This window comes from Lysinibacillus sp. HST-98 (assembly GCF_016757845.1).
Taxonomy (GTDB): domain Bacteria; phylum Bacillota; class Bacilli; order Bacillales_A; family Planococcaceae; genus Lysinibacillus; species Lysinibacillus capsici.
In genome coordinates, this window is sequence record NZ_JAENHX010000005.1 from 114,025 (window position 1) to 171,695 (window position 57,671).

Consider the following 57,671-nt stretch of genomic DNA (forward strand, 5'->3'; position numbering starts at 1 on the left):
GTTGCTTCTTTAATAATAGCTGTCGTATCTGTAATCGAGTTAGAAACATCATTCGAATAACTCTTTAAATGATGAACATTAGCGGATACTTCACTTAGCGCAGCTACCGTGTTTTCAGCAAGCTTTCGTACTTCCTGTGCAACGACCGCAAAGCCTTTCCCATGTTCGCCTGCACGCGCTGCTTCAATGGAGGCATTAAGTGCGAGTAGATTCGTTTGATCGGCGATTTGGTTGATTAACGTGACAACCTGCTCAATATCATTTACCCTTTTTTGTAATTCTGAAAATGAGTCAACAATGGATGCAAAGGTCTCTTCTGTTTTAAAAATCTCCGATAGGGCATGCTCAATAGCGTTTTTACCTTTTGTAGCATGGTCAACCGATTCAGTTGTTTTCTCTGATATATGAGAAGACATACGTGCAACCTCATTGATAGAAGCTGCAATCTGTTCTGTTGCAGCAGTAGAGGATTGAATCTCTTCATTTTGCTTATCTAGGCTAAAAACTAAATCTTTCATGTACATAATTTTGGCATTGACATCCATTAAAGAAGATATTTCTCCTACCACATTTTCTATAATGCGTTCTGTTAACACTTCCACTAATAATTCTTGATCGACATTGACAGCGGATTGGAATGATTTCATATATTGAAATGCTTTATTTGGCTTGATACCAAAATTGTGTAAAATATATGTAGTAATATAGAAGGCAAATTGGTTGAAGACAACAATTAATTTACCAGGCTCATATTGATGCTTACGGAATAGATTGAAAAATTTGACAGTTTCATCTACATAATGATCATCACGCGTTGCTAAGAAAAACTGTGTTAAGTATTGATTAATATTTTCTTCACTAATGATTAATTGAGAGGTAGGGGATATCTCGCTTAAATAATGGTGAAAAATGGCATTCATCGAAGGGGTAATATCCTTGAGCTTTTGATAGAGTGCCTTTAAGTGCTCCTCATCCTGTGAATTGAAATGATTGAAAGCCAATGTTTGGTAAAATCGGCCTGTTGCATGTAAATCTGTACCACGTTTGAGTAGTTCTTCTAGCTCTGCTTTAGGTCGAATACTTGAAAACATAAAAATACCTCCAAAAAGTATGAATAATAAGGTAATAATAGCATAATTCAGGTGGTTTTAATAGACATTTCAGTTGTGTTTGCTAAAATGAAACTATCTTATGACAGCAAGGAATGGGCAAATATGTATACAATTATTTACATGAAAGCGGACTATGAGCCTTGGTGGAAATTTGAAGGCTGGGAAGCTTATATTCAAACTGAAGATACATTTGACACGAAGGAGCTCTTTGAACGTGCATTACAGCAAAGATTAGCGCATTTTCGTTCCTCTTATGATAATGAGGCAACGAAAGAGGAGCAGTATTGGGCTTTTTGGTCTGAGGATGAAAGCTTTTACTGTGAGGCTTGCGATGATGATGCACAAGTATATCATGGAATAATTGCGTGTAAAATAGAAGAGAAGTAAAAAAATTTTGAAAAAAAGTAAAAAAGAATTTTTCTTATTTGACAAAATTATGGATGGCAGTTATACTTAACTTAACAATTTAATTGCTTCACCGGAAACATGAATTCACATATTACAAAAAGTGATCGCGTTAGTTCGGTACTCTTTGTAATATGTGAATTTTTTTCAATCGCTGAAGAAATTACATATTGTTCACTTTTATTTTTTGGAGGTTTTCTTAAATGAAACAAGGTACAGTAAAATGGTTTAACTCAGAAAAAGGTTTTGGATTCATCGAAGTTGAAGGTGAAAACGACGTATTCGTACACTTCTCAGCTATCCAAGGCGAAGGTTTCAAAACTCTTGACGAAGGTCAAAAAGTGGAATTCGAAGTTGTAGATGGCAACCGCGGACCACAAGCTGCTAACGTAACTAAACTTTAATTCTCAGTAATTAAAATTACTTTCGTTAAACCCAAGACATCCTATGCAAATAGGATGTCTTTTTTGTATCATTTGCAAGTTTAAGGATTACAAATCCTATTTTAGGTTAAATATATAGTAGTGGCGGATAGCCATGCAAAGTAAAGGATAGCGCTATAAAAGTAGCGGATAACCTTGTGAAACAGAAGGATAGCTGCACAAAAGTAGCGGATAACCCCATAAAATGGAGGGTAACCCCGCCAAAATAGCGCATCGCTTGTAAAGAAGGAGGCAGATGAATGTGAATAATGAAGAAAAATTGCCTGAAGAACAGGAGCAACAAGATTTTTATCAGAAACTACGTACAAAATTAGTAGCTTTTCTTGGGTCGAAAAAGGGAAAAAGTAACAAGTTTACTCCGTATTTAATGTTTGTGCCTGATTTATTTCATTTGTTAATTAAAACAGTAACCGATGCGGGTGTAGATAAAAAAAGTCGTGCATTAATTGGGGCATCCATTGCGTATTTTGTATTGCCGATGGATTTAATGCCAGAAGGACTGCTAGGCTTTGGTGGCTATTTAGATGATGTTGTACTAGCAACTTTTGTGGTAAATACCATTATTAATAAGTTGGGTCCAGATGTAGTGGAAAAGCATTGGACAGGGGATGACAAGCTTTTACATGTGCTACAAAAGGTTGCAGAAGTGAGTGATGAGGTTGTCAGTAAAATTCCTGTAAAATCGCCAATTGCTCAGCTCGTCAAGCAAGAAAGTAAAGATAAATAATAATATTATGTAAACCTAAGACATCCTAGAAAAATGAACCTGTCATAAGCAGGTTCATTTTTTATTGCTCTTCTAATAAATTTTGGATTTGTTGTACAGGTACAAATAGGCCAACATTTCCAATGGGCTCATATTTCATCGTGGCAAAGATAACTCCAATGACCTCACCATGTTGATCGATTACAGGGCTACCACTATTGCCCCGATAAACAGGTGCTTTTAGCATCCTAACTGGCTCCTGCCAATCTTCTAATTGAATGGCTTCTAGCAATGTTCCTTCATTAGCGATGCCGGTGAAAGCAAGTGGATTTCCAATAAAATAGACATGTTCATTAACAGTGTAAGGTGGATCTTCTGCAAGAGGTAGATAGGGAAGTTGCTCGTCTTGCACCTGTACAAAGGCTAAATCTACGGCTGGATAGCTCTCGACTAATGTTGCCTCCATCAATCCCTCATCAGGAAAGACGACTGATAGTGTTGAGGCATGTTCGACTACATGGGCGTTGGTGACAATCAGACCATCTGGTGAGATGGCAAAACCAGTGCCTTTACTGGAGCCTGTTGAAATTTCAACGACTGCCTTTTTATAGGTTTGTATATCTTCTTGTGCAGAGAGCCGCGTTGAAACCTTGATAAATTCAAGCGCAGGTATGGAGTAGATTTGAAAAATGAGGGCAAATGTATTGAAAAACAGCACTAGTGCCATACCCCACACGATCCAGCGTACAAGAGGCTTTTGTTTTTTGGGCTTTTTTCCATAAATGCGTTCTTCTCGCGCCTGTGCTAATGCTTTTTGCTGTTCCTCGAGTACAAGTTCAATAAATTCTTCTTCCGTTAATTCATCTGGCTTTGGTGTTGCATTATGTATATCACTCATTGATTGGCCCCCTTTGCTAAAAAACAGACGCCCAAGCAGGACGCCTGTTTTCTTTCAATTATTCTACTTTTTGCAAGGTTGATGTCACAACAAATGGCTCATCTTGCTCTGTTTCCATCGTATCTTCTTTGCGAATTAGACCAATGTCCTTTGCAAAATATTTGGTTGTGGTCATTTGATCTTCAGAGCGACTTAGCTGGATGACATCTTGATAGACCGTTGTACCAGTATCAACAGTAGCAGTCGTTGATTCAATGGTCCAACCTTGAAAGCTTGTCCCGACTTGTAATGGCTTTTGAAGTACGGTTTCCAGTACAGGATAAGAAGCTGCCTCAGCAATACTTGGCATGCTTGGATTACTGTCAACAGGTTCTCGATAGACAAGATCAATACTTGTATCCGTTATGCGGAAGATTTTTAATAGTGTGACACCACCATTATCCTCTATTTGTACGATATGCTGTGTATCGAGGTAGGTAGTTTTTAGTGTGAAGCTAGCAAATTCATTTCCTTCCCCTTGAAAAGAAGCAACAGATCCATCGGGTGGAAAATAGGAGAGAAGTGACGTTTGATCTTGTTCCACTGCTTGCTTGTCTTCCACAGATGGTGTTGGAGCTGGCACAGGCTCTTTCTGAACTTCTTCACGACAGCCAGCCAGTAAAAATACTACAGAAAGTACTAGAACAGGGTATCTCATGGGCACACTCCTTCGCTATTTTCTTTCATTATAAGTGAACGAGGCGTGTTATACGAATAATATGAGGTATTTATCTAATAATATTATTATGTAAACTATTTAGTGAAAACTTGTAACAGCATGGAAAATTATCTATGATAGAATTGAAGTGAAAAAATGGGGGGCAAAGACATGTATAGACATGTAGATGATTTCTTGCAAGAATGGTCAACTGCATCAAACGGGACACTACAGGTATTACAGGCTTTAACAGATGACAAGCTTCAGCAAAATATTGTAGAGGGTCACAGTACACTTGGTTGGTTAGGCTGGCATTTAGTTGGAGCAGCAGGATATTTTAGCTATCTAGCAGGGTTAAAAGTACCCATGATTCGTCAAGAAGTTCCTGTGCCAACGACAGCGGCTGAGATCGTGACAGCCTATGAAAACGTAGCAAATGGTATTAAAGAGGAAGTGGCTAAGCTTTCGAATGAAGATTTACTAGAGGTAGTAACAGGCTTTAAAGCACCGATGCCAAAAGGGGCTTTATTACGTATATTAATTGACCATCAAACACATCATCGTGGACAAATGACGGTCCTACTACGTCAAGCGGGTTTACCAGTACCTGGCGTGATGGGACCAACAAAGGAAATGCAATAATTACGCGAGCAGTAGATAAATCGATTATCTGCTGCATTTTTTAGATTGACACTTACCTACTAGTAAGTTAGTATAAAGCCATGACAAATAGAAAAATGCAAATTATAGAATTAACATTGAAGAATATTCAGGAAAAAGGATTCACATCATTTAGTTATGAGCATTTAGCAAAGGAGCTTGGCGTCACGAAGGCCAGTATTCACTATCATTTCGAGAAGAAGGGAGACTTAGGGATTGCTGTATGTGAAAGAATTCAACAAGGATTAGAGAGAACTTTTACATTGATGAAGGAGTCCACTTTGCCAGCTGAGGAAAAGCCATTTGCCTTTATTATGCAGCGAATAAAATTTCTAGAGCAAGACGGCATTTGCCCTATATCAGCTTTACAGGCGGATTATCAAGAATTACCGCAACCAATGCAAGAAAAGCTTCAGCAGCTTAGTCAAATGGAAATCGATGTCTTTGTTGAGCTATTGAAAGATGCTAAACAACAGGGCGCACTCCAAGCTACTAATGATTTGGAGGCTCTAGCTGTATTACTTATTTCAAGTACGAAAGGGGCATTACAATATAAACGTGTTGTAGGAGAAGCGTTCTTTCTAAAGATGCTAGAGCAATTAAAGGAACTGTTAAAGTAAGACATGAAACAAAAAGGAGCGATGTGCATGGTACGAAGAGTCGTTGTTACTGGATATGGTGTTGTTTCCCCGTTAGGTAATTCGGTATCAGCCTTATGGGAGAATATTAAAGCAGGAAAATCAGGGATTCAAAAAATTCAAGGGGAGGCATTTAACGGCATTAATACACAAATTGCTGGGACGAGTACGAATTTCGATGCAACGCTGTATATGGATAAAAAAGAAATCAGTAAATATGATTTATTTGTGCAATATGCTGTTGCCGCTGCCCAACAAGCTCTGGCACAAGCTAATTTAAATATGGATCAGGTAGATAAGGAGCGTTTAGGCGTTTACATTGGCTCTGGCATTGGGGGCATTGAAACGATTTTAGAAAATCATCAAGCGATGCTCAATCAAGGGCCTAGGAAGGTGTCACCGTTTATGGTGCCGATGATGATTAGTAATATGGCTGCAGGGATTCTAGCGATTAAAACAGGCTTTAAAGGGCCAAGCTTTTCACCTGTTTCAGCTTGTGCAACTGGTAACCAAGCCATTGGAGAAGCTTTCTTAGCGATTCGACATGGCTATGCGGATGGCATTTTAGCAGGTGGAGCGGAGGCACCCATAAATCCACTAAGCTTTGCAGGATTCTCACGTATGAAAGCTATGTCTACAAGAAATGAGGAGCCAACAAAAGCGAGCCGTCCATTTGATAGCGAACGAGATGGCTTTGTCATGTCAGAGGGGGCAGGAATCGTGTTCCTTGAGGAATATGAACATGCCAAACAAAGAGGTGCTACGATTCTCGGTGAGATTGTTGGTTACGGTGTGACAACAGATGCTTATCATATTACAGCTCCTGATTTTACGGGTGCTGCCAATGCCATGAAGCTAGCATTAAAAATGGGTGATATCGATGGGTCAGCCATCGATTATATCAACGCACACGGCACAAGTACTCCAGAGGGAGATAAATCTGAAACAAAAGCTATTAAACACGTTTTTGGTGACCATGCCTATCAACTAAAGGTTAGCTCCACAAAATCGATGACAGGACATCTCTTTGGCGCGGCCGGTGGAATTGAAGCCATTATTACATTGAAAAGTATAATGGATGGCATTATTCCACCAACCATCAATTATGATACACCAGATCCCGAATGTGATTTAAACTATGTTCCTAATGAGGCGCTTCATCAAAACGTTAACTTTGCCCTATCCAATGGGTTTGGCTTTGGCGGTCATAATGCTGTGCTAGCATTTAAAAAATTTGAGGATTAAGGCATTAGCTATTTGATAGAAAGAGTGGTATGAATTTGATTGTTCATACCATTTTTTACGTTTGTTTTATTCACTTGAAAAGAGAAGAGGTAAGTCAATAAGTTTTCCTTATGATAAATGGCTAGAAATTTGTATTATAACTTATGGTTAGAGTATGGTAAATTCGAAGGAAAAGGGGGATAAATGATGCGAATCTTTGATGCACACTTTCATATCATTGACTTTCATTTTCCGATTATCGAAAATCAAGGTTATACACCACCAAGCTATGTAGTAGAGGATTATCAAAAGGATACAGTGAGTCTACAGATAGCGGGAGGCGCCATTGTATCAGGATCTTTTCAAGGATTCGACCAAGCCTATCTTTTAAAAGCATTAAAACAACTGGGTCCAACATTTTGTGGGGTAACACAATTACCTAATACGGTTACGGATAATGAGATTGTACATTTACATAACAATGGGGTACGGGCATTACGCTTTAATGTAAAACGAGGTGGCTCAGAGGATTTATCGCAGCTAGATACCTTTGCGCGACGAGTTTATGAATTGGTCGGCTGGCATAGTGAATTATATATCGATGCGAAGAAATTACCAGAGATAGCCTCGACAATTGAAGCATTACCAGCCATCTCCATCGATCATTTAGGGTTGACGGAAGAGGGGCTGCCACATTTATTAAAGCTTGTTGATAAGGGCGTACGTGTCAAGGCGACTGGCTTTGGTCGTGTGGAGCTGGATGTGAAGCATGCTTTACAAGCGATTTATAATGTGAATCCAGCTGCGCTGATGTTCGGAACAGATTTGCCATCTACAAGAGCCAGACGACCTTTTAATTATGGGGATGTCGAATTGATTCAACAGCTATTCGATCAACAGGCGGCTGATAAAATCCTCTACGAGAATGCGTGGCAATGGTATTTCCAGCGTTAAATATAAAAAAGAATCCATGCTGGTATGAAAATGGATTCCTTTTTTGATTGTGACGGTACTAAGCATTTCGATAGTTAGCAAACATAATTTCATTATAATACTGATCTAATTGAGGCATACCCAGCTCTTTTGCGATCCTTAGCTCAGCCTCGCGGTCATATGCTACTCTAATAAATTGGATGGCATTGTTTGACTGTGTTCCATCTAGGATGGCATAGGAAGCAGAAGTTAGGTCAAGTGAATTACCAACACTTCCTACATTACAAAGAATTCCTTGTTTATATGTATGTAAAAAAGTTGTATGGATATCGCCATAGAACACAATATCAGGTTGTTTCTTGTAATGGATTGAGTGGGTTACTGCATTATTCTCAAACATAGATAAACGCTTTTCAAGCGGATGACTCGGTAAGATACGTTCAAACTCGCTCCTTGGAGACGCATGGAAAAATCTAATGAGCTGTTCATTTAATTCTAGATCAATATGGAAGGGTAATGACCCGAGATATTGATAGTCTTTTGCTGTTAATCGATCTTTAAACCATTGGAGAAAATCATTGTCAGTAGGGGATTGAATAAATACGTCCCAATTGCCTCGTACGACTTGTTCACAATTTTGTTGGATAAGTTCAATACAGGCAGATCCTTGAGGGCCCTTGCCAATTAAATCACCTAAACAAAAAATTCTGTCAATCTTTCTTAAGCGAATGTCTTTTAATACGGCCTCTAATGCTGTTTTATTCCCATGAATATCTGATATAATTGCAATTTTCTTCACGAAGTTTACCCCTCTCATTAATGCTATACTATATAATTCAATAAAAATCCTTTTAATCCTTTAAAAACCATATAAACGCAAAAGACAAAAAAATCCTCTACCCACTACGGGTAGAGGATTTTTGTAAAGCCTAGCTTAAGCCTTGGCTATCTTTCCACTCTAGGAATTCATCATATGTTAACTGCTTATCTAAAATAGAGCCGTCTTCACGGATTTCGATGACACGGTTAGCAATTGTTTGAATGAACTGATGGTCATGGGATGTGAAAATCATTGCGCCTTTGAAACGAATTAAGCCTTCGTTCAATGCTTGAATAGATTCAAGGTCAAGGTGGTTCGTTGGTTCATCTAATAAAATAACATTTGCTGTCGCAAGCATCATTTTCGATAGCATACAACGTACTTTTTCGCCCCCAGAAAGAACAGCAGGGGATTTCTTCACTTCTTCACCAGAGAACAGCATACGTCCTAGGAAACCACGTAGGAAGCTTTCTGTTTCATCGTCTGGTGAATATTGACGTAACCATTCTACTAATGTTTTTTCAGAACCTTCGAAGTACTTGTCATGATCGTTTTCGAAGTAGCTTTGAGATGTCGTTACACCCCATTTGAATGTGCCAGCATCCGCTTCTTTTTCTTCCATTAAAATATCAAGAAGTGCTGTTTTCGCCATTGGGCTACCAAGTAAAACAATTTTATCTTCTTTGTTCATCGAGAAGCGCATGTCCTTGAATAGTGTTTCGCCTTCATGACTTGCCGTTAGACCGTCTACTGTTAGGACATCGTTACCAATTTCACGGCCGATTTGAAAGTTGATGAATGGATATTTACGGCTTGATGGCTTAATATCATCCAGCTCAATTTTATCCAGCATTTTTTTACGAGATGTTGCTTGCTTCGATTTAGAAGCATTGGCAGAGAAACGTGCGATAAACGCTTGTAATTCTTTAATTTTCTCTTCTTTTTTCGCATTTTGGTCTTGTGCCATTTTTTGCGCCAATTGAGAAGATTCATACCAGAAATCATAGTTCCCTACATATAATTGGATTTTAGAGAAGTCCAAATCCGCAATATGTGTACATACTTTATTTAAGAAGTGACGGTCATGGGATACAACAATAACTGTATTTTCAAAGTTAATCAGGAACTCTTCCAGCCACTGAATTGCCTTTAAGTCAAGGTGGTTGGTAGGCTCATCGAGTAATAGTACATCAGGCTGACCAAACAGTGCCTGTGCCAGTAATACTTTCACTTTGTCAGAACCTTCAAGATCGCCCATTAGCATGTAATGAAGATCATCGGAGATACCTAAACCGTTTAGTAGTGTAGCCGCTTCTGAATCAGCTTCCCAACCGTTTAGCTCTGCAAATTCACCTTCTAACTCTGCAGCACGCATGCCATCCTCATCGGAGAAATCTTCCTTTGCATAGATAGCGTCTTTTTCTGTTTTCACGTCATATAGGCGTTTATTCCCCATAATAACTGTATCAAGCACTGTATGCTCATCGTATTCGAAGTGGTTTTGTTTCAGGACAGATAAACGTTCGTCCTTACCCATCGATACATTTCCTTCCTGCGCTTCAATTTCACCAGAAAGAATTTTTAAAAATGTTGATTTACCGGCCCCATTTGCCCCAATTAAACCGTAGCAATTGCCTGGTGTGAATTTTATATTTACGTCTTCAAATAGTTTACGATCGCCATAGCGAAGACCTACATTACTAACTTGAATCATGCAAGTTCCTCCTTTTTTCACAATGGCTCTAGTATAGCATGAAATATGTTCCATAGTCTATAAACATTATTAAATCAAGGTTTGGCGTTCTTTTCACATTTTTTGTTAAACATAAACTGAATTAAAGATACAATAAAAAAGTTAAATTTGGTGTAACTTTCTTTGAAATTGAGGCGTCTATATTGTAGTGTGATTAACTATTTTTGAAAAAGAATAGAAAAATGACATCATTTACCACGGGGATTTTAGTTGCTTATTCACAAAGGTTTCGTCTAAAATGATTCTGACTGTTTATATATCAAGTAAATCATCACTGGTGCCCACAAGCCCATCCCCGTTTTGAATGCCAGCTATTTGTGGCTCTTTCATTTATACTAGATAGATGTTGCTAAAGTTAGACTAATCACATCACAATCCTCATAAATGATTTCATTCATTTATCTTGATGATAATTTCATAAAGAATGCTGTAAGCCAATGAATTATTCGTTGTTGATAATGATATGCCTACGTTCAACTAGGACATTCAGCCCTTGTGGCGGGAATGATGATTAAATAAACACATCGGTGGAAATTTTAACAATTGGAGGTATATTATGGGTAAGGGCTTATTATGGACAGCCACTTGTGTAATAGTAGTTTTACTTGGATTTGGTAGCTACTATTTTATTAAAGAAATAACAAACTCTATGGCATACAATAAATTAGTAGATGAGTATAAAAAGCCAGAACCAATTGAACATATAGAGGAAGAATATGATGTTATTGTCATCGGTGGTGAACCAGAGGGTGTAGCTGCGGCTGTGGCTGCGGCTCGAAATGGTGCGAAAACATTGCTGGTTGAAAAACGACAAGAGTTAGGTGGATTATTTACATATGGTATGCTGAATTTCCTCGATATTCCTCGTAATGGCCGTAACAACTCGATTAGTGAGGGAATATTTAAGGAATGGCATGAGCTTGTTAGAGGGAATGACGCTTTTGGCATTGTTGGTGCTAAGGCAGCCTTTAAAAAGCTGATCGATGAAGAGCCCAACTTAACGTTATCCGTGCAAACCGAGGTTGTGAAAGCGAATGTCAAACAACAACAATTAACGTCTGTGGAATTAAAAAATGAGTACGGTACATATGTTGTAACGGGGAAATCATTTATAGATGCTACACAGGATGCTGATTTTGCTGCCTTGTCGGGCGTTCCTTTCTTTGTGGGTGGAGAAGATATTGGCATAAAGGATAAGCGTATGGCTGTGACGTTAATGCTACATTTAAAAAATGTCAATTGGGATGAAGTTAAAAAAGCGGCTAATTCCGGTGTATTTGGCGGTGCTAATTTAAATCATACGGTGATGTGGGGCTTTACAAAGCTACATGATGAATACAAGCCATTACAAGAGGGCACAAGATTACGAGGGTTAAACTTAGCTCGTGTAGATGATGAATATTTCATCAATGCCTTACAGATTTTTGGTATTGATGGCTTGAATGAATCCTCAAAACAAGCGGCGATTGTCGCCGGGAAGAAAGAAACGTTACACATTCTAAAATATTTACAAACAAACTTCCCAGGGTTTGAAAAGGCTGAAATTGTCAGCTATCCAGAAGAACTCTACGTCCGAGAAACGAGACACATTTGGGCAGAGTATCAATTACCAATGGCAGACCTGTGGAAAAATAGTGATCAGTGGGATAGCATTGGCATTGCCTCTTATCCAGTCGATGTGCAAGCGCAAACGCCTCATGATTATGGCTATGTGATCGCTGCACCAAAGCAATATGCTATTCCTTTCCGTTCGTTAGTACCGAAGGATATTGATGGCTTACTGGTTGTCGGACGCTCTGCTGGTTATTCATCACTTGCAGCTGGTAGTGCACGTATTGTTCCAACAGGGATGGTAACAGGTGAAGCGGCTGGGACTGCGGCTGCTCTTGCACAGAAGCACGATGTAACCTTTAGAGACATGAGTAAGGATAAACCATTAATCGCTACATTACGAAAGCAATTAGCTAAACAAGGTGCCTATGTTGATTCATTTTCAATTGAGTATCCATATCAAGGAGAATGGTATGATGAAGCCATTCAAACGCTCATTAATTACGGCCTTGTAGTGGGCGGCTATGATAATGACCTAAAAGTAGACAGTAAGGCGACGAAAATAAAGTTTGCTAAAATGTTAAAAGAGAGTATGCTACGTGCTGGTGGAGAAAGTGGATCAGGAATGAAGGACCAACTCGAAATTGTCATCAATAAGGTTTATAATCAAGGTGATGAAGCTATTGAGCGAGATGAGCTGGCTCAATATTTGGCTGACATCCTTATCGGTGAATCCAATGCGACCAGCTGGGATAGATTGGTAGAAAAAGGAATTATCACGGAGAAAGTAGCGAAGAAAGTCTCTGACAATAAGGAATTAAAATTAAAAGAGATGTACGCCATTATGGCTGATGTGATTCAGTATGTAGAAAAAAAACGTTCCTCCTCGTGAGGAGCGTTTTTTGCTGAAACGGCAACGTAAAAAATGGTTGACGCCAATAAGGAAATCCTGTAATATATGTCAAAATCATAGAAAAATTCGATGAAAAAGAGAGTAATTGATGGGATGACTGGCAAGCGAGTTAGGGATGGTGGGAGCCTAATGCAGGAACCATGAATGAAGCGCACTTTGGAGAAGGTTCTCGAACAAGTAGTAGAGAATAGCGGGGCGTCACCTCGTTAACAACGGAAAGTGGTCATGTTACATGACAACTAGAGTGGTACCACGGGATTATCATGCTCTCGTCTCTAATTATAGAGGCGAGGGCTTTTTTATTTGAACAGGAGGAGGAGTAAAATGAATCAACTAATCGCCGACAGTATAGCAGACGCATTAAAGCAACAAATAATAGGAGAGGAAATAGTGTCATTATTAGAAAAACCCAAAAGTTTGGAGCTTGGGGACGTAGCCTTTCCATGCTTTACTCTAGCAAAAGTGTGGAAAAAATCACCGCAAAATATTGCAGCACATATTGCAAGTCAAATAAATCATGACAGCATCGAGCGTGTGCAAGCTGTTGGTGGCTATGTCAATATTTTTCTCGATCAACAAAAGGTGACCCAACAGGTGTTACGCAAGATTCTGCGCGACAAGCAACAATATGGTACTACTCCAACAAAGATGGGAACGGTCGTCTTGGATTTTTCCTCTCCTAATATCGCCAAGCCTTTCTCAATGGGACATTTACGTTCAACGGTCATCGGCAATGCCTTAGCAAATATTGCAGAAAAAAATGGCTATCAAGCCATTCGTATTAATCATTTAGGGGACTGGGGTACACAGTTTGGCAAGCTTATTGTTGCTTATCAGCTTTGGGGTGATAAACAGGCCATTTCAGCGTCACCGATAGAGGAGTTATTAAAGATTTATGTGAAGTTTCATGAAGAGGCAGAGCAAGACCCAACGCTCAATGAACAGGCTCGTGCCGCCTTTAAAGCATTGGAGGACGGTAATGAAGAGGCACAGGCATTATGGCAATGGTTCCGAGATGTGTCATTCGTAGAATTTCAAACAATATATGAGCTATTAGGAATTCATTTTGATGCCTTTACAGGTGAAGCCTTTTACAATGACAAAATGCCGTCCGTTGTAACAGAATTAAAAGAAAAAGGACTCCTCGTGGCATCAGAAGGTGCGTATGTTGTGGAGATGGAGGAGATGCCTCCATGTTTAATAAAGAAAACGGATGGGGCCACGCTTTATGCGACGCGTGATTTAGCAGCTGCCCTGTATCGCCAACAGCACTACCAGCCCCAAAAGATGTTCTACGTTGTTGGCAATGAGCAGTCCCTCCACTTTAAACAACTTTTTCAGGTCATCGAAAAAATGGGCTATCCTTGGGCAAAGAATTTGCAACATGTGTCATTTGGCATGATGCTGAAGGATGGTAAAAAAATGTCGACGCGTAAAGGCAAAGTGGTGCTATTAGCTGATGTACTAGCAGAAGCTATAACGACAGCACAGCGTAATATGGGGCAGAAAAATCCTTCTCTGCCTAATAAAGAGCAAGTCGCAAAGCAAGTGGGGGTTGGAGCGGTAATTTTTAATGATGTAAAATCCTATCGTCTCAACGATATTGAATTTTCAATTGAGCAAATGATGAATTTTGAAGGCGAAACAGGGCCATACGTACAATATACATATGCACGTATTTGCTCTATTTTAGATAAAGCGAAAGCTCCGACTCAAGATATACTATTCAAATCTTTAGGAGAGCAGGCTTGGCCGATTATTTTATTACTAGAACAGTTTCCTAAAACGGTAGCTATGGCTTTTGAGCAGGCTGATCCGTCCCAAATAGCGAAATATGCCTTACAACTGGCACGTTTATTTAATAAATATTATGCACAGTACAAAATATTAGCAGATGACGAACAGCAAGCTTCCCGTCTTGCTCTATGTCAGAGTGTTGCGATTGTTTTAAAAGAGTCATTAGCCTTACTAGGTATTGAATCACCTGAAAATATGTAATTAGCATTAGCCATGTAAAGGTAAACTGTCCAATCATTGACCAACCATCGAAAACATGATAAAAGGATAGAGGAATCCATGCAAGCTTTTCATAAATGAAGGCTGTGTAATAATAGAGAGGATCAAACAAATGGCTAAAAAACATTGGACCGTATCACTCACCTTCGTGGTCATTAGTATATTTTTTGTCGCTCTTAATATGAGACCAGCTGTCACGGGAATAGGACCGCTTTTTAATGTCCTCATGACATCCTTACAAGTCTCGAATACAAGCATGAGCTTTCTCACTGCTATCCCCGTTTTTTGTATGGGATTATTCGCACCTTTGGCTGTCCCGCTTCAGCGAAAAATGGGCACGAAATCAGCTATCACCCTTTTAGTGGCGATTCTTGTCGTCGCGAATGGGCTACGCTTTTTCCAAGCAAGTTATCTTTTGCTCATCGTGACAAGCTTTGCGGCAGGCTTAGCGATTGCAATGATTGGTCCTATTCTAAATGCATATATTAAGAAAAAGTTTCCAGAACGCTTTACGACAGTAGTCGGTATCTATTCATTCGGTATAGGCGTAGGGGCTACTTTAAGTGCAGCCTTAACCGTGACTTTTTATCAGAGTTTCAGTAAAAGTTGGACAATCGCCCTTGGTATGTGGTCAATCCTTGCTATAATTGCTCTCGTTATCTGGCTAGCGGCCATTCCATCCGAACACAACGAGCAACTCCAACAAGTAACTACGTCAGAAGAAGTCCGTAATCCGTGGACATCTAGACGTGCCTGGGTAATTTTACTGTACTTTGGTTTGCAAACATCACTCTTTTTCTCAATTATGTCATGGCTTACGCCGCTGTTGCAGGATAAAGGCCTGTCATTAGAGGCATCCAGTGCCATGCTAACAATTATGTCTATTGTACAAATGATAGGAAATATGGCGGTCCCAATTCTCATGGAAAAATGGCAAAGTCGAATGGCCTGGCTACTAGTGTTTAGCTTTGTTGGCGTGATTGGTTTTATGCTACTCTGGCTGACAGCGGGTATTTACCTATGGCTGGCTGTTTTATTAATTGGTATTGTGCTAAGTGGGCTATTTCCAATCGGACTATTGTTGCCTCTTGATGAAGCCAAAAATGATCAGGAGGCCACTAGTTGGTCATCTATGGTGCTGGCAGGTGGCTTTATGGTAAGTGCCATTATCCCCATTCTAATAGGCGTTTGCTATGACCTAACAGGCAACCATACATGGACGTATCTGATCTTTGTATTATTAATGCTCGGCATTCTAGTAACGACAGGACTATTAAGGAAAAAATGATTGTAAGAGACATGTGTCAGGTTGCACATGTCTTTTTTTGTGAAAATTATTTTGAGGGTATGATATCCTTCCATCCTCACAGCAAATTTTGGCTTCCGTCAATATTAATGGGTAGAAAGAAATGACTTTAAGGTAGTTGCTGCATTTTTCTAATATTATTTAACTTATAATAATATTATGTAAACTTGAAACATTACGAGTCCTTGATTATGATAGAGAAGAGAGAATGTAGAATAGAAAGTTTTGGTGAAGGTATGTATAAAAAAGTGCTCATTTTAGGAGCGACAGCTTTTCTTGTCGCAGGCTGTGACAGTCAAATAGGGACAGGATGGTTTCAAAATAAAAAGGCAGAGGTGGAAACAGAGGGAGCTGTGACGAAGCAACAGGAAAAAATTGTCCCAGAGGTCAAAGTGATTGGAGAGCATGGTGTTGGAGCAGGCATTATTATCAGGCAACAGGATGATCAACTGTATATTTTAACGAATGGCGCACTAGTGGCATCCAAACCAACTGCCCTCGTTCAATTTGGTCAGGACAAGCTGGTAGCAGCAACTATTCATGTCATGTCAACAGCCTATAATATGGCCCTGCTACGAGTAACCTATCAAGCGGAAGTGCAAGTGCCTAATTTATATGAAGGAGAGCTAAATCAGCTGGCTGTTTATGTGAATGGCTTACCCTATACGATTCAAAAATACCAAGATAGAGTAGCGGCCTATTATATAAAAGCGGAACAATCGATCCCTCTAGGAAGCCCTGTCATGGAGGCTGAAAACGGAGCCATAGTCGGATTATATTTTAATCGACAACAGCAAGGACAGTCACAGCCATACATATTGCCTATAAAGGAATTCCAAGCATCCATCGATGAATGGATTGAGGAGGGCATGACAGCCAGTGTACGACTTTCCCAATCGAAAAACTTATACCCCTATATTGAACAAGGGGATAAAGAAGCTGTACAGCAAGCAGTCGAACAATATGGAGAAAATATATTTGCGTATAATACCGATGAAATTAAGCTATTTTTAGATACGTTTCACAAGCATTTAAAGGGGGCTGTGACAACCCAGGATGCAAATGTTATGAAACCGATTGTCGGGACAGAGGCCATACAAGAAACCTTGGCTAGTATGGTTGCCTATTATGCTTCCAAGCAAGCCAAAATTCATTTCTCAGACACGGATATTCAGGCAATTCGGGTAGAAGGACAGCGTCTTATCGTCCAGGCTAAAACGGAATATATCCTGACGAATGCTGCTGGACAGGAGGCACTTGCCTACTCCAACATGTTGTATGAGTTAGAAAAAAATGAACAGGGCGAGTACAAGCTACTTGGTCTCACAAACAAGGAGTGAATTTTGCATGGAGCAAGCTAGACAAATGCTACAGCATCATTTTGGCTATGATACCTTTCGCCAAGGACAAGCCCAAATTATTGAACAAACATTGCGGGGGCAGTCAAGCCTTTGTGTCATGCCAACAGGTGGAGGGAAATCCATTTGCTATCAAATTCCAGCGTTAATGCTTGAGGGGTTAACCATCGTGATTTCGCCACTGATTTCACTGATGCAAGATCAGGTGGAGGCTTTACGTACAGCAAATATTCCAGCAGCCTATATCAATAGTACGCTGACTGCACAGGAAGTGGATGAAACCATGCAGCTTGCTAGTGCGGGTTATTTAAAGCTCCTCTATATTGCACCTGAACGACTGGAAAGTACTACGTTTCTTCAAGCATTGTCGTATTTATCTGTCCCATTACTTGCGATTGACGAGGCTCATTGTATATCGCAATGGGGGCATGATTTTAGACCAAGCTATCGTTCGATCCACAAACTTTTTACGCTATGGCCACAAAAACCCACTGTTTTAGCGCTGACAGCCACTGCTACTCCAACAGTTTGTGATGATATTCGTCAATTGTTAGCGATTGATGAGCAGGCAACGGTCATGACAGGCTTTTCACGTGAGAATTTGGCACTTTCGGTGTTAATTGGTGAAAATAAAGAACGTTATGTAAAAAATTATGTACAACAAAATAAACAGGAAGTGGGCATCATTTATGCAGCTACTCGAAAAGCTGTGGATGCCATTTATGATGTGCTGAGTCGCTCTGGTGAAGACGTTGCGAAATATCATGCAGGTCTATCAGAGAACTTGCGAATGGCTGAACAGGAGCGGTTTTTAAAAGATGAGGCACGTATCATGGTGGCAACGAATGCTTTTGGTATGGGTATTGATAAAAGTAATGTGCGCTTTGTGTTGCATTATCAAATGCCTCGTAATATGGAGAGCTATTACCAGGAAGCGGGTCGTGCTGGCCGAGATGGCCTGCCAAGTGCTTGTATTTTATTGTATGCTTCAGGGGACGTTCAAACACAGCGTTTTCTTATCGAACAGTCACAGGATGAGGCTCGTATTACACAGGAGCTAGCTAAACTCCAAACAATGGTCGATTATTGCCATACTGAGGGCTGCTTACAGAATGCGATTTTAGCGTATTTTGGAGAAGTAGAGGACGAGCCATGTGGGCGTTGTAGTAACTGTATTGATGGGCGAGCAGTGACAGATGTGACAGAAGATGCGCAAAAGGTGCTGGCCTGTGTTGTGCGTATGGGTCAAAAATTCGGTAAGACCGTGGTGGCGCAGGTGTTAATTGGCTCTAAAAATCAAAAGATAGCTGAATTTGGCTTTGCCCGTTTATCGACCTATGGCATTTTAAAAGGACAATATGCCTCAAAGGATGTCTCTAACTTTATCGAATTTTTAATTGCAGAGGGCTTGCTGGCCGTGAAGCATGGTACATTTCCTACAATTTATGTATCAGCTGAAGGCAAGGAAGTGCTACTTGGCAATCGACAGGTCATGCGCAAGGAAGCTGTCACAGTGAAGAAGCTAGTGGATAATGATCCATTATTTGAACACTTACGGGTATTACGCAAAGAGATTGCCGATGAGGAAAAGGTACCACCATTTGTTGTATTTTCCGATAAAACGTTACGTGATTTATGTGATAAGAGACCAACTGTATTGGAGGATTTACGACAGGTGAGTGGTATAGGGGAAGTGAAATTTGAGAAGTATGGTCAACGCTTCTTTGACGCACTACAATCGTTTTTAGAAGCCTCTATTTAATAAATTTGTTGCGATTGTAAAAAAGAGAGGTGTCTCCAGCTTGTGGGACACCTCTTTTTTATTATTTTTCCCAATGCTTTGCAATGAACGTATCACGCCCAGAAACAGCACGGTCTTGCTGATAGTGTTCAGTCTCTTTTTTATAATAATCCTGGTGATAATCCTCTGCTGGGTAAAAGCGTTCAGCATCTCGAATTTTGGTTACAATAGGTTTATCAAAGCGTCCACTATTGGCAAGCTTTTCTTTCGAGGCCTCTGCGATTTGCTTTTGCTCATCTGTATAGGTAAAGATTGCGGTAGTATAGGATTCACCACGGTCATGGAACTGTCCATACGCATCCGTCGGATCAATTTGCATCCAATAAATATCAAGGAGCTGCTCATAACTAAAAATAGCAGGGTCGAATTCGATTTCGACTACTTCTAAATGACCTGACGTTCCTTTTTTGACATCTTCATAGGTTGGGTTTTCTAAGTGGCCACCCATATAGCCTGAAGTGACTTTATGTATACCGTCCCACTCGACGAATGGCTTGACCATACACCAAAAACAGCCGCCAGCAAATGTCGCTTTTTCTATCATTTGAATCATCCTTTCTTTTGTGAAAATATTATAGCATTGTTTGACGCTAAACGTGCAAATGGGTGTAAAATAACGTTTAGATAGAAAAACATGGAATAGATCCTTTTTATAATGAAACTTTCTAGCTAATCAATCGTTACATTAACTATATCAAAATAGAGGAGTTAGTTGTTATGGAAGAGCAAGATTATACAAGACGCTCCCAACGTCCTAAAAAGCGTCGATTACGTAAAGGGAGAGCATTTTTTACACTATTACTATTGTGTATCATTGTGATTGTCGGCTATTCGGTCATGCAATATCGTAGCGGACTTGAGCTAGCCAACGATACCAAAGTTGCACAGGAAGAATTTACGGGTGATAGCATCAAAGGGGATATCGAAAACTACTTGATTTTAGGGATCGATACACGTGGAGAGGAAAAATCACGGACCGATACAATGATGGTATTATCCTGGAATAAAGCAAACAACGACATTAAACTCGTATCCTTTATGCGTGATATTTACGCGGATATTCCAGGCTATCAATCCTATAAGCTTAATACAGCTTACTACCTAGATGGTGTTCAGCTATTAAAGGATACATTGACAAATATGTTTGGCCTACCAATTCATCATTATGCACTGATTGATTTTAAAAACTTTGAATCCTTAGTGGATATTTTAGCCCCAAATGGTGTGGAAATGGATGTTGAAAAGGACATGTCTGAAAATATTGGGGTAGAGTTAAAGCAAGGTGTTCATCGTTTAAATGGACAGGAGCTACTAGGTTATGCGCGTTTCCGTCATGATGCAGAAGGAGATTTTGGGCGTGTTGCACGTCAGCAAAAAGTGATTGAAGCATTAAAAACGGAGTTATTAACACCTACGAATATGTTGCATTTACCAAAATTTGTTGGTGCGGCACAGGGCTATATCACAACAGATTATTCATCTACTGAGGAAATGCAGCAAGTGCTTAAATTGCTATCAAAGGGCAAGGTAAACATTGAGAAAGCAACCATCCCTATCGAGGGGAGCTATCAATTCCAAAACTTTAGCCATGCGGGCGATTCTATTGTCATCGATGTGGAGCAAAACAAAGCCTTTTTAAGTGATTTTTTAGGTATTTCACTAGAGTGATGTTTCGCAAAAACCAGCATTATCCTGTAATATAAAGGTAGAGCATTTGGATAGGGGTGGATATATGGAAAAAGAGAGACCAAAAGAGCGTTCAAGCCTGTTAGCAACCAAGTTTATTCGTTTTTTAGGTGGTAGAAACCTATTATTTACACTGGTAATTTTATTACTGGTGGCATGTGTTATTTTTATGTTTAATCAAGTTTCCTTTATCTTTACCCCGCTACAAGTTTTATTTGAAGTAGTCATTTTACCAGGGGTACTAGCCGTCATTGGTTACTATTTATTACGCCCATTGCTGGCGATTCTAGTACGATGGCGCATACCAAGAATATGGGGTATTTTAATCCTCTATATTGCGGTCATTGGTGTCATTACGTTACTTGTGGTGCTAGTCTATCCGTTTTTACGCGATCAGTTCACGAATTTAGCACAGGAATTCCCAGAGTACTTCATGGCCTTTACGCAAAACATTGTAGAATTCCTAAATCATTCACGTTTCAATGAGTACTTAGATAAAATTAGTTTTAATTTTGATGAAGTTTTGAATAACTTCACAACGGATATGGTAAAAACAGTGAAGGATATGGCGACCAATGTAGCACAGGGTGTGGCATCTGGTATTACCGGCTTCCTATCAACGTTAACAGGTATTTTGCTTTCACTTGTAACGGTGCCATTCATTTTGTTTTATTTACTAAAAGAGGGCGAAAAATTACCGAAATTTATGCTGAAAGTGTGCCCACCACGTATGCGTAAAGAGGTAACTGACATTTTCCATGACATGGACAAGCAAATTAGTTCGTACATACAGGGACAGATTTTAGTATCCATGTGTATTGGGGCAATGGTAACGATTGGCTTCTTAATTATTGGCATGAAGTATGCTTTATTGCTCGGCTTCCTTGCCATGATTACAAGTGTGGTGCCTTATTTAGGACCCGTTATTGCGATCACACCAGCAGTCATTATCGCTCTTGTTACATCCCCATTGATGCTGATTAAGCTAGCGATTGTATGGACAATCGTTCAGCTAATCGAAGGAAAGTTCATTTCTCCGCAAATTATGGGGAAATCACTCAGTATTCACCCGATTACGATTATCTTTGTACTATTAACGGCAGGCTCGTTATTTGGAGTCCCAGGCGTTATTTTAGGGATTCCAGGCTATGCAATCTTTAAGGTACTTGTCACGCATTTATTCAAGCTCTTTAAGCAGCGCTATAATCGCTACGAAGATGACGTTCATCAAAAATATGATATCTAATAAACGACCAGCTACTGCTAGCAACGCAGTAGCTGGTTTTTGCTGTGGAAAATAGCATTATGCTATTCTAGTAGTAGAGTCAAAACAAGGGGGAAAAGGAAATGGCATACATACCGATTAATTTTCAAGAGAAACTGGCTAAATTTCAAGAGCATTGGTCTCCAAAGGTCATTGCTGAAATGAATAATTATCAATTCAAACTCGTCAAAGTTCAGGGGGATTTTGTTTGGCATAAGCATGAGGATACGGATGAGGTATTTATCGTCCTTGAGGGGCAATTAATTATTGAATTTCGAGATGGTCAGGTAAGCTTGTGTGCAGGAGAGATGTTTGTTGTTCCTCGCAATGTGGAACATAAACCCTTTGCAGCTTCGGAGTGTAAAATTCTGCTTGTAGAGCCGACGGGTGTCGTGAATACAGGTGAGGAGCAATCAGAGCTTACAGCTGAAAACGATGTGTGGATTTAACCTCCATAGAAAAAGCCCTTCCAACAAAACGTTAGAAGGGTTTTTACATTGACTAATTATTGCTTTGCTAATAATTGTACTTGTGCTAAGCGATCCACTGCTTCTTGCAGAAGTTCCTTTGGTTGGACTAATGCTAAACGTAAATAGCCTTGTCCAGCTGTACCAAATACGGTTCCTGGAACTGTGACAACACCTACTTGTTCAATCAATTGAAAGGCTAATTCTGTACAATCGATAGCATAGGGATATTTAGCCCATACGAACATTCCACCATCAGAGGGTGCTGCTTCCCAGCCTAAAGCTTGTAAGCCATTCATCAGCGTTTTATGGCGCTCTGAGAAAGTGGCACGTAAGCTTTCCGTAATTTCCTCAGCGTTATCCAATGCTACGACAGCCGCATCCTGAATTGGCTCGAAAATACCGAAATCTAAATTTGATTTTAATTGCTTAATAACCGCGATCATTTCTGCATTTCCTGCGATATAGGCAATACGTGTTCCAGCAAGGCTAAAGCTTTTAGAGAGGGAGTTAATTTCCATACCGACTTCTTTTGCTCCAGGAGCAGCTAGGAAGCTAATAGGACCATCTCCCGTAAAATAGAACTCTGAATAGGCTGCATCATGGAGGACGATGATATTATACTTTTTAGCAAAGGCAATGACTTTTTCAAAGTACGCTAATGACGGCATTGCTGGTACAGGATTTCCTGGTAAGTTTAAAATCAATAGCTTTGCTTTCTGTGCAATTTCTTCTGGTACAGCGTCTAAATCAGGTAAATAATCGTTGTCGGCTGTTTGAGGCATGTAATAAGGTGTTGCGCCAGCTAAGTGAATCCCTGCGTCATACGCTACATAAGCTGGGTTTGTGGATAAGACGATGTCTCCTGGATCACAAAAGGCGATTGGCAAATGGACTAAGCCTTCTTGCGACCCCATTGTTTGAATAATTTCTGTTGCGGGATCTAAATCAACATTACTACGACGCTTATAGTAGCGACTTACTGCGTCATAAAAACGCTGTGTGCCAGTCAGTGTATAGCCATAAGATTCGGCTAAACCTGCACGATAGGAAAGATGCTCACGTATTTTGGCATGTGGAGGAAGATCAGGGCTGCCTAAGCTTAAGTCAATTAAAGTCATGCCCTTTGCTTGCTGCTCGCGAGCAAAATTTTTCAAATCTCCGAAAATTGCTGGTGTAAATGATGACATTTTTTTAGATGGTACGATTTTCAAAACTAGTACACTCCTTGTAGTTGTATAACAGAATAGTAGTTCACATTTTATCATACTGAAGCGCAGAAAGGGACAGATATTCTGAAAAAAGAAAATATTTATATAATGAAGAGGATGTGTGCATAGACTAGCGAAAAAAGAATTTCTACCATTGGGAGAAGCTACTATAAATTCCTTCAAAGAGGAAAGTGTAATATACTGAGTATAAAGCTTTTCAGGTGAGGTGAGTCTTATGAGAACAGAGCAAGAAATGTATGATTTAATCCTAGCCACTGCACAACAGGACACTAGAATTCGTGCTGTTTACCTAAATGGCTCAAGAGCAAATCCGAATGGTCCAAGGGATATGTTTCAGGATTTTGATGTTGTGTATGTCGTAACAGACATAGCCTCTTTTTTACAAGATGACAAATGGATTCACGTATTTGGTGAGCGGCTGATGGTGCAGGAGCCTGATCTACTGGATAAGGGGCTTGGCTTGGACAAAGACTTTTCTTATAGCTATACATATTTAATGTTATTAAAGGATGGACATCGCATTGACCTTCGCCTATTATCGACACAAGCTATGCTGGATGAATATGGACAAGACAAGCTGACAGTCCCTTTACTCGATAAGGATCAGCTTTTGCCACCTATCTCTCCATCTTCAGATTGTGACGATCATATTAGCCCGCCGACTGTGGGGCAATTTGCCAGCTGTACCAATGATTTTTGGTGGTGCTTACAAAATGTAGCCAAGGGCATTTGGCGAGACGAGCTCCCATATGCCAAGCAAATGTTTGAGGAAACGACAAGGCAGTCCTTACATCAAATGCTCAATTGGTGGATTGGTCAGCATCATCATTTTCAATTATCTACGGGCAAAATGGGAAAGTATTTAAAAAACTATGTGCCAGCTAATTATTGGGCATTGTACGTAAAAACCTACGCTGACGCAGACTATGCTAACATGTGGAATGCCCTGTTTGCGGCATGCACACTCTTTCGAAGTATCGCAAAGGAGGTAGCCCATCACTTTCAGTTCGCGTACCCTCACGAGGATGATGCTCGTATGTCAGCCTATTTGAAGCATGTACGTACATTACCACCAGATGCGAAAACGATATTGTAAGGGGGAAGAGGGCATTGAAGGTTTATTCATTAAGTGGACCAAGCGGCACAGGCAAAAGTACAAGTGCGCTGGCCTTTGCCCATAAATTAGGGGTGGAGGCCATTGTTGATGATGGATTACTCATTGTGAATGGCGTCAGAGTGGCAGGTCTTTCTGCTAAATTCGAAAAGAATACAATTACTGCTGTACGACGTGCCATTTTTACAGATCCAGTTCATCGTGAGGCTGTCCAAAAGGCGCTAGCTCATCATCAGGTACAATCTATTTTACTGATAGGCACATCGACTAAAATGACGAATAGTATTGCCAAGCAGCTAGAGCTGGGTCCGATTGAACACTATTATAATGTAGAAGATGTCCGTTCATTAAAAGAAATTCAAAAAGCACGCTTTATCCGTCAAACACAGGGCAAGCATGTTATGCCGATTCCATATAGACAAGTGGAGCAAAATTTCTTTAAACGATTGGTGCAAAAGGGCATGGAGATTTTTTCTTCGAAACGAGAAAAAATCGGGGAAACGACGATTGTACGTCCTGATTTTCAGCGTGAATATGTAGAAATCAGCAAACCTGTTTATGTACAGCTACTGACATACTGCTGTAGCCAACAGGCAATTGTACAAAAGGTTGAACAAGCACAATTTGTGCTAGGGGATCAGGTTCAAGCTATCCTCACTATACAGGTGAAGTTGCCGATTGATTATCCATTAGCAGCGCGTTTAATAGAATTACAACAAGCTGTGCAGCAAGATTTTTATCTACATTTTGGCTATGAATTAGATGCTATTCATGTACATGTAAAAACGGCTTTGCAAAAGAAAAAAGCATAAAAAACAGGTACTCCGCTCGCACGTTGGCGTTAAGAGTACCTATTTTTTATTTAGGCTGGCGCGTGAACTGTGGCTGGCGTTTTTCCACAAAGGCACGACAACCCTCTGCGAAATCACTGCCTACAAATGGCGAAGAGCCTTGCCATAAGGTCGGCACACTATCGAGACATTCTTGAACAGATTGCTTCACGGCAAGTAAGGATTCAGGCGACATTCCTGCAACCAGCTTACCCATTCGAATCATGTATTTATTTAAATCTTTTTCAGCTACTAGGTAGTTAAGCATTCCAAGCTTGAAGGCTTCCTCTGCTTTAAACATTCGTCCTGTAAAGACTAAATCCTTGGTTGTGGCAGGACCAACGAGCTGGACTAAACGCTGTGCAAATTTGTTATTTAAGGTAATTCCTAATTTACCGACAGGAATGCCGAGCTTGGCCTTTTCAGAGCCAATGCGGATATCGCAGGCTAAGGCTAATTCCAAGCCAGCGCCCATCGCAGGCCCATTGATAACGCCAATCGTTGGAATCGGTAGGCGCTCAATGGTAGAAATGGTTTTTTCCATATGTACAAAGGCTTCTTCAGCTTGTTCAAGAGAAATGGCATTGAACTCTTTAATATCAGAGCCCGCTGTAAAGTTTTGGCCAGAGCCTCGTAAAATTAGTACTTTATTTTTCGGATTATCTAATACTTGTAGGGCAATCTTGGCTAATTGATCCCACATGTTTGCGGTTAATGCATTTTTTGCTTGTGGTCGATGAATCGTAATAATCGCTAGTCCAGCTGTTTCTTGATAAATAATTTTCGCATCTTCTGCTTCCAGTCGAGTCGTTTTTACTTGCATATCGGAAAGCCTCCTACATGTTAGTGTCTATCTTTATTATATAACACAATTAACCATAAACACGAAATGATACGAATTTTCACATAAAATTGCATTGTTATACAAGAATGTAGGGAATAGTAAGCAATTATTGTACTACAACAGGGGAGCGGAATTTACTATTGTAAGAAAGCAAAAATTATGAGAAACTACTTTAGGAACATATGTTTCTTCATTACGTAAAGGGCATTTGAATGGTAGAAGCGGGTTCCTGTTATAGAAATACAGATTATCCGACATTACAATATGATAAAATGAAATTGAACCTACGCACCCAAAATATAGTAAAATACAAATAACACACGCAAAGTAAACAAGGAGGGACGATATGGTTACACTCAAGGAAGCATGGAATAGCTATGTATTACTGCTGCAATCATTGAAAAAAAGTCCTGCCACAAAAAAACAATACAATATGGACGGGCAGCAATTTTTAACTTTCGCCCATAAGCAAAACTACTTGTATGTAGATCATCAATTGAAAAATTTATTACAGCTCTACTGCGACTATTTAAAGGAAACCTACAGTAATAGCAACACTTTTAACCATAAAATAGCGACATTGCGAGGCTTTGTAGACTTTATTTTTTTACGAGAATGGGTGGAGCCTTTTGATTATCAGCAAATTTTACAGCCGAAAAAAAGACAAAAAGAGGCACTGCAAGCCCTTACTAACAAGCAGATCATGCAAATTGCAAACGTATGGCCCACCTATTTCCAATATGCTAAAACAAAGGAGCATGCATGGCTGGCAAGACGCAATGGCTGTATCGTTCAAGTGTTGATGGAAACAGGTTGTAAGCCTGCCGAGCTCGTTCGTATGAAATGGACTCACTTTAATGAAGAAAAAGCGACTCTTTTTATTGCCAATCGAAATGGACGACGAGAAATAAAGTGTTCACCGATCCTTATGGACATAGTCACACAGTATAAAAAAGAGACGACCAATTTACATGAGCAAGAGGTAGGGGAATGGGTTTGGGTAAGCGAGGCAAGTTTAGCGAAGCCGATTACTACGAAAACAGTTGAACGCATTTTTCAAACGATGTCACAAGATATAGGGAAGAATGTAAGAGCCACTGACTTGCGTTATACTGTGATGCAACGGGCGTTTCAACAGGAAAAAACGCTGGAGCACATTCAACAAGAAATGGGCTATGTACGGAAATGGGTGCTAACAGAAAGACAGCAGCGCCTAGAATAAAAGCGTGCAGTAATCGCGATTTATCACCATTACTGCACGCCTTTTATAAATGATTCAATGCTTTGACATTTACTTTGACTGTTAAATCATGCTTGCCTCCTGTATATACCCCTTCCACCGGGCTAATGTCACTATAATCGCGTCCAATACATAAAATAATATGGTTTTCTAATACTTCCACATTATTTGTGGGATCAAGACCGATCCAGCCAATACCTGGAATCATGACTTCTACCCAGGCATGTGTAGCGATATCTCCGATGAGGGCTGAGTTTTCATCGACATATAGATAGCCACTGACATAGCGAGCTGGTATTCCTTTCGCCCGTAAAACAGCAAGCATGACATGGGTGAAATCCTGACAAACACCCCGTTTTAATGCAAATGCCTCACTTGCTATTGTAGTTACATTGGTCGCTGTCGGGTCATACTCAAAGCTAGAATATAAATACTGCATTAAATTAAGCGAAAAGAGCACAGGATTTTCAGCATGACCGATCGCATGATAAACTTCCTCTAGCTGCTGCTCTGTCATAAATGTAAAATGTGTTGCTTTTAAATACGGTAAATAATGCTCATAGAATAGCTGTGAGTGAAAGATGGTCTGCATTTCGGGCGAATATTGAATACGATGAATAAATGGTGCACGCTGAATACTAACAATTGAAGATGTATGAATTTCTAGTATCTGATGTTGCTCTGGTATATAAAAAGAACCAACTGTATTGCCCCAAATATCCGTATGCTCACGGGTTAGGGAGGATGGCGTAATGGCAATTCGATAAGATAACAATCGCTGACGCTCATCGCTACGCGGCTTTAAACGAATAGTATTCAAGCTTTGATCGACTTCAGACTCATATTGAAAAATATTTGTATGCTGAATTTCAAATTTCATCGTGTCCGCTTCCTTCTGCTTACTGACTTGCCTGTTGAAAGGGAGCTGTGGTGAATTCCTTTCAAGGTTGTACGCTGGGTTCATATAAATGATAGATTGTCGAAAAGGCATCACTAAAAGCCATACATTGAGACAATCTTTCCTCCATCATTTTTAGGGTTTCCTCAATAGTCATTTGCCAAAAATCAATATGATCGATTGCAAGAACAAGGCTACTAATATCCGACTGAAGCGTTAAAAATCGTGAGGATAAAGAATCATGTTCAATAGCCGTTATGGCTTCTTCTATTTTCTTTACACAGAACATCACAGAACATGGGAAATGCGCATCTTGGACTAAATAGCGAATGACCGTTAGTAAATTGGTCTGTCGATGCTTCCGCATGAAAGATTCTCTTGCTGCGGAAAGGTCCAATAAAAAGGTACCATCATCCTCTAATAGTGACATACCTGTTCGCTTCTGTTGTTCTACGATTATCACGATCATCCGAATGGTTTTTTCTGCTCGTTCAAGCCATTTGCCAACCTGCATAAAATAGAAGGGAAGATCGCGATCCATCGAGCCCTCAATTAGCCCTGTCTCCATCCATAAAGTCTTTCGCACATCCTGTAAAAAATCTTGAAGGGCAATGAGTGGAATAGGTCGTTCTCTTTTTAGTATGGACTGTTGCTTTGTTAAATAAAAGGAATTTTGAATTTCCCAAAGTTCCGTTGGCATACTATCACGTGTAACCCGTGCATTTTCCCGAATAGCACGTAATGTGGCATGAAGGGCATTGCCATTTTTCTCAGAAAACAGAAGATAATCAATCAAAGGGTTAACACGAATCGTTGTGTAATTTGCTAAATACTCCTCCTTAGAGGCACAAATATTTAAAACAGCCTCCCAATGATCAATATAATCATGTTCTTGCCCAGATTGCTCCAACATATTCAACAGCTGTACCTGTAATATATGTGCATTTGTTTGTGTACGTTCACTATAACGTGCCATCCAGTACAACGCGTCGGCTACTCGACTTAGCATGCTGCAATTCCTCCTTTAAAATCCACGTATCCTTTGCACCGCCCCCTTGAGAGGAATTCACCACAAGAGACCCTTCTTGTAGTGCCACTCTGGATAAACCACCAGGCAACACATAGCAATCCTCACCCTTCATGACATAGACACGTAAATCAACATGGCAAGGATAAAATCGCCCATTCTGGAAGGCAGGTGCTCTGGACAATTTAATTGTGGGTTGTGCAATGTATTGATAGGGCTGTTCAACAATTTTTTGCTTAAATAAAGCAATCTCTTCCTTACTCGCATGTGGACCAATTAACATGTCATAGCCGCCAGAGGCTCCTACGTTTTTTATAACGAGCTCGTGTATATGCTCTAGCACCCATTCACGCTGACTGTCATCTCCTAGATGATAGGTTTTCACATTCGGTAGAATAGGCTCTTCCTGTAAATAGTAGCGAATCATCTCAGGCACATAGGCATACATTGCTTTATCATCTGCCACTCCATTCCCAACGGCATTCAAGATGGATACATGACCTGCTTGATAAGCAGCCATTAAATGTGGAACACCTAATAAAGAATCCTCACGAAAGACAATAGGATCTAGAAAGTCATCATCAATCCGCCGATAAATAATATCGATTTGCTGTAGGCCATAAATGGTTTTCATATAGACCTTCAAATCATGTACTACTAAATCACGGCCCTCGACGAGCTGGATGTTTAAATGCTGGGCTAAAAAAACATGATCGTAATACGCAGAATTGTACATGCCTGCTGTCAGGAGTACAGCTTTAGGCTCTCTTTCTGCTTGCATGGAAGGTGGGCGATGGGCAAGAAGTGCTTTTTTCATATAAGCCATTTGTTTATCAAGAGGTCGAATCGTATGCTTGGAGAAAAATTCTGGGTATACTTCCTTCATCACATCCCGATTTTCAAAGACATAGGAAATGCCAGAAGGATTGCGTAAATTATCTTCGAGTACATGATAATCACCTTTTTCATCCCGAATTAAATCAATCCCTGCTAAAAATATATGATTCGCAATTGGTACTTGAAGTCCTCTCATGATTGGTTTGAAATATGGATTATTTTCAACAAGCTGTCTCGGAATAAGACCGTCCTGAATGATCTTTTGCTGTCCATAAACATCCTGTAAAAATTTGTTGAGTGCCTCCACACGCTGTTTGACACCTGCTTCAATCATGGCCCATTTGGTTTGAGGAATAATAATTGGGATACAATCAAAAGGCATAGTACGTTCTGTTCCATCTTGTGCACCATATACCGTAAATGTAATCCCTTGTCTGAGAAAGCTTGCTTGCGCTTGACGGTATTTTTCTTCAAGTTGCTCCCGCGAAAAAAAGGTTAGCTTATGATGAAAAGATCGATAATGAGGCTTTGGCTTATTGCCATCAAACATTTCATCGAAAAACAGACTAGAATCATATAAATTCATCATATGGATCGCCTCCGAATTCAAGTAGTAGTGAAAACATGTTACACTGTGAATAAATACATAAAAGGAGCTAACAACCATGGCCATCATTAATTTAATGCAAGCATATGAATTAGATAAACTATCCAAATTACATTTATCAGACGAGGAAATTTTACGAGCTTTGCGTTCGGGGGATGTATCAGCTTGGCAAGAACAAGTGCCAAACTATGAATTTAGCGAGACAATGGCTCTATATCAGGAAGGGGAACAAAAGTTCTTAGATGCATACAATGGCCATTATCGAATCAAGTATGTAACATTACCAGGCATCCAACGTTTATTGCAGCTACGCTTTCAATTAGAAGAAGGGAAGGATTACCAACTAGTAGAAACAGGTATCCAGCATTTAACGTGTGATGAGGAAACAGTCACAAGACTTCAGCAAATGTTATCGACAAACTGGTCACTAACAAAACAAGAGGATGGGAATTATTCAGTTTTTGTAAAATAATCCCATGTGTGTTGTGAGACGAATTGACATGGGCAGTTACCCATCTATTGTTTTTTCGAAGCGTCTCACAAAGCAAATAAAGTCTACTAGATTTTAATATTCATTTACCATGAACTTTATGCCTAAAATCCTATAACTGTCACAAAATAGTTGTAACAAAAACCCTCTTTTTAAAAAGGGGTTTTTTTATTAACTTCAAACAGAACATTTGTTCTAACATGCTAAAAAGGGCATTTTTTTCAATAAAGTTCCCAAATTTATATTTGGGAACGTTTTTTCATGGTAAAATAGAGCAAATAGAGGTGATGAGCATGCAAAAAACAAAACAACCAAAATTTATGAAGGATTTTCTTGTCTATTTAACAACCATCAAAGGAAAGTCTCAGCGCACAAGAAAAGAATATGAATATGACCTGACCTTATTTTTCCGCTTCTACAAAGCTGTCCAGGAGGATTTGGATATAGAGAATTTAGCTACCATTGATATTGGCACTATTACAATAGAAGAAATACGCGAAATGACATTAGAGGATCTTTATTTATTCATGGAATATTGCGAAGGACAGCGAGGTAATTCTGCTGCTGCCCGAGCACGAAAAGTGGCCACATTAAAATCCTTTTTTAACTATTTAAAAGGCAAACGTCGACTTATCGAGGAAAATCCTGCAGATGAATTAGAGACACCCAAGATAGGCAGAAAACGACCCATTTATATGAACCTACAAGAAGCTACACAATTTATAGATGGGATTAAAAGCAATCAGGCATCCCCGAGAAATTATTGCATGATGATGTTTTTTTTAAATTTAGGAATACGTGTCACCGAGCTATGTCAGCTTAATAAGACATCCATTCAAGGACGTTATTTAACCATAATTGGGAAGGGTAACAAAGAGCGCACCGTCTATTTAAATGATAGCTGTATGCAGGCACTTGCAGACTATGAAAACAGTGGGAAGACACCCTATAAAGGAGAAGGTGAGGAGCCACTTTTTGTGTCACAAAAGGGAACACGCTTCACAAGACAAACCGTTGCCAAAATTGTTAAACGTATTAATCAGCAGTCAGGCCTTCAAAAAGAACGACTTACACCACACAAGCTACGCCATACATCCGCAACGATGATGTATAAAGCAGGGGCAGATATCCGTAGTTTGCAGCACATTTTAGGGCATTCTAGCGTTGCAACCACGCAAATTTATACACATATTGAAGATGAGCAGCTACAGCATGTGTTAGAGAATAATCCATTTAATATTGTTCGGGAAAGATGATTTTCTCCCCTCCGTATCGAATATATAGTAGAAGACCTAATGAAAGGGGAGCCAAGGATGTCAAACGTCAAAGAACATCTCGATACCACAAGAACACAACTGCTTCAGGAAATTCACTTATTGGACGATACAACCTTTAATAAAAAACCAGATGCACAAAGCTGGAGTGTGGCACAAATCTGTCATCATCTCGTATTAGTAGAGGAAGCAACAAAGAAAGCCATTACATGGGGATTAAAGGCAGAGGAACAGTCAACACCCGCTCGAAAAAATGTTCAGCTCATCTTAGATCGAACAAGAAAGTTCCAAGCACCACCTATTGTAGAGCCAGCAGAAGAGCCTTTCACTGTTCAAGCGATGCTGGATTTACTAGCTACAACAAGAAAGAACCTCCTCGCCTTTTTGCAAACAATCGAGGAACCTGAAGCATTAGCTAAGCGCGCTGTGAAGCACCCAGCCTTAGGAGAATTACCACTCGACCAATGGATTGAAATGGTCTATATGCACGAGCAACGTCATATCAAGCAATTACAAGAAATCATTAGAGAGTAACATGCATGAAAGGAATTTGGCTACAGGAGAGGAGCTAAATTCCTTTTATTGTTATTCAATTTTTCTGTTATAATCACTTGACGTGCTACATAATCTGTTATATATTAAATAAAAATAATAACAACTGTTATAAAACAGTTTTCGTTAGAGGAGGAAATTTAAATGTCAAAGTATCGTGATGGTTATGAATTTTATTGTGAAATGTGTGAGCGCTATGGATTGGAGCCAATTTCTTTCCGTTACTATGTATTACAATTATCACAGCAACAACTTTCGGCTTACAATATGCAAGCAAAACAATTAGGAATTTAAAAGGAGTGATTATGACGGAAGCCGCCGTGAATATTTTATGAAAAGCCCAGCCATACTAAATAAAATGGTCTGGGCTTTCGTGATTTCAGCAAGAAATTTCAGATAATTCATTGACAAGTACAGTAGTCTGTTATATATTTTTAAAAAAATAATATTTCTGTTATATAACAAAAAACTAGACGTAAAATAGGGAATGTGAAAGGAAGTTATGAGGATGACAGATTATCGAGAAGGTTATGAATTTTATCGTCAAGTATGTGAGGAGCATGGGCTAGAACCTGTTAATTTTCACTATTACATTTCAAGTTTGTCCCAAGAGCAATTAGATGCCTACAACATGCAGGCGAAATCAATAGGGGGTTCAATAGAATATGAGGTCTCTTGACATATAAAATGCCTTACTTCCTATGTGGGACAGTAAGGCATTTTACTTTAACAAAAATTTTACAAGACATTCAAACATATTATATAAAACTTTTATATTTTGTATTAAAAAGATAAATAGCCTAAATAAACTATTTAATATAGTTCAAAAGTAGTGAATAACTATATATTTAGACAATTACAAGGAGGTTATATCCACTAATTTTTGTCTATTTTATTAAAAACTATCAAATGTAGCTTTGAATGTTTTTGAGATTTGGGTTGAATTAACTGCTTTTCTAAGACTATAATATAATTACATAAAAAAGGGCGATATACCACAACTTTATACCTCGCTGTAAAATAAAGCAAAAGTACCAAACCCTTCATATTTTAATGAATGGAGAATGAAAATGATGAATATCACGCCTAGTAGTGTTAATCAAATGAACTACAGTCTAAAAGAATTACAAGATATCTTTTCCGCCATGAATAGTTCCATCATTGTAGCGATTACAGATCGTACCGGAAAAATTACATTTGTTAATGATCATTTTTGTAAAATTTCGAAGTATACGCGTGAAGAATTAGTGGGTCAAGATCACCGTTTACTAAATTCAGGCTTTCATCCCAAATCTTTCTTTAGAGAGATGTGGAAAACAATCGGTAATGGCGATATGTGGAATGGCGAGGTGTGCAATCGTGCGAAAGATGGCAGTTTATATTGGGTGAAAACAACGATTATCCCGTTCCTAGATGAACGAGGAAAGCCGTATCAATATATTGCCATTCGCGTAGATATTACAGCGCAAAAGGACATTAAAAAAATTACTCACATTGCCTATCATGATGAACTAACAGGGCTACCAAATCGTCGCAAATTAGAACAGCGTTTAGAAAATGAATTTCATCAATCTCGACGTACAGGAGAGAAGTTTGCGTTATTTTTCATTGATGTAAATCGTTTCAAACACATTAACGACGGACTTGGTCATATTATTGGCGATATGTTTTTAGTGGAAATGTCCAATCGTCTCCGCAATATTGATCATACATCAAATTCTTTCTATCGCCACAATAGCGATGAATTTGTCATGATTTTAAATGATGTCAGTCGCATTGAGGAAATGGCTAAGGAAATTATTGGCGTCTTCCATGAAAGCTTTATTGTCGATACCTATGAGTTTTATGCGAGTATTAGTATCGGCATCAGTGTATTCCCAGATCATGCAAACTCTGTGGAAGAATTATTGAAAAATGCGGATATTGCTATGTATGCGGCAAAATCTACACGTGGTAACCAATATCGCCTCTATCGTGATAATATGGACGAGGCCAATGATAAATGGCTTTTGCTGGAAACGAAATTACATCAAGCATTAAAGCAAGATCGTCTAGAATTACATTATCAGCCTAAGATCGACTTAAAAACGGATTCTGTTATTGGGATGGAGGCATTGCTACGCTGGTATGACCCTGAATTAGGTCATATTCCGCCAGATCGTTTTATTCCATTTGCAGAGGATTGTGGACTGATTAATGATATTGGTGTATGGGTTTTACGTAAAGCCTGTGCTCAAGCTCGTCAGTGGAATGAAGTACATGATTTATCATTGCGGGTAGCTGTGAATATTTCACCAATTCATATTAGTACAGGTGGCTTTGTGGATATGGTGCGTAGTGTCATTGCAGAAACAGGCATTGACCCTAATTTATTAGAAATTGAAATTACCGAGATGAGTATGCTTGATTATACGGAAGATTTAATTGATACTATCAAGCAATTACGAGAACTAGGTATAACTATTTCATTAGATGATTTCGGGACAGGCTATTCATCGTTAAATTACTTAAAAAAATTCCCGGTGGATGTGCTTAAAATTGATCGTGCCTTTGTCCGTGATATCGTACCTGAGAAGTCTGGAATCGCTATGATTTCAGCCATGATTTCATTAGCACATGCCTTAAACCTCCAAGTAGTAGCTGAAGGTGTAGAGGAGGAAGCTGAATTAAATGTTCTGCGTGAGCATGGATGTGAGTATGTGCAGGGCTATTATTTTAGTAAGCCTTTATCTGTAGAAGATTTTACGAATCTCATTGTTAATACTGTCACAAATAAATCCAGTTATTAATTGCTATTCCTGAATGATTTTGCTAAAGTGGGATAAAGTAAAACTGTTAACATGATAAACCATTTGATGATGTGGCCAAGTAAGTAAGAATTGTGAAACAGAAAATATAGCATCTGCTGAGAGCTATATCACCGCTTCTTGACTGAACACCTACCACGGAGATGTTATGCAAACATAACCGAGTCGTTTTCGTTACCAAACGTGAGAGGGCTTTATAATCTACGTAAAGCTAAATCAAGGTGGTACCACGTCATTCCAGCACAAAGACGTCCTTATTCAGAGGACAGCTTTGTGCTTTTTTTCTTGCTTCAGCTAAATCTTCATACGGGTTGAACAAGTATTCATTTAACACAATTGGAGGAGAACACATGTCAAAACAACTAGAAGATTTTTCGAAATGGTATATCGATACCATCCAAAAAGCCGATTTGATGGATTATACACCTGTTCGAGGCTGTATCGCCTTTAAGCCAGACGGCTATGAAATTTGGGAGCATATTCAGGAGGAGATGGATCGTCGCTTTAAAGAGACAGGACATCGTAATGCCTATTTCCCAATGCTTATTCCTGAATCCTTCTTCCAAAAGGAAAAGGATCATATCGAAGGGTTCTCACCTGAGCTTCCTTGGGTAACCGAGGCAGCAGGGGAACAATTAGAAGAACGGCTAGCCCTTCGTCCAACATCTGAGACGATGATTGGTCATCTTTACTCTAATTGGATTAAAAGCTACCGTGACCTACCAGTGCTGATCAATCAATGGGCAAATGTCTTCCGTTGGGAAAAGAAAACACTGCCTTTTATTCGTACCTCTGAATTTTTATGGCAAGAAGGGCATACAGCGCATGTAGATGAAACCGATGCTCGTCAGGAAACAATGCAAATGCTAGACATTTATAAAGAAGTCGTAGAACAGGTACTAGCAATTCCTGTCTATGATGGACAAAAAACCCCTTCTGAGCGTTTCGCAGGGGCTGTCGATACGTACTCTATTGAGGCAATGATGAAAAATGGCAAGGCTGTGCAAGCAGGAACATCCCATTATTTAGGAACAAAATTTGCTGAAGCCTTTAATATCAAGTATTTAAATAAAGCGAACCAGCACGAATACGTACACACAACATCATGGGGAACTTCCACACGTTTAATTGGTTCGGTTATTATGGTGCATGGTGATGAGCAGGGACTTGTTTTACCTCCACGCATTGCACCAACGCAAGTCGTTTTAATTCCAGTTGGGCCATGGAAAAAGAACCCTCAAATCATGGAGCATTTAGATGAGATTTTTGCAGCCTTAAAAGCGAAGGGTATTCGTGTACGTCTGGATGATTCAGACCAATCGCCAGGCTATAAGTTCAATGAATGGGAGCTAAAAGGCGTGCCTGTGCGTGTTGAATTAGGGCCGCGTGACCTAGAAAACAAGCAAGCTTTACTGAAAGCGCGTGATGAAGAAGAAAAACGAACTGTCGAATTAGCTTCAATCATCACAGCTATTGAAGAAGAATTAACAACCATGCAAACGCGCTTATTAGAAAAAGCTCGTCAATTCCGTGAAGCAAATGCTCACACAACAATTGACACACTTTCACAATTACAACAGCACATTGACACAGCAAAAAACAATGGCACAATCCCAGGCTGGGTGCTTGCTGGCTGGTGTGGCGAGGATGCATGTGAGGAAAAAGTAAAGGAAGAGACGAAATACACATCTCGCAACATTCCTTTCAATCCACCAACAACGAAAACTACATGTATTGGCTGTGGAAACGAAGCAAAACATACAGTTTGGTTTGCACAAGCTTATTAATTAACAAAGCATGAACAGAACGCCCGAACAATTATGAAGCACACTAGGTTGTTTTATAATTTAGTTCGGGTTTTTAATGTTCTGCTAAAAAGAAAGCGCTTTTACCAAAGACTTTATTTCCATTTAGATAGTCAAAATTCTCACTCTTGTTTCTCCATGGCTCCTCCAGATAGGCATTGATCCAACGAGTTGTCTTCATCACTCGTAATGGTATTTCCATCTTAGCATCTATCGCCAAGTTCTCATCATGATTGTGATAAAATAAAGGGACGTTTGCTTCTGAAAAATCCTAAAGAAATGAGGATATGAATGACAGTATTACAAGAAGTATTTCATAACTATCTTAATATCAAATTTAACCGGGGATTACCAGCTGTTCACATGAATGATTTCGAATATGTTTTATTAGAAGATACTAGCGCAGAGCTCTTTTTTATTGATCACGAACAGGGGACATTTTTGGAATGGGCAGAGGCATTTCAACCACAAAATCCGCAATATGTTCAAAAGCCCGACTGGCAGCCTATGCTTACATCTTGTTTCAAGCAGCTAGATGTTTATGATGAGCAAGTATGTTATTATTTGCTCTACACAATAAATGCAACAACTAGAATAATTCCACGGAACCCGTATAACAAGATGAATGATTTTATGAAAAACTATTGCTTCTTTCAACTTGCTCAATTAGAGCATATCACGATACTCAACAAAGAGCAGAAACAACAGTTAAAGGACTTTTTATTCTTTTTCTATCTGTATACCCATCCAGTGAATGAGGAAACGCTTTACGCTTTTTCGTTCAAAGAAGGAACTTTAATTCATGCTAAAACGAATATCAATATGGAGCAATATTTTTCTCATTATCATGCTTATATTTGTCAGCATAAGAAGGACCGAACATTAGTAACACCACATGAGATAAATGCTTGCAAGAAGCTGACAATCGAACTATTGAGAAGCATCGAAGGAAAATCAAAAAGACTCGTTATGCCTTTTGAAGATGGCATAGAGTACTTACATCTAATTAATAATGTAGATGATTTTTTACATATGTTTAATCAAAATAATAAGGCATTCTATCAATTGCTTCATAGCTTTCTATTCGATCATCAATCGAATCCTTATCGTGAGCATTGCTATAGTATGCTATTACAGAATTATGTCACTTATATTTTGACTTTTCACTTTGATGACCTTATTCAGTTAATAGCGTATTTCCATGACTTACCATCAATAGGTAGGATGATTATCAATAAAATTTTTGTCGATACCATCTTTATGCAAAAGATGTTGAAAGAGGCCAATATTAACATTCATCATTATCCAACGATCATAGAGTTTTTTGACGAGGAGGCTAGAAGCATATATCTTGACGAACAGTAAAGGAGACAAGGAAATGACCAACACAACAGGCTGGAAACAGAATGCACAAAATCGCACATTTATAGCTTCATTTAGTGGTGGCAAGGATAGTGTTTTAGCTTTATATAAAGCATCACAGGTGGGCCGAGCAATAGGGCTTATCGTGATGCTGGAGGAAGAAGGGAAACGTTCAAGGTCTCACGGGATGCCACCTGCGCTTATCCAGGCACAAGCTGACTCTATTGGGCTGCCAGTCTATACTGCTGCAGCAAGCTGGGCGGATTATGAAGAAGTATTTGTAGGTTTATTAGTAAATGCAAAGCAGCAGGGAGCTGAAGTATTAGTAACAGGAGACTTAGATATGCCTGAACATGGCTGCTGGCACGATAAAGTCACTAAAAAGGTAGGTTTAAAGCTAGGCATGCCATTGTGGGAGATGAACCATCGTGAGGCTGTCGATGAATTTATTCACTTAGGCTTTATTACAATGATAGTCACGGTCAACCTATCTTTGGGCATGACGGAGGACGATTTAGGGCGTGTGCTTACCCCTGAATATGTAAAGGAGCTTGAAGCCCGGAGCATTGACCCATGCGGAGAAGGCGGCGAATTCCATACGACCGTCATTGATGGACCTCTTTTCCAGCAGCCAATTGCGGTGCGTAAAGGTTCCGTTATTAAAGATGGAGACTACGCCTTTTTACCTTTAGAGCTAGCATAAATTCACATCAGAAAACCTTTATTGGGATGCGCAATTCATGACAATACGGGTTTTCTTTTGAGGCGTATTGTTATTCTGTTACATGCCTCCATAACAACTGAAGTTAACAAATGAATAATTACCCGAAAGTACACAGGCTCTCCTCTGTACTTTTTTGTATTTCAGCTAGTTTTTCCTTGTAGGTATAGAACTCCTATCACTTTGTCCAAAATAATATTTGACTGGACACTAATTGGTGTCATATAATTAAGACACCAATTAGTGTCCTATTAGAAAGGGTGGTGGTTTTGAATAACAATCATCAAGAGCGTGACGTTTATGTAGCCATTGCTGACCCTACAAGACGAAAGTTGATCCGTTTATTGGCAGAGGTAGATGAGTTACCGCTTCACGAATTAACCGCTCAATTTGATATGGGTCGTACGGCTGTCTCGAAACATTTAGCCATTCTAAAAGATGCAGGCCTTGTTCTTGCACGCAAGGAAGGTAGAGAGACGAGATATCGATTGAATGCAGCTCCATTGAAAGAAATACAAGATTGGGTATCGTTTTATGAAGGTTTTTGGAAAGAAAGAATCGCGAAATTACATCTATTATTGGAGGAAAACAAATGAAACCAGATGTATCATTAGATTTTAAATTTACAAGCTCCATCGAGCAAGTATGGCATGCTTTAACTGACTCAGATACACTAGCAAAATGGATCTGGAGCAATGACTTCCAACCAGTTGTAGGACATAAATTCCAATTCCGTGCTGAACCAAATGAATGGTGGGACGGTATTGTAGACTGTGAGGTACTGGAAGTGGAAGAGCCTTACAAATTATCTTATACTTGGACAAGTGCTGGCGAAACAACAACAGTTACATGGACATTAACACAGGAAGCAGATGGCTCGACTCAGCTTCATCTTGATCAAGGTGGCTTCAGTGAAGAAACAAAAGCGCGTCAAGGTGCAATCGAGGGAGCAAAATATGCTTGGACAAATATGAGTGCACAACTTGAAAAAGTATTAGCGTAGTATAAATTAAATAACAGCAAGAAGAGCGCAATTCCGTAGCAAGAATTGTGTTCTTTCATGTTCAGTCCAATCTTTTAATTTTCTTAAATGGAAGGATAACTAAATGAAAATTAATGAACTAATTGCCAATAATATTAACCGTCTAGATGTCGTTTTATCCGACGATCAATCTTTAGCAATAGCAGGTTTGTCTGGCTCAGGGAAGACGACATTTTGTCAAACGATTGGAGAAGAATCCAAAAAACGTCTTGTATCTTTATTGCCAAAGGCTGAATATCAATATTTATTTCCAAACATTATGGAAACGAACTTCAGTGCCATCAAAATGGAGGACATGCCCCTTGTACTTTTTCTAGGAAAATCCTCAATCTCTAGCAATCCACGTTCCACAATTGGTACACATACAGGTGTTTTTAAAGAAATTCGTAACCGACTGGCAGATGAGTTTCAGCTATCGCCAGAGATGTTTTCCTTTAACAATGCGTTAGGCTGGTGTCCTGCATGTAAGGGGCGAGGCACGACAAAAAATGTAGAATGTAAAAAATGTTTGGGTAAGCGCTATAGTCCAGAAGTGGAGCAGTATAAAATCACTTTATGGAATGAACTCTATAGTATTTCTGATATTCATCATTTAAGTATAGAGGCCATCTATTCCTTATCAAAAGAATTAAATATCAGTGAAGAAAAACAGCATATTCTGCACAATATTATACAAATGAATATTGGCTACTTAACCTTAAATCGTGTTATGGGAACTTTATCAGGTGGAGAATTAACAAGGCTGTACTTAGCAGAATTCATGGCAACAAGCGAAAACACCGTGATTATTGTTGATGAAATTTCTGTGGGTCTTGACCATAACACCTTACTAAAAATTTTAGAGCAAATACAACAGCTAGGCGCTAAAAACCAAATTTGGTTGATTGATCATTCTGATACTGTGTTAGACACGGCAGACGAGCATCTATTCTTTGGACCAGGTAGTGGAAAATACGGAGGAAAAATCGTTGAAGAATCTCCACGACCAAAGCCTATCTATTGGGAACGAAATCCAGCAGCACCAACATCCTATTATCAATTCCGAGATTTATATTGCCGTAATATCCAAATGGATGCAATAGACATTCCACAAAATCGACTTGTTACCTTTACAGGAGAGTCTGGTTGTGGGAAATCAACGCTTGTTAATGAGTGTATTGCTAAAGATTTTATCAAACGCTATCCAAAGGACAAACTCGTGATGGTTGGGCAAGATCGTAATCAATCCATTACGAGTCGTTCCACTGTCGCAACATTCCTCGATATTAAAAAGAAACTAACAAAATATAGTGAGGACATTGATGATATTTTCCAGCGCTCGATTGAAGATATTATCGATGAACTACCTAATGAAGATATCGCACATAAACGCTTAAGCTTATTGATTAAGCTTGGACTAGGCTACTTAACGCTTGAGAGAAAAACACAATCTCTATCGACTGGTGAATTCCAATGTGTGCATCTAGTCTCAGAGTTATTTGCCAATGCTCGTAATCCCCATACATTATTTATTTTTGATGAGCCATCTAAAGGGCTATCTCAGAACATTTTAAACCAATTTATCGATAGTGTAAGGGACATCCTAGAGGATGAATCTATCTCCATCATCATGATTGAGCATAATGCCTATATGCTGGAAAGCTCTGATTTTGTTGTTGACTTCGGTAAAAGACAGCAGGAGCCTGTAACACATCTAAATGTAGTTAGCCATGAAGATTATTTTAATCAGGATAATCATTCAAGGGTTTCAGCTCCATTACAAATCACATCTACGCTCGCATTAAGGAATGGCATTCAATACTTAGAAGACAACCATATTAGCTATTTCAAAAATGCGGAAAATATATATAAGGGTGGCATCTTAAAGAGCTTATCTTCCATGGCTCGTCTGATTTACGGTGAATATGAATCGAACAAAATTGCCCCAGTTGTTGCCATTGATTTGGAAAGACATTTATATAGCCAATATAGTTTCCTGTATGAAATAGGTGGCCTAATCAATCATATTGTGGCTGCTCATCCAACAAATAAGGATACGAGAAGCTTCGATTTTTATAGCCAAGAAAATCATTGTCCTAGCTGCTCTGGTCGATTAGAAATTGAAAAATTCGATTTTGATCTTGTGGTTCAAGACAAAAACGTGCCATTTTGGGACGGCCTACTATATCCCGATATAATGGAGGTTTTAAAATACTATCAACATTCTAAATTAGAATTTCTCTTTGAGCAGATTAAAATCGAGCTTGGTCAGGACCTTAGTAAAAGCTATCATGATATGACTGAGGAGGAAAAGCATACATTTTTATATGGTTATTGGGACAAGTCCTTTTATGATAAGGCAACGAAATCCTCGAAAAAGTGGGAGGGCTTTAATTTTATCATTGGTCGTTATATCGTGATTTCAAAATCCATTATTAAAGAGCAAATGAAGGAAACAAGAGAAATGGTACCATGCCCAATTTGTCATGGGACTGTGCTCAACCACCAAAAGAAATTACGATTTGGGAACACAGATATTCGTAACTTAATTCGCCAACCGCTTGGTGAAGTCATCAACGTTGTAGGCAACTTACCACAACTAGAAAAAATCAAAGCCATCGTTGGCGAAGACATGTCACTGCTACAAGATGTTTCCTTATTGCCAAGGGAAACACAGGTATCTCTAAAAATGCTGGAATTAGAGCTGGCAAGCTTTGTCGGCTATGAAATCGTACTACAAAACGCTTTTCCTTTTTGGAACAAAATCAAAGATAATCTAGAGCGCATCAGCCATAAAAATCAAGTGACGATCTGTGATTTTGCCAATATACAGGAGACAAGAGAAACCATTATCGATCAATATTTTACGAATGGTAAATATAAAAAACTAACATATGTATATGAAGCATTTGGCTACAAGAAAATCGTAACCCAAATCAATAAAGTCAAAGCCAGTCATTCCTGTTCATTCTGTAAAGGGAAAAAGGTGCTCTCTGAAGATGGACTGCATGGTGGAGTCCATAAATTAACCGTGCCCTGTGTAAGCTGTGGCGCAAGTGGCATTAATGAGGAGGGACGCCAGCAAATCGTTGATGGCATTGATGTGGAAACATGGCTAACTGGTACTGTAAGCGATGTTGTGACAGAGGGCTCCCATCTTGAGACCGTTGCCAATATTCCTATTTTTAATCGTATACGCGAATTGAATAAACAGGAAATGATGGCAGTCTATCAGTTCCTACAATCAAATAACTAATTCATCAAACCCGTGTGCTTCGGCATATGGGTTTCTTCTTTCGTTGGACTAGAATGACTCACTCATTTTTCCACAAAAATTCATAATTCGTGTCATCTTTGATTACTATAAAGATAACAGTAATGGTAGTAAAAGGGAGGATATGGTTTGGTAAAAAAAGTGCTGTTATTTGGGGATATTGGCATTGATGATACGGTGGCATTGATCTATGCACGACTTAATCTAGAAATAGAAATTGTGGGACTCGTTGCAGATTACGGCAATGTATCGCGAGAGGATGCGGTGTCCAATATTTATTATGTCATGAAATTGTTCGACTTTCCTCAAGGAATTCCTGTGATCTTAGGAGCAGAAGTACCCTTAACAGGAGAGCAGCCGACCTATTACCCAGAAATTCATGGTGAACGAGGACTTGGACCCATCATCCCAAATGATGATCACGAATTAAAAATTGAGAACTTTTTTGAAATCGTCAACATTATTGAAAGGTATAAGCATGATGAGCTAATTATTGCCAATATTGGGCGATTAACCTCACTAGCCACGATGTTTATCCTTTATAAAGAGCTTATGAAAAATATCAAGGAATTTTATATTATGGGTGGAGCATTTTGGGTGCCAGGTAATGTAACGACAGTGGCTGAAGCGAATTTCCATGGCGATCCCTTTGCCGTTCATATTGTGCTTACCTATGCAACGAATGTGACAATCATCCCTTTAAATGCGACACAAAAGGCCATTGTCACACCGGGGATGGTAGACTATATTGACTCCTTTGGCAAAACAAAAATTCTAAAGCCCTTAATGGAATACTATACACGTTTTTATAAAGAACGGGACCCCTCACTTCTAGGAAGTCCCGTGCATGATGCTTTAACACTAATGGCAGTTATTTATCCTGACATGTTTATTTATGAGTCCTATCCTGTAACCGTTGTCGACAAGTTAGAAGGACCTGCAAGGGGGCAAAGTATTGCCGAGACAAGACCTTATGAAAATAATAATGGCGAAAAAAAGCATCGTATTGCTTTTGATATTCATTATGAACATTTTTTCCAAAACTTTTTATCGGTTATGACAGGGCAACCATTTCACTAGTTATTCAAAAACACCATCTCTTAAAATTGTAAAATCAACATGGACATTTACCTTCATGTCTTTATATATTTTTTGCCATTTAACCTTTGTTAGCTTAGAATGTCTTACTTCGCTTCGATATTTCTCACCAAAGCCAAAAATATCAGACTCAACTTCCTGACTATGAGCAATCACTCTACGTATTTCCTTTGACAATTTTTTCTCGATTGCTTTTTCCAGTGCCGCCACACTTTTTGGGTCCCCTTGATTGATATCAGGGTACACCTCTAATACTCTTGATTTGATTTTGATGTTCAGGTCAAATGTTGGCGTTTCCGCATCAACTAACTTCATATCTCGTTTCGACTGGATGGCATCAAAGGCTACCGTTATTTTATTTGCAGGCTTTTGAAGAATCTTGGAAGAGACATCTTCATTTTCCAGAATGGTTTCATATAAGCCTACTTTAAAGGTATCTCTGACAATTTTTACGTAAAAGCTATCTTTTGCTGGAAGGGTACTGACCATTTTGCTGCCTTTAAAAAGAGCTATCCCACTTAATTCCACCAGCTCGTCATCTCTTTTAATAATAGGCATGGCAAAATCTTTTCCAGATGAATAATAATCATGGGCAATTTGATGAAGTGTAGAGGAAATCATATATTCCTGCTCGACATTTTGTTCGATTAACCTAAAAATATGCTGCCCAATATCCTCAATATTTTGATATTCGTATTTCAGTAATGTTTCTGTTTCACCTTCTACAATAGCCATAAAGATCCCATTGCTGACACTTGCGTTTTCTAGGTTTGTATCAATATAGTAGCGAAGGTCTTTTTTTGCCAATTCCTCTCCAAATAGGATGACTCTCATTTGACCAACCATGATTTTTTTCGAAAGCTTACGATTGGCTTCCATCCGATTTCCTTTACTCGTATCGTTTTCTGTAGACAGAATTTCCACATTGCTTTGAAATTCGGGGTTTACTTCACGAATAACAGCTGTTGTCTTTATTTTATCCTCTGTTCCTACATCATAGCCGACTAAAGTAGTTAATCCAACTTTATCCAAAATATTGGTTTGTGCACATCCATATAAAAAAACAAAGGAGAGAAGAATCATCCATCTTCCTCTAAGTTTGTTCATTCTTTTTCACCCTCTTTGATGTGAAGTTCTTCTTTAGTCGTGCTATTGGCCAAAGTAAAATAGGGTAGACAAAAATTACGTAAAATGCTATTTGTCCAAACACCGTGTTAATTGTATTAATCTGTGTCCGTGTTTGAACCAATAATGTTCCAATTAAAACGATGAATGAAAAGAGCCAAACAAACGACTTTTCACTTATCGGGAATAAACGAATTGCTCCTCGGTACGCAGCCCATAAGTATAGACAGAGATTCGGTAAAATGATTAGCATCCAAAAACAAACAGCTACAAATTCAAATCGTTCCATAAAGGGGAAGCTGATAAAACTAAATAATGTCAAGGTTGCCCATATCGTTTTCAATAGCTTGCCTTCACTGTAATATGCAATGGACACCATCATCACGGCTAAATAGATGATGGTTGTAGCTAATAGTCCTAAATGAACAGGTTTTCTAATTTTTTTCTTGTCTTTTACAAAGGGGTAAATCACGTTTAGTATTTCAAAGCCGATGATGGTAAAGGTCATTGATTGTGCCCCTTTTAAAATGGAGCGAATATCATTTTCTAAAATAGGGAAAAGGCTTTCTACTGTAGCATATTTTATGGGAAATGCTAACATTGGGAGAATCCATAAGGAGAGAATGATACTAAAAAAAGACACGCCTACAATGACACGAAGCCCTCCTGTAAAGGCATAGATAATAATAATTAATAAAGTTGCTGACAGGAACCAGGTCTCGATGCTAGGAAAAATCCATGCTTGTATAACTTCAATATAATTTCGTAAAACTGAAAAGAACGCCACGGAGCAATAGATGACATATATTGCATTTAAAAAATTGCCAATCCATTTGCCAAAAATATCAATTTGAATTCCGTAAAGGTCATTAGAGCCGTAAATTTCTAATGTTTTAATCATACAAAACGTAACAATATGTGTGGCAATCCCAGCCAGTAAAACAGAAATCCATGCATCCTGTCTTGCATCCTGATAGATAATGCGTTGAAATCCCTGTATACCAACCCCAATTTGAGCACCATGTAACACAAAAAAAAGCAAATAAGCATTGATCATATCTTTAGGGCTAAGTTGTATAGGTTTTCCCATTTATTTCACCTTCAGTTCAACTTTTATCAGGTTTCACTGGCTCTGGGACAAATTTATGCTCATCCTTTGGTCTTGTCAAAGCAGGTCTTTTCGCTGTTAATGGGACAGGCATTCTAATAATACTATCCCGCATTTCCTTCAACCTCGGTGGATAGAAGGGCGACATGTACGGAGCACCCAAGCTTGACTGACGTAACAAATGAATAAGAATAAAACAAAAAGCCAGCATGATACCATAAAAACCCCAAAATCCTGCAAGTATAATAATAGGGAAGCGAATAAGACGAATCACATTGCCCATCATATAACTTGGCGATGTAAAAGAGGCTAGGGCACTTAACGCAATGATAATCAGCAATATATTACTGGTAATCCCCGCCTGTACAGCAGCTGTTCCAATAACGATACCACCAACGATACCAATTGTTTGTCCAATTTTTGTTGGTAATCTAGCTCCTGCTTCTCTCAGTAGTTCAATAATAAATTCCAGCAGCAAAGCCTCAAATATCGGTGGGAAAGGAACCAAAGCCCTTGATTCACTTAATGGTACGAGAAAGGCTTGTGGAATCACTTCATAGTGAAATGTCAGAGCTGCCACATAAAACGGTGTTAAATAAACAGATAAAAAGAAGGCAGCCAGTCGTAATAAACGAAGAAAAGTAGCAATTTGCCACCTTAAATTTTGATCTTCTTGACTTTGAAAAAACTCAGTAAATCCTTGGGGGCAAACGATGGCCATTGAACTACCATCTACGAGAACCCCAATTTTTCCGTCTAAAATGCCATCACAAAATCTGTCAGGTCTTTCCGTCAAAAGCATTTGTGGAAAGACAGATAGTGAATTATCATCAATCATTTCAGCTAATACGGCACTATCGATAAGTTCATCGATATGTAGATCTGTGATTCGTTGCCGCATTGTTTGAACCATTTGATCATTGGCAATGCCACGCATATATAAAAGAGAGACAGAGGTACTTGTCCTTGCACCAATTTTTACTTTTTCATTACAAAGATTAGGACTCACTATGTAGCGACGAATCAAGGAAACATTGGTAGATAGACTCTCATTAAATCCAACCTGTGTACCAATTACCTGCGATTCATTTTCAGGCGCTGACAATGCTCTAGACTCTCTGCTAGCGATATTGGCTAAAATAGTCTGTGGGAAACCATCTATATGTATCACAACATAACCATTGACCATCAATTCTACTGTTTCCCTTAGTAGACCGGTTTGACTAACTTCTGCAATAGAAAGGGCCACCTCAATTGCCTCGGGTGTATCATGAGGCTTGCTCTGTAAATTAGCAATAATATCATTATTTAAAGTCTGATCATCAATCAGATTATCGATGTAAATAAGAGTGACGTTTGGTGGAAGAGATTTAATGATTAAATCGGCTGGATGATTCGTTGCATTTTTAATCGATTGAATAAAATGATCTGTGGCATGTGCAACCCTCACAAGATTTTCTTTAGGCGCCTCTTGAACTGGTTGTTGTTGTTTTTGTTGTTTGTTGAAAGGTAGTTTAAATTTCATAGTAATTGGTAGGCTCCCTTCATTGCTAACTCGTTTATAGAATAGGCTTTAAAGGGGTAATCTATACTTATTTCATTTATTTTCATCATGTAGACATATCTAACAATTAACGGTAATATAATAGTATTCTTAAAAACAGAAGGGAGATTAGCCTTTTTTATGCTAAAACTAATTATCGCAAATTAAATTCCAATGAATTTAATAAAGGGGTCATTCTATAATTTTTAAAAATTATAGGATCTATTTAGTAATGCCCTTTTGCGATAAAAGAGAAGCATAATGATGTCTAATCCACAGTTATATTTTATATAACAAAGGACTCTATGAGCTTGTTCTCATAGGGTCTTTTTCTGTTTTTAGGAGGTGATGATTCCTACAAAAATTAGCGATTGAAACATAAAATAGGAGGGAATAGACGTGGAAAAATATGAATTAGTTAGTGATTATCGTCACAATGAAAAATTAAAGGCAAGTTTTAATGATTTAGCAATGAAAACATTTGGTCTGGATTTTCGAGGCTGGTATAACAAAGGCTATTGGAATGACCAATATATTCCTTACTCATATGTACAAGCAGGAAAAGTAATTGCGAATGCTTCTATTTATAGGATGTCGATTCGCGTAAATGGTGAGCGATTAAAGGGAATTCAGATCGGTACAGTGATGACGGATGAACATTATCGTCATCAAGGCTTGGCAAAGCAGTTGATGCTGCATCTCATGGAAGAGTACGAAGGTGCCTGTGATTTCATGTATCTCTTTGCCAATGAAACAGTACTAGATTTTTATCCGAGGTTTGGCTTTACGCGAATCCATGAAAGTGAATACAGCTTAGATCTTACCACAAGACCTATTCAACCAAAGCTGACCAGCGTCCAACAGCTGACAATTGAGCAGGATCTAGCACTTCTTGAAGAGTATGCAAAAAATCGTTATATCCATTCTAGTATGATTGCTGTTGAGGAAAATGAAAGTTTATTAATGTTTTATTTTACGTTAGTTTTCCCTCATGCTATTTACTATTTAGAAGAACTAGAAACAATAGTAGTAATGGAGGAGGAAGAAGGGGTATTAACTATTTACGATATCATCTCTTTACAGGCAACCAATGCAGAGGCTGTATTAACAAGCATTATTAAGGATACAACAAAAAAAGTAGTATTCTATTTTACACCTGGCTTTACAATCGAAGGCATGACAGCCACCATCACCACAAATGATGACGATGCCTTATTCATTCTCTCGAAAAAGCCCTTCTTACAAGGGCACTTTATGTTTCCTGTAACGTCCCATTGCTAAGTTGGATGATCACTTCTAGCTGAAATATGAGCGACATTGGATAAAAAGTGAGCGCTTCGAACAAGAACAAGAGCGCTTTAACATGAAATTGGATTACATTTTCACATACCATAACAGCCTTTTTTAATTGACATTATAAATATTGGGCATTTCTCTATAGGATGGTATAGATAAAGTTATTTCATTAGGAGGAAGCAATGTATACAGTTGGTGTCAGCGTTCCTCATTTTCATCTGTAGAACGCATCATTCAATTCCGATTTTTCGATTATTATTAGATTAAGTGAAGAGTTAATTTTGTGGAGTAGTCAAGAGTTTAGATTTATTACGATTGATGATGCCTATTCTACTGGCAGCAGTATTATGCCACAGAAGAAAAACCCTGATGCCGCTGAACTGATACGAGGCAAAACAGTACGTGTATATGGTTCACTGACTTCACTCTTAACAACTATGAATTTTCACTTAAACTAAAGGTGCAGGTTAGTGTAATCGAAAATAACATATTTTTGTAACGTAATTAAATTCTAAGAGTTATATAAGTGAAAGGGGTGAAAATAGGTGGACTTTGAGGAAATCTATCACGAATACTTTAAAGAAGTTTATTTATTTATCCTATCATTAAGTCACGATGAGCGCATAGCCGAGGAAATAACACAAGAAGCATTTTTTAAGGCATTAAAAGCAATTGAAAAATTTGATGGTTCAAAGGATATTCGAGCATGGCTTTTTACAATTGCGAAAAATACATATTTCTCACACTACAAAAGAAAGAAACGACAAGTAGACTCAGGTGCAATAGGAGAATCAAGTATGGAAGTGCAAATTGTAAAGCATTTGATGAATGAAGAAGATGCCTTCATGGTTCATCAGTTTCTTCACTCGATGAATGAGCCATATAAGGAGGTCTTTTCATTACGTACTTTTGGAGAATTACCTTTTGAAAAGATAGGACGTCTTTTTGGAAAAAGTGCAGGGTGGGCAAGGGTTACCTTTTACAGAGCGAGAAAACAAATTATCGAGTATATGGAGGCGATGAATTATGAAAGAGATTAAATGCACAATTATTCAAGATGTTTTACCTTTGTATGTTGATGAGGTAGTTAGTCAAGATACAAAAGAAATGGTAGACGAACATTTACAGCATTGCGAAAAATGTCAAAAAGAATATGACGCCATGAAACAGGAACTTTATATCCCGGCAGAAAATAAGGCTTTTCAATTTAAAGAGATCAGTAAAAAATGGCGTAAGAAAAAAGTGATCATTTCCATTACTTCCGTTTTCATAACGGCACTTATTTTATTGGGGACCTATTTGTCTGTTTTCTATTTTGAAACGGTTATTCCTTATTCGGAAGATTTGATCAAAATCGAAAGACAAAATGATCATCAGTTGGTTTCCCGATATTATGGCAAAAGCCGTGCAGGTGTTCACGGAACGTTTCCTATGGGATTTGAAATTGATGGAGAGAAAAAGATTGTGAGTTTTATTTATTATACAAAAACATTGGCTGATTCGCCTTCGAGAAACCTGATTGATGATGAAAAGAGGCTTGGACAAGAAGATACCTTCGTTCTACCTGAAAGTGGAAATAACGATGCGGTATACTATGTGGAATTTGATTCAGAAGAGATGGTTCCTGGAGGAAAGGATTCTTGGGATTCAGCCTTAGAACGTGCTGTATTAATTTGGGAGAAATAATCTGATTGAAATCATATTTAGTTATTCCATTATCGGGCGCGATTCTGTAACTAGAATCAGCGCTCGTTTTCATTAATGGGCCAAATTGTTGAATAACATTATTTTATGCAATCGTACAAAAATTTACGGATATGTTATATATATTTTAAACTCATTGATGTGTTATAATTTACCAATAATATTAATTGAGGAGCGATTATCTTTTGAAAAAGCTTTTTTTACATAGAAATGATGGACTAGAATTATACAACGCGATTATTCTATAGAGGAGATAAATGACAAAGATTTTAATGGATTTATTGCTCTTATAAAAATAAATGAAGTAAAAGAACCATTAATAACTGAATATTTAATTAAAAAGCTTTGTATTGTTGATAACAATTACTTATGGTTACAATAACTACCACTCAATGAAAATTTCGCTATTACATCAATGTTTAATGAAAATGGAGAAATTATTCAGTGGTACATAGATATCACATATGAAAATGGCGTTGAGAATGGAGAACCCTATATGATGGACTTATTTTTAGATATTGTTATATTACCAACTGGAGAAATCATTGAAAAAGATAAAGATGAATTAGAAGAGGCTATACACAATAATTGGATTACAAAATCACAATACGATTTTGCCTATCGAGTTTTTAATCAAGTGTTGAAACAAATACACGAAGGTACTTTTAAATACTTTGATTTAAGTTTGAAGCATCGAGACTATTTATTAGGTAAGATTCGTGAATAAATCATGCTTTAATATTTCATTACCAAATGAAAGTTTGAGTTTTACTTTAGGGGCAGTTAAAAAAGGATGTTCAACAATCGGGCGCAATTGTGGAACAACATAGCTGAAAAATGATCAAACTTTTTTATAAATATCTCATACTTATCTAAAGAGAGGAACTCCATTTTGAGCAAACTTTTTTCAAAATGGAGTTTATGATGTTGCTATTAGACAAGGATTAAGGGATATTTTTTAATCCATCTTTTTCCCAAAGCTACACCAATATAAAAATGTGTTTGTCTTTTTATCTATTGTTCTATTTTTAAATTCAGAAAATCTACAGTCTGAGGTTGAGAAATTATTTTCACTCCATTTTTTCTACTTCTAAACATTTAGTTTCACAGTAATAGCCTTCACCGCCAACATAAACTTTTTCTATTTCATTCTTGCTATTGGTTGCTAGTTTAACTAATATTTCGGAAGGAGAGTGTAAAGAATAACCTTGTTCAAATATATAGACTTCTTTTTGCAAGTGGTGCTGTTCATAAAGGTAGCAAGCTAATGCACCGTTAGAAGTGCCAGTCGCTGCTTCTTCATTGATGTCATATAGTGGGGCAAAATTTCTGCAAATAATTCGATTGTCATTAAACGTATACAGATGCGTCCCGACAACATGATAGTACTCGCTGATTTCTTTAATTTTTTCAAAATTAGGTTGCAGTGCATGTAATTGTGTTTCGCTTGTTATCGGAATTAAAATATCTTTTAGACCCGTGGAGACAATTTGAATTGGGTATTGATTGTCTATATCTTGAATGTCAAAACAATCGATAAACTCGTTTGGAGAAATAATATCATAGAATATCGGTTTGTTTTGTTCCATGAAAATGATGTTATCTTTTATGGTAATAGTAAGAACACCGCTGTTTGTTTCAATCGTATAGCGATCCTTGAAAAGTTTATTTAAATGCATCAGGATCGTGAAAGAGCCAATTGTGGCATGACCACATAAATCAACCTCTTCTTTTGGTGTAAAATACTCAAATTTATAATCAGCCATTTCAGATGCTGATATAAATGCGGTTTCCGCATAGCCCAATTCTTTAGCTATCGCCATTTTTTGAGTAGTAGTCAATGTATTTTCATTCAATACCACTCCTGCTTTATTCCCGCCTTGGTGATCCTTGCTAAATGCACTTGCAACATAAACGGATATTTTCATAAAACATCTTCCTTCCTCATTGTGAATTGTAGCATATAAAGAACTACGTAAAAATGTTGTTGGATAAATTTTTCAGCATCTAAAATCTAAAAAAATAGATTGTCACTTTCTTTAAACACGGTTTTAAGATTCCTTACTTCATCTACTAGGAAGTACGCGAATAATAGATGATTCCATCTTTGTTTTAACCTTTAACGTCAGCACCATGATAATGATGATGATGAATAATAAGGTGATAAGGGCAACATCAAATGTATTCGTCATATCTTTGATAACACCAACAAGCATAGGAATGATGCCGCTAATGATATAGCCACCGAATTGAATCATCGCTGTCCATTCACTTGCCTCTTTTGGTGTAGTCGTAGCATCTAAAGGTAAAATCATTGCTAATGGGAACAAACCACCAGCACCGATCCCAGTTAACGTCGCACAGAAAATGGGCGAGATGCCGCCCAGAATTAACATCAAAATGCCAATAAAGGAGCTTGAAGCACACAGTAGCATCCAAGGCTTTCTCTTCACGCTGTTATTAATGATAATGGGAATAATAAAGCTACAAATCATTTGCATGACAGAAAAAATAGTTACCGTTGTTGCGGCGTAGGCATCACTATATCCCATATCCTGTACTTTTGGAGCGAGCCATGTCGCGAGGGAATAATAAACGCCAGATTGTAAACCGAACATGACCATAAGGAGCCAAACATATCGGTTTCCCCAAGGTAGTCGACTTTTTTGACTCGCAGATTTCTCTAATGGCTCTTGAGTTTGTTTGGATTTTTTGATAATTGGAATCCAAACAATAATACCCATAAGAGCGAATACCGACCATATCGCTAAAGCTGCGTTCCAGGATTGATGAAAAGCATGCATAGCAGGCACAACTAAACCAGCACTCAAAGACGCTCCAATTCCCATACCCGCAGAATATACACCAATCATCGTAGAAGAATATTTAGGAAATTCCTTTTTGATATAGCCTGAAATCAGTGGGCCTGTAATAGCAATACCTATCCCACTAAGAATAGCTGTTACTAATAAAAATAAAGGAAAAGTCGCCACTAACCGTAAAGCTGTTGATACACCAATTAATAAAACGGATAGCCCAATCGTCCATTCGATACCCCATCGTTCACTTAGTTTACCAGCCAATGGCGCAAAAATCCCCATACAAAATACAGGAAGTGCTGTTAATAAACTTACAACAACACTTGTCATCTGCAAATCCATTTGAATATTTTTCAATACTGGCGAGATAGATGTGATCGAAGCTCGTAAATTCATAGATAGTATAAACAAAGAAAAAACGCTCCAAATAATCGGAAAGTTTTTTGATTTCGCCATCACTGAAAACACCTCTTTTAGTTATTATTTGATATACTATAGTTAACTTTTAAATTTAAAAACAAACTATAATTAATTGATTTGTATACTATAATATACTATTTATACAAAGTCAATGGGAGGGGTGCGCAGAATGCAGGAGGAAAATATCGACTTATCTGGACAAGTTGGAGGAAATTTGCGAGAAATTCGAAAAAGCAAAAGGATGAGTTTAGAGGAGCTGGCGAAAGTCAGCAATGTTAGTAAATTGACGTTAGGGAAAATTGAACGAGGGGAAACGAATCCGACTGTAAATATTCTTTGGAAAATTTGTAGAGGACTTAATATTCCGCTTGTCGCTTTACTATCTTTTGAGGAAAATATAGAGGTTCATCGTTTTGGCTCAGACTACCAATTCGTAGGTCATAATAACGACTGGTTTGTTGATCCATTATTCAAAACAAATGGGACTGAGTGGTTTAGAGGTCGTCTTGAACCGAATAGTGAATACAGCGAGTGTCACCTAGCAGGCTCCGAGGAAATTGTGCTCGTATTAAATGGGCAATTGGAGCTAAAGGTCGGAGAGAAAACCCATCAGCTAAACCAATGGGATGTCATTAAATTCAAGGGTGAAGAACTTCACACGTATATCAATCACTCGGATGAAAAAGTACATTTAATGCTGTCATTAACTTATACAACCCCATGATTGTTCAACAAAAACCCAGCAGAAGATGATACTATTTTGGGAGGAAAAAATAATACTGATTATCGATTTCATCATTTATTATTTTCATGAATATCAAAAAAATCTTGTAAGAAACGAAGAAATCGATAAAATTGGCGTCATAAATGAAACAACATCCTCTATAATTATTGATAAAGGCAATCCTATATTTATCCCATTCAACCAAGCTCAACCACGAATCCCTTCATATCACAATGAATGAAAGTGGACTCTTACTTTACAAAAATCGTCCTTACTAAGTTAAAGTAAGGACGATTTTTTTTATTTAGATATAACCCCAAATCATACATAATAATGTTCCGAAAATGGTAACGAGCGCAATGATTAAGCCATAATAAATATTGGTATAGATGGCTGGTTTATCATTTGTTTCACCAGCATGCATAAAGACAACTAACTGCAAGCCTGCCTGAATAAATGCTGTGACTAATAAAATAGTCATGGTAATCGGAAAAGATAGATTGAAAAAATATACACATGCCGCAAGGATCGTAAGGATTATGGACACACCAAACCCCATGACTTGTTTGAGTGGGAATAAATCACTCATGTTACACCATTCCTTTCAGGTAAATGAAGCTGAAAATAAAAATCCAGACCACATCTAAAAAGTGCCAGTATAAAGAGAAGATAAACGATTTATTGGCTGTTTCTGGTGTTAAGCCACGTTGGATGAGCTGATAGACGATGAACATTCCCCAGAATACCCCAAAGGTAACGTGTGCACCATGTGTTCCTAATGTTGTTAAAAGGGCAGCCGTAAAGGCACTCGTCTGTAAACTCGCACCAACATGAATATAGTGCATAAACTCGTAAACTTCAAAACCAATAAATACGACACCGAGTACTAATGTCAAAACATAGAACCCTATCATTGCTTTCGTGTAGCCCTTACGCATAGCATGTATACCTAAGCCAATGGTAAAGCTACTTGTTAAAAGAATAAACGTTTCAAATAAAACAGGTGTAATTTCAAAAATCTCCGCTCCTGTTGGACCATTCCCAGTACGGTCTACTAAAACAAAATAACCTGCGAATAATGTGCCGAAGAGCATAATTTCAGCACCAATAAACACCCAGAAGCCTAATATATTCAATTGATTTTGCTGAGTACTATATTCTAAAGGAAGTGAGTGATCGATTTTCATAATTGACTACCTCGCAATTTCGATTCTGTTGCTTTCACTTTTTCGACAGGTACATAGTGTC

Annotated in this window: 54 protein-coding genes, 2 pseudogenes and 1 other annotated feature (2 of these 57 only partly in view); of the genes and pseudogenes, 37 read left to right on the top strand and 19 right to left on the bottom strand. The window is 38.5% G+C overall.

The window, feature by feature from the left end; all coding sequences use genetic code 11:
- Positions 1-1,091 carry the 5' portion of a globin-coupled sensor protein gene (locus tag JIN86_RS13440; RefSeq protein ID WP_202342152.1) on the bottom strand. The gene continues 637 nt to the left of window position 1, outside the view, so only the first 1,091 of its 1,728 coding nucleotides appear in the window; the start codon lies at positions 1,089-1,091; its stop codon lies off the left edge, out of view.
- Between the two features lie 123 nt (positions 1,092-1,214).
- Here JIN86_RS13440 and JIN86_RS13445 point away from each other — a divergent pair, with 123 nt between their 5' ends.
- The 3 genes from JIN86_RS13445 to JIN86_RS13455 all read left to right on the top strand — a co-directional run bounded on the left by JIN86_RS13445 (position 1,215) and on the right by JIN86_RS13455 (position 2,687).
- A complete protein-coding gene (locus tag JIN86_RS13445) occupies positions 1,215-1,499 on the top strand; it encodes a DUF1033 family protein (RefSeq protein WP_009371335.1) in 285 nt (94 codons plus the stop codon).
- Positions 1,500-1,720: 221 nt separating this feature from the next.
- Positions 1,721-1,921: a cold-shock protein gene (locus tag JIN86_RS13450; RefSeq protein ID WP_004230088.1), complete on the top strand. Its 201-nt coding sequence runs from the start codon at positions 1,721-1,723 to the stop codon at positions 1,919-1,921.
- A 274-nt stretch (positions 1,922-2,195) separates the two neighbouring features.
- Positions 2,196-2,687 carry a YkvA family protein gene (locus JIN86_RS13455; RefSeq protein WP_202342153.1) on the top strand — a complete coding sequence of 164 codons (492 nt, stop codon included), beginning with the start codon at positions 2,196-2,198 and terminating at the stop codon, positions 2,685-2,687.
- Positions 2,688-2,748: 61 nt separating this feature from the next.
- Here JIN86_RS13455 and JIN86_RS13460 read toward each other — a convergent pair whose 3' ends face one another.
- Both JIN86_RS13460 and JIN86_RS13465 read right to left on the bottom strand, forming a co-directional pair.
- On the bottom strand, positions 2,749-3,564 hold the full coding sequence (locus tag JIN86_RS13460) for a S1C family serine protease (RefSeq protein ID WP_202342154.1): 816 nt from the start codon (positions 3,562-3,564) through the stop codon (positions 2,749-2,751).
- 58 nt (positions 3,565-3,622) lie between these two features.
- A complete protein-coding gene (locus JIN86_RS13465) occupies positions 3,623-4,261 on the bottom strand; it encodes a hypothetical protein (protein WP_202342155.1) in 639 nt (212 codons plus the stop codon).
- A gap of 171 nt (positions 4,262-4,432) precedes the next feature.
- Between JIN86_RS13465 and JIN86_RS13470 the strand changes: the two genes are divergently transcribed.
- The 4 genes from JIN86_RS13470 (at position 4,433) to JIN86_RS13485 (ending at position 7,737) form a co-directional block, all read left to right on the top strand.
- A complete protein-coding gene (locus JIN86_RS13470; protein ID WP_202342156.1) occupies positions 4,433-4,903 on the top strand; it encodes a DinB family protein in 471 nt (156 codons plus the stop codon).
- 80 nt (positions 4,904-4,983) lie between these two features.
- Positions 4,984-5,541 carry a TetR/AcrR family transcriptional regulator gene (locus JIN86_RS13475; protein WP_202342157.1) on the top strand — a complete coding sequence of 186 codons (558 nt, stop codon included), beginning with the start codon at positions 4,984-4,986 and terminating at the stop codon, positions 5,539-5,541.
- A gap of 27 nt (positions 5,542-5,568) precedes the next feature.
- Positions 5,569-6,804 (top strand): beta-ketoacyl-ACP synthase II, encoded by a 1,236-nt coding sequence (gene fabF / locus JIN86_RS13480; RefSeq protein WP_202342158.1) that lies wholly within the window; start codon positions 5,569-5,571, stop codon positions 6,802-6,804.
- Between the two features lie 186 nt (positions 6,805-6,990).
- The gene (locus JIN86_RS13485) at positions 6,991-7,737 is read left to right on the top strand and encodes an amidohydrolase family protein (RefSeq protein ID WP_004230067.1); all 747 of its coding nucleotides are present in this window, start codon (positions 6,991-6,993) and stop codon (positions 7,735-7,737) included.
- A 58-nt stretch (positions 7,738-7,795) separates the two neighbouring features.
- Here the strand turns inward: JIN86_RS13485 and JIN86_RS13490 are convergent, their stop codons facing one another.
- Together JIN86_RS13490 and JIN86_RS13495 are read right to left on the bottom strand one after the other, a co-directional pair.
- Positions 7,796-8,515 (bottom strand): metallophosphoesterase family protein, encoded by a 720-nt coding sequence (locus tag JIN86_RS13490; protein WP_004230064.1) that lies wholly within the window; start codon positions 8,513-8,515, stop codon positions 7,796-7,798.
- A gap of 130 nt (positions 8,516-8,645) precedes the next feature.
- The gene (locus JIN86_RS13495; protein WP_004230062.1) at positions 8,646-10,250 is read right to left on the bottom strand and encodes an ABC-F family ATP-binding cassette domain-containing protein; all 1,605 of its coding nucleotides are present in this window, start codon (positions 10,248-10,250) and stop codon (positions 8,646-8,648) included.
- A 595-nt stretch (positions 10,251-10,845) separates the two neighbouring features.
- On the opposite strand from JIN86_RS13495, the gene JIN86_RS13500 reads away from it, so the two are divergent.
- From JIN86_RS13500 to recQ, 5 genes are all read left to right on the top strand, one after another.
- Positions 10,846-12,732 carry an FAD-dependent oxidoreductase gene (locus JIN86_RS13500; RefSeq protein ID WP_202342159.1) on the top strand — a complete coding sequence of 629 codons (1,887 nt, stop codon included), beginning with the start codon at positions 10,846-10,848 and terminating at the stop codon, positions 12,730-12,732.
- A gap of 81 nt (positions 12,733-12,813) precedes the next feature.
- Positions 12,814-13,033: a binding site (T-box leader), on the top strand.
- A gap of 44 nt (positions 13,034-13,077) precedes the next feature.
- Entirely contained in the window at positions 13,078-14,751 is a 1,674-nt protein-coding gene (gene argS, locus JIN86_RS13505) for an arginine--tRNA ligase (protein WP_202342160.1), read from the top strand.
- Positions 14,752-14,881: 130 nt separating this feature from the next.
- Complete coding sequence (locus JIN86_RS13510) at positions 14,882-16,057, top strand: MFS transporter (protein WP_202342161.1); 1,176 nt, start codon at positions 14,882-14,884, stop codon at positions 16,055-16,057.
- A gap of 209 nt (positions 16,058-16,266) precedes the next feature.
- Positions 16,267-17,415 carry a TcaA NTF2-like domain-containing protein gene (locus tag JIN86_RS13515; RefSeq protein WP_004230050.1) on the top strand — a complete coding sequence of 383 codons (1,149 nt, stop codon included), beginning with the start codon at positions 16,267-16,269 and terminating at the stop codon, positions 17,413-17,415.
- Positions 17,416-17,422: 7 nt separating this feature from the next.
- The gene (gene recQ, locus JIN86_RS13520) at positions 17,423-19,195 is read left to right on the top strand and encodes a DNA helicase RecQ (protein ID WP_202342162.1); all 1,773 of its coding nucleotides are present in this window, start codon (positions 17,423-17,425) and stop codon (positions 19,193-19,195) included.
- Positions 19,196-19,256: 61 nt separating this feature from the next.
- On the opposite strand, the gene msrA is transcribed toward recQ, so the two are convergent.
- Entirely contained in the window at positions 19,257-19,778 is a 522-nt protein-coding gene (gene msrA / locus JIN86_RS13525; protein WP_004230048.1) for a peptide-methionine (S)-S-oxide reductase MsrA, read from the bottom strand.
- A 173-nt stretch (positions 19,779-19,951) separates the two neighbouring features.
- Here msrA and JIN86_RS13530 point away from each other — a divergent pair, with 173 nt between their 5' ends.
- From JIN86_RS13530 to JIN86_RS13540, 3 genes are all read left to right on the top strand, one after another.
- A complete protein-coding gene (locus tag JIN86_RS13530) occupies positions 19,952-20,902 on the top strand; it encodes an LCP family protein (protein ID WP_004230047.1) in 951 nt (316 codons plus the stop codon).
- A gap of 64 nt (positions 20,903-20,966) precedes the next feature.
- On the top strand, positions 20,967-22,166 hold the full coding sequence (locus JIN86_RS13535) for an AI-2E family transporter (RefSeq protein ID WP_004230045.1): 1,200 nt from the start codon (positions 20,967-20,969) through the stop codon (positions 22,164-22,166).
- A 101-nt stretch (positions 22,167-22,267) separates the two neighbouring features.
- Positions 22,268-22,633, top strand: a complete 366-nt coding sequence (locus tag JIN86_RS13540; RefSeq protein WP_004230043.1) for a cupin domain-containing protein — start codon at positions 22,268-22,270, stop codon at positions 22,631-22,633.
- Positions 22,634-22,689: 56 nt separating this feature from the next.
- Here JIN86_RS13540 and JIN86_RS13545 read toward each other — a convergent pair whose 3' ends face one another.
- Positions 22,690-23,865, bottom strand: a complete 1,176-nt coding sequence (locus tag JIN86_RS13545) for an aminotransferase class I/II-fold pyridoxal phosphate-dependent enzyme (RefSeq protein ID WP_202342163.1) — start codon at positions 23,863-23,865, stop codon at positions 22,690-22,692.
- Between the two features lie 232 nt (positions 23,866-24,097).
- On the opposite strand from JIN86_RS13545, the gene JIN86_RS13550 reads away from it, so the two are divergent.
- Together JIN86_RS13550 and JIN86_RS13555 are read left to right on the top strand one after the other, a co-directional pair.
- Entirely contained in the window at positions 24,098-24,979 is an 882-nt protein-coding gene (locus JIN86_RS13550; protein WP_202342164.1) for an aminoglycoside 6-adenylyltransferase, read from the top strand.
- A gap of 14 nt (positions 24,980-24,993) precedes the next feature.
- On the top strand, positions 24,994-25,809 hold the full coding sequence (locus JIN86_RS13555; protein WP_202342165.1) for an ATP-binding protein: 816 nt from the start codon (positions 24,994-24,996) through the stop codon (positions 25,807-25,809).
- Positions 25,810-25,855: 46 nt separating this feature from the next.
- On the opposite strand, the gene JIN86_RS13560 is transcribed toward JIN86_RS13555, so the two are convergent.
- A complete protein-coding gene (locus JIN86_RS13560) occupies positions 25,856-26,650 on the bottom strand; it encodes an enoyl-CoA hydratase/isomerase family protein (RefSeq protein ID WP_004230036.1) in 795 nt (264 codons plus the stop codon).
- 367 nt (positions 26,651-27,017) lie between these two features.
- Between JIN86_RS13560 and JIN86_RS13565 the strand changes: the two genes are divergently transcribed.
- Positions 27,018-27,893, top strand: a complete 876-nt coding sequence (locus JIN86_RS13565) for a tyrosine-type recombinase/integrase (protein WP_202342166.1) — start codon at positions 27,018-27,020, stop codon at positions 27,891-27,893.
- 43 nt (positions 27,894-27,936) lie between these two features.
- Here the strand turns inward: JIN86_RS13565 and JIN86_RS13570 are convergent, their stop codons facing one another.
- The 3 genes from JIN86_RS13570 to JIN86_RS13580 form a co-directional block, all read right to left on the bottom strand.
- A complete protein-coding gene (locus JIN86_RS13570) occupies positions 27,937-28,791 on the bottom strand; it encodes a transglutaminase family protein (protein WP_048392841.1) in 855 nt (284 codons plus the stop codon).
- 61 nt (positions 28,792-28,852) lie between these two features.
- Positions 28,853-29,818, bottom strand: a complete 966-nt coding sequence (locus JIN86_RS13575; protein WP_009371340.1) for an alpha-E domain-containing protein — start codon at positions 29,816-29,818, stop codon at positions 28,853-28,855.
- Positions 29,772-31,262: a circularly permuted type 2 ATP-grasp protein gene (locus JIN86_RS13580; protein WP_202342167.1), complete on the bottom strand. Its 1,491-nt coding sequence runs from the start codon at positions 31,260-31,262 to the stop codon at positions 29,772-29,774. Before JIN86_RS13580 ends, JIN86_RS13575 begins: the two co-directional genes overlap by 47 nt.
- Before the next feature lie 76 nt (positions 31,263-31,338).
- Between JIN86_RS13580 and JIN86_RS13585 the strand changes: the two genes are divergently transcribed.
- The 13 genes from JIN86_RS13585 (at position 31,339) to JIN86_RS13645 (ending at position 45,666) form a co-directional block, all read left to right on the top strand.
- Positions 31,339-31,752, top strand: coding sequence for a hypothetical protein (locus JIN86_RS13585; RefSeq protein WP_004230028.1), 414 nt, complete (start codon positions 31,339-31,341; stop codon positions 31,750-31,752).
- A gap of 311 nt (positions 31,753-32,063) precedes the next feature.
- Positions 32,064-33,026, top strand: a complete 963-nt coding sequence (locus JIN86_RS13590; RefSeq protein WP_202342168.1) for a tyrosine recombinase XerC — start codon at positions 32,064-32,066, stop codon at positions 33,024-33,026.
- A gap of 57 nt (positions 33,027-33,083) precedes the next feature.
- A complete protein-coding gene (locus JIN86_RS13595) occupies positions 33,084-33,578 on the top strand; it encodes a DinB family protein (protein ID WP_004230026.1) in 495 nt (164 codons plus the stop codon).
- Positions 33,579-33,740: 162 nt separating this feature from the next.
- Positions 33,741-33,890, top strand: a complete 150-nt coding sequence (locus tag JIN86_RS13600; protein ID WP_004230023.1) for a hypothetical protein — start codon at positions 33,741-33,743, stop codon at positions 33,888-33,890.
- A gap of 214 nt (positions 33,891-34,104) precedes the next feature.
- Complete coding sequence (locus tag JIN86_RS13605) at positions 34,105-34,275, top strand: hypothetical protein (protein ID WP_004230019.1); 171 nt, start codon at positions 34,105-34,107, stop codon at positions 34,273-34,275.
- Between the two features lie 391 nt (positions 34,276-34,666).
- Positions 34,667-36,385, top strand: coding sequence for a putative bifunctional diguanylate cyclase/phosphodiesterase (locus tag JIN86_RS13610; protein ID WP_009371342.1), 1,719 nt, complete (start codon positions 34,667-34,669; stop codon positions 36,383-36,385).
- A gap of 368 nt (positions 36,386-36,753) precedes the next feature.
- Complete coding sequence (proS, locus tag JIN86_RS13615) at positions 36,754-38,190, top strand: proline--tRNA ligase (RefSeq protein ID WP_202342169.1); 1,437 nt, start codon at positions 36,754-36,756, stop codon at positions 38,188-38,190.
- Positions 38,191-38,499: 309 nt separating this feature from the next.
- Positions 38,500-39,573 (top strand): hypothetical protein, encoded by a 1,074-nt coding sequence (locus JIN86_RS13620; RefSeq protein WP_202342170.1) that lies wholly within the window; start codon positions 38,500-38,502, stop codon positions 39,571-39,573.
- A gap of 13 nt (positions 39,574-39,586) precedes the next feature.
- The gene (locus JIN86_RS13625; protein WP_202342171.1) at positions 39,587-40,273 is read left to right on the top strand and encodes a Dph6-related ATP pyrophosphatase; all 687 of its coding nucleotides are present in this window, start codon (positions 39,587-39,589) and stop codon (positions 40,271-40,273) included.
- Between the two features lie 287 nt (positions 40,274-40,560).
- Positions 40,561-40,887: an ArsR/SmtB family transcription factor gene (locus JIN86_RS13630; RefSeq protein ID WP_202342172.1), complete on the top strand. Its 327-nt coding sequence runs from the start codon at positions 40,561-40,563 to the stop codon at positions 40,885-40,887.
- The gene (locus JIN86_RS13635; RefSeq protein ID WP_202342173.1) at positions 40,884-41,294 is read left to right on the top strand and encodes an SRPBCC family protein; all 411 of its coding nucleotides are present in this window, start codon (positions 40,884-40,886) and stop codon (positions 41,292-41,294) included. Before JIN86_RS13630 ends, JIN86_RS13635 begins: the two co-directional genes overlap by 4 nt.
- A gap of 103 nt (positions 41,295-41,397) precedes the next feature.
- On the top strand, positions 41,398-44,568 hold the full coding sequence (locus JIN86_RS13640) for an ATP-binding cassette domain-containing protein (protein WP_202342174.1): 3,171 nt from the start codon (positions 41,398-41,400) through the stop codon (positions 44,566-44,568).
- Positions 44,569-44,715: 147 nt separating this feature from the next.
- Positions 44,716-45,666 carry a nucleoside hydrolase gene (locus tag JIN86_RS13645; RefSeq protein WP_202342175.1) on the top strand — a complete coding sequence of 317 codons (951 nt, stop codon included), beginning with the start codon at positions 44,716-44,718 and terminating at the stop codon, positions 45,664-45,666.
- On the opposite strand, the gene JIN86_RS13650 is transcribed toward JIN86_RS13645, so the two are convergent.
- From JIN86_RS13650 to JIN86_RS13660, 3 genes are read right to left on the bottom strand one after another with little or no spacing between them, the layout of a single operon-like run.
- Entirely contained in the window at positions 45,667-46,791 is a 1,125-nt protein-coding gene (locus tag JIN86_RS13650) for a Ger(x)C family spore germination protein (protein ID WP_202342176.1), read from the bottom strand. It abuts the gene before it with no gap.
- Entirely contained in the window at positions 46,778-47,899 is a 1,122-nt protein-coding gene (locus JIN86_RS13655) for a GerAB/ArcD/ProY family transporter (RefSeq protein ID WP_202342177.1), read from the bottom strand. Before JIN86_RS13655 ends, JIN86_RS13650 begins: the two co-directional genes overlap by 14 nt.
- A 16-nt stretch (positions 47,900-47,915) precedes the next feature.
- Positions 47,916-49,442: a spore germination protein gene (locus tag JIN86_RS13660; protein ID WP_004229997.1), complete on the bottom strand. Its 1,527-nt coding sequence runs from the start codon at positions 49,440-49,442 to the stop codon at positions 47,916-47,918.
- Between the two features lie 417 nt (positions 49,443-49,859).
- On the opposite strand from JIN86_RS13660, the gene JIN86_RS13665 reads away from it, so the two are divergent.
- The 5 genes and pseudogenes from JIN86_RS13665 to JIN86_RS13685 all read left to right on the top strand — a co-directional run.
- Complete coding sequence (locus JIN86_RS13665) at positions 49,860-50,741, top strand: GNAT family N-acetyltransferase (protein ID WP_202342178.1); 882 nt, start codon at positions 49,860-49,862, stop codon at positions 50,739-50,741.
- Positions 50,742-51,016: 275 nt separating this feature from the next.
- Positions 51,017-51,196, top strand: a pseudogene (locus JIN86_RS13670) (lyase family protein); the annotation flags it as partial.
- 105 nt (positions 51,197-51,301) lie between these two features.
- A complete protein-coding gene (locus JIN86_RS13675) occupies positions 51,302-51,796 on the top strand; it encodes an RNA polymerase sigma factor (RefSeq protein ID WP_004229992.1) in 495 nt (164 codons plus the stop codon).
- Positions 51,783-52,442: a zf-HC2 domain-containing protein gene (locus JIN86_RS13680; protein ID WP_202342179.1), complete on the top strand. Its 660-nt coding sequence runs from the start codon at positions 51,783-51,785 to the stop codon at positions 52,440-52,442. Before JIN86_RS13675 ends, JIN86_RS13680 begins: the two co-directional genes overlap by 14 nt.
- 415 nt (positions 52,443-52,857) lie before the next feature.
- A pseudogene (locus JIN86_RS13685) lies at positions 52,858-53,187 on the top strand (DUF402 domain-containing protein); the annotation flags it as partial.
- A 343-nt stretch (positions 53,188-53,530) separates the two neighbouring features.
- Here JIN86_RS13685 and JIN86_RS13690 read toward each other — a convergent pair.
- Positions 53,531-54,388, bottom strand: a complete 858-nt coding sequence (locus JIN86_RS13690; protein ID WP_202342181.1) for a PhzF family phenazine biosynthesis protein — start codon at positions 54,386-54,388, stop codon at positions 53,531-53,533.
- A gap of 138 nt (positions 54,389-54,526) precedes the next feature.
- Complete coding sequence (locus tag JIN86_RS13695) at positions 54,527-55,735, bottom strand: MFS transporter (RefSeq protein ID WP_202342182.1); 1,209 nt, start codon at positions 55,733-55,735, stop codon at positions 54,527-54,529.
- Positions 55,736-55,868: 133 nt separating this feature from the next.
- Here JIN86_RS13695 and JIN86_RS13700 point away from each other — a divergent pair, with 133 nt between their 5' ends.
- Positions 55,869-56,423, top strand: a complete 555-nt coding sequence (locus tag JIN86_RS13700; protein ID WP_066036763.1) for a helix-turn-helix domain-containing protein — start codon at positions 55,869-55,871, stop codon at positions 56,421-56,423.
- Between the two features lie 304 nt (positions 56,424-56,727).
- Here the strand turns inward: JIN86_RS13700 and qoxD are convergent, their stop codons facing one another.
- The 3 genes in view from qoxD to qoxB are tightly spaced (at most 1 nt apart) and all read right to left on the bottom strand, a layout consistent with a single transcriptional unit that may run on beyond the window.
- On the bottom strand, positions 56,728-57,012 hold the full coding sequence (gene qoxD / locus JIN86_RS13705; protein ID WP_202342183.1) for a cytochrome aa3 quinol oxidase subunit IV: 285 nt from the start codon (positions 57,010-57,012) through the stop codon (positions 56,728-56,730).
- A 1-nt stretch (position 57,013) separates the two neighbouring features.
- Positions 57,014-57,610: a cytochrome aa3 quinol oxidase subunit III gene (gene qoxC / locus JIN86_RS13710; protein WP_202342184.1), complete on the bottom strand. Its 597-nt coding sequence runs from the start codon at positions 57,608-57,610 to the stop codon at positions 57,014-57,016.
- Positions 57,607-57,671, bottom strand: the 3' portion of a protein-coding gene (gene qoxB, locus JIN86_RS13715; RefSeq protein WP_202342185.1) for a cytochrome aa3 quinol oxidase subunit I. Its footprint extends 1,885 nt past the window's final position; the window shows 65 of its 1,950 coding nt (coding positions 1,886-1,950); its start codon lies off the right edge, out of view — the gene reads right to left on this strand; the stop codon is at positions 57,607-57,609. Before qoxB ends, qoxC begins: the two co-directional genes overlap by 4 nt.

What these genes read in the sequence shown, in the direction of transcription:
- JIN86_RS13445 (WP_009371335.1), top strand. Translation starts at nt 1,215, where the DNA reads ATGTATACAATTATTTACATGAAAGCGGACTATGAGCCTTGGTGGAAA.
- JIN86_RS13450 (WP_004230088.1), top strand. Translation starts at nt 1,721, where the DNA reads ATGAAACAAGGTACAGTAAAATGGTTTAACTCAGAAAAAGGTTTTGGA.
- JIN86_RS13455 (WP_202342153.1), top strand. Translation starts at nt 2,196, where the DNA reads ATGAATGTGAATAATGAAGAAAAATTGCCTGAAGAACAGGAGCAACAA.
- JIN86_RS13460 (WP_202342154.1), bottom strand. Translation starts at nt 3,564, where the DNA reads ATGAGTGATATACATAATGCAACACCAAAGCCAGATGAATTAACGGAA.
- JIN86_RS13465 (WP_202342155.1), bottom strand. Translation starts at nt 4,261, where the DNA reads ATGAGATACCCTGTTCTAGTACTTTCTGTAGTATTTTTACTGGCTGGC.
- JIN86_RS13470 (WP_202342156.1), top strand. Translation starts at nt 4,433, where the DNA reads ATGTATAGACATGTAGATGATTTCTTGCAAGAATGGTCAACTGCATCA.
- JIN86_RS13475 (WP_202342157.1), top strand. Translation starts at nt 4,984, where the DNA reads ATGACAAATAGAAAAATGCAAATTATAGAATTAACATTGAAGAATATT.
- fabF (WP_202342158.1), top strand. Translation starts at nt 5,569, where the DNA reads ATGGTACGAAGAGTCGTTGTTACTGGATATGGTGTTGTTTCCCCGTTA.
- JIN86_RS13485 (WP_004230067.1), top strand. Translation starts at nt 6,991, where the DNA reads ATGCGAATCTTTGATGCACACTTTCATATCATTGACTTTCATTTTCCG.
- JIN86_RS13495 (WP_004230062.1), bottom strand. Translation starts at nt 10,250, where the DNA reads ATGATTCAAGTTAGTAATGTAGGTCTTCGCTATGGCGATCGTAAACTA.
- JIN86_RS13500 (WP_202342159.1), top strand. Translation starts at nt 10,846, where the DNA reads ATGGGTAAGGGCTTATTATGGACAGCCACTTGTGTAATAGTAGTTTTA.
- argS (WP_202342160.1), top strand. Translation starts at nt 13,078, where the DNA reads ATGAATCAACTAATCGCCGACAGTATAGCAGACGCATTAAAGCAACAA.
- JIN86_RS13510 (WP_202342161.1), top strand. Translation starts at nt 14,882, where the DNA reads ATGGCTAAAAAACATTGGACCGTATCACTCACCTTCGTGGTCATTAGT.
- JIN86_RS13515 (WP_004230050.1), top strand. Translation starts at nt 16,267, where the DNA reads ATGATAGAGAAGAGAGAATGTAGAATAGAAAGTTTTGGTGAAGGTATG.
- recQ (WP_202342162.1), top strand. Translation starts at nt 17,423, where the DNA reads ATGGAGCAAGCTAGACAAATGCTACAGCATCATTTTGGCTATGATACC.
- msrA (WP_004230048.1), bottom strand. Translation starts at nt 19,778, where the DNA reads ATGATAGAAAAAGCGACATTTGCTGGCGGCTGTTTTTGGTGTATGGTC.
- JIN86_RS13530 (WP_004230047.1), top strand. Translation starts at nt 19,952, where the DNA reads ATGGAAGAGCAAGATTATACAAGACGCTCCCAACGTCCTAAAAAGCGT.
- JIN86_RS13535 (WP_004230045.1), top strand. Translation starts at nt 20,967, where the DNA reads ATGGAAAAAGAGAGACCAAAAGAGCGTTCAAGCCTGTTAGCAACCAAG.
- JIN86_RS13540 (WP_004230043.1), top strand. Translation starts at nt 22,268, where the DNA reads ATGGCATACATACCGATTAATTTTCAAGAGAAACTGGCTAAATTTCAA.
- JIN86_RS13550 (WP_202342164.1), top strand. Translation starts at nt 24,098, where the DNA reads ATGAGAACAGAGCAAGAAATGTATGATTTAATCCTAGCCACTGCACAA.
- JIN86_RS13560 (WP_004230036.1), bottom strand. Translation starts at nt 26,650, where the DNA reads ATGCAAGTAAAAACGACTCGACTGGAAGCAGAAGATGCGAAAATTATT.
- JIN86_RS13565 (WP_202342166.1), top strand. Translation starts at nt 27,018, where the DNA reads ATGGTTACACTCAAGGAAGCATGGAATAGCTATGTATTACTGCTGCAA.
- JIN86_RS13570 (WP_048392841.1), bottom strand. Translation starts at nt 28,791, where the DNA reads ATGAAATTTGAAATTCAGCATACAAATATTTTTCAATATGAGTCTGAA.
- JIN86_RS13575 (WP_009371340.1), bottom strand. Translation starts at nt 29,818, where the DNA reads ATGCTAAGTCGAGTAGCCGACGCGTTGTACTGGATGGCACGTTATAGT.
- JIN86_RS13580 (WP_202342167.1), bottom strand. Translation starts at nt 31,262, where the DNA reads ATGATGAATTTATATGATTCTAGTCTGTTTTTCGATGAAATGTTTGAT.
- JIN86_RS13585 (WP_004230028.1), top strand. Translation starts at nt 31,339, where the DNA reads ATGGCCATCATTAATTTAATGCAAGCATATGAATTAGATAAACTATCC.
- JIN86_RS13590 (WP_202342168.1), top strand. Translation starts at nt 32,064, where the DNA reads ATGCAAAAAACAAAACAACCAAAATTTATGAAGGATTTTCTTGTCTAT.
- JIN86_RS13595 (WP_004230026.1), top strand. Translation starts at nt 33,084, where the DNA reads ATGTCAAACGTCAAAGAACATCTCGATACCACAAGAACACAACTGCTT.
- JIN86_RS13600 (WP_004230023.1), top strand. Translation starts at nt 33,741, where the DNA reads ATGTCAAAGTATCGTGATGGTTATGAATTTTATTGTGAAATGTGTGAG.
- JIN86_RS13605 (WP_004230019.1), top strand. Translation starts at nt 34,105, where the DNA reads ATGACAGATTATCGAGAAGGTTATGAATTTTATCGTCAAGTATGTGAG.
- JIN86_RS13610 (WP_009371342.1), top strand. Translation starts at nt 34,667, where the DNA reads ATGATGAATATCACGCCTAGTAGTGTTAATCAAATGAACTACAGTCTA.
- proS (WP_202342169.1), top strand. Translation starts at nt 36,754, where the DNA reads ATGTCAAAACAACTAGAAGATTTTTCGAAATGGTATATCGATACCATC.
- JIN86_RS13620 (WP_202342170.1), top strand. Translation starts at nt 38,500, where the DNA reads ATGACAGTATTACAAGAAGTATTTCATAACTATCTTAATATCAAATTT.
- JIN86_RS13625 (WP_202342171.1), top strand. Translation starts at nt 39,587, where the DNA reads ATGACCAACACAACAGGCTGGAAACAGAATGCACAAAATCGCACATTT.
- JIN86_RS13635 (WP_202342173.1), top strand. Translation starts at nt 40,884, where the DNA reads ATGAAACCAGATGTATCATTAGATTTTAAATTTACAAGCTCCATCGAG.
- JIN86_RS13640 (WP_202342174.1), top strand. Translation starts at nt 41,398, where the DNA reads ATGAAAATTAATGAACTAATTGCCAATAATATTAACCGTCTAGATGTC.
- JIN86_RS13650 (WP_202342176.1), bottom strand. Translation starts at nt 46,791, where the DNA reads ATGAACAAACTTAGAGGAAGATGGATGATTCTTCTCTCCTTTGTTTTT.
- JIN86_RS13655 (WP_202342177.1), bottom strand. Translation starts at nt 47,899, where the DNA reads ATGGGAAAACCTATACAACTTAGCCCTAAAGATATGATCAATGCTTAT.
- JIN86_RS13660 (WP_004229997.1), bottom strand. Translation starts at nt 49,442, where the DNA reads ATGAAATTTAAACTACCTTTCAACAAACAACAAAAACAACAACAACCA.
- JIN86_RS13680 (WP_202342179.1), top strand. Translation starts at nt 51,783, where the DNA reads ATGAAAGAGATTAAATGCACAATTATTCAAGATGTTTTACCTTTGTAT.
- JIN86_RS13690 (WP_202342181.1), bottom strand. Translation starts at nt 54,388, where the DNA reads ATGAAAATATCCGTTTATGTTGCAAGTGCATTTAGCAAGGATCACCAA.
- JIN86_RS13695 (WP_202342182.1), bottom strand. Translation starts at nt 55,735, where the DNA reads ATGGCGAAATCAAAAAACTTTCCGATTATTTGGAGCGTTTTTTCTTTG.
- JIN86_RS13700 (WP_066036763.1), top strand. Translation starts at nt 55,869, where the DNA reads ATGCAGGAGGAAAATATCGACTTATCTGGACAAGTTGGAGGAAATTTG.
- qoxD (WP_202342183.1), bottom strand. Translation starts at nt 57,012, where the DNA reads ATGAGTGATTTATTCCCACTCAAACAAGTCATGGGGTTTGGTGTGTCC.
- qoxC (WP_202342184.1), bottom strand. Translation starts at nt 57,610, where the DNA reads ATGAAAATCGATCACTCACTTCCTTTAGAATATAGTACTCAGCAAAAT.